General features: G+C 45.4%; 41 protein-coding genes and 1 pseudogene (1 of these 42 cut by a window edge). 41 read left to right on the top strand and 1 reads right to left on the bottom strand.

Annotation, left to right across the window (positions count from 1 at the left end):
* The 13 genes in view from KCV26_08580 to KCV26_08520 are tightly spaced (at most 59 nt apart) and all read left to right on the top strand, a layout consistent with a single transcriptional unit that may run on beyond the window.
* On the top strand, window positions 1-1,053 hold the 3' portion of the coding sequence (locus KCV26_08580) for a glycoside hydrolase (GenBank protein ID WZX35393.1). The gene continues 426 nt to the left of window position 1, outside the view; the window shows 1,053 of its 1,479 coding nt (coding positions 427-1,479); its start codon lies off the left edge, out of view; its stop codon occupies window positions 1,051-1,053.
* A gap of 39 nt (window positions 1,054-1,092) precedes the next feature.
* Window positions 1,093-2,580, top strand: coding sequence for a glycoside hydrolase (locus tag KCV26_08575; GenBank protein WZX35392.1), 1,488 nt, complete (start codon window positions 1,093-1,095; stop codon window positions 2,578-2,580).
* 39 nt (window positions 2,581-2,619) lie between these two features.
* On the top strand, window positions 2,620-3,369 hold the full coding sequence (locus KCV26_08570; GenBank protein ID WZX35391.1) for a hypothetical protein: 750 nt from the start codon (window positions 2,620-2,622) through the stop codon (window positions 3,367-3,369).
* A gap of 5 nt (window positions 3,370-3,374) precedes the next feature.
* Entirely contained in the window at window positions 3,375-5,462 is a 2,088-nt protein-coding gene (locus tag KCV26_08565; protein ID WZX35390.1) for a right-handed parallel beta-helix repeat-containing protein, read from the top strand.
* 23 nt (window positions 5,463-5,485) lie between these two features.
* Window positions 5,486-7,801, top strand: a complete 2,316-nt coding sequence (locus tag KCV26_08560) for a GH92 family glycosyl hydrolase (protein ID WZX38361.1) — start codon at window positions 5,486-5,488, stop codon at window positions 7,799-7,801.
* Between the two features lie 11 nt (window positions 7,802-7,812).
* Complete coding sequence (locus KCV26_08555; GenBank protein ID WZX35389.1) at window positions 7,813-9,927, top strand: hypothetical protein; 2,115 nt, start codon at window positions 7,813-7,815, stop codon at window positions 9,925-9,927.
* 51 nt (window positions 9,928-9,978) lie between these two features.
* Entirely contained in the window at window positions 9,979-12,387 is a 2,409-nt protein-coding gene (locus tag KCV26_08550; GenBank protein WZX35388.1) for a DUF5110 domain-containing protein, read from the top strand.
* Window positions 12,388-12,421: 34 nt separating this feature from the next.
* Window positions 12,422-13,969: an alpha-L-fucosidase gene (locus tag KCV26_08545; GenBank protein WZX35387.1), complete on the top strand. Its 1,548-nt coding sequence runs from the start codon at window positions 12,422-12,424 to the stop codon at window positions 13,967-13,969.
* A complete protein-coding gene (locus KCV26_08540) occupies window positions 13,969-15,156 on the top strand; it encodes a metallophosphoesterase (protein ID WZX35386.1) in 1,188 nt (395 codons plus the stop codon). The genes KCV26_08545 and KCV26_08540 overlap by 1 nt, the downstream gene beginning before the upstream one ends.
* 59 nt (window positions 15,157-15,215) lie before the next feature.
* Entirely contained in the window at window positions 15,216-15,896 is a 681-nt protein-coding gene (locus KCV26_08535) for a corrinoid protein (protein WZX35385.1), read from the top strand.
* The gene (locus KCV26_08530) at window positions 15,893-16,897 is read left to right on the top strand and encodes a uroporphyrinogen decarboxylase family protein (GenBank protein ID WZX35384.1); all 1,005 of its coding nucleotides are present in this window, start codon (window positions 15,893-15,895) and stop codon (window positions 16,895-16,897) included. The genes KCV26_08535 and KCV26_08530 overlap by 4 nt, the downstream gene beginning before the upstream one ends.
* Window positions 16,866-17,603 carry a hypothetical protein gene (locus tag KCV26_08525; protein WZX35383.1) on the top strand — a complete coding sequence of 246 codons (738 nt, stop codon included), beginning with the start codon at window positions 16,866-16,868 and terminating at the stop codon, window positions 17,601-17,603. The genes KCV26_08530 and KCV26_08525 overlap by 32 nt, the downstream gene beginning before the upstream one ends.
* Window positions 17,604-17,616: 13 nt before the next feature.
* Window positions 17,617-18,663 (top strand): hypothetical protein, encoded by a 1,047-nt coding sequence (locus KCV26_08520; GenBank protein WZX35382.1) that lies wholly within the window; start codon window positions 17,617-17,619, stop codon window positions 18,661-18,663.
* Between the two features lie 82 nt (window positions 18,664-18,745).
* Here the strand turns inward: KCV26_08520 and KCV26_08515 are convergent, their stop codons facing one another.
* Window positions 18,746-19,762, bottom strand: a complete 1,017-nt coding sequence (locus KCV26_08515; GenBank protein WZX35381.1) for a LacI family DNA-binding transcriptional regulator — start codon at window positions 19,760-19,762, stop codon at window positions 18,746-18,748.
* 435 nt (window positions 19,763-20,197) lie between these two features.
* On the opposite strand from KCV26_08515, the gene KCV26_08510 reads away from it, so the two are divergent.
* From KCV26_08510 to KCV26_08375, 28 genes and pseudogenes are all read left to right on the top strand, one after another.
* A complete protein-coding gene (locus KCV26_08510) occupies window positions 20,198-21,745 on the top strand; it encodes an ADP-ribosylglycohydrolase family protein (GenBank protein ID WZX35380.1) in 1,548 nt (515 codons plus the stop codon).
* 84 nt (window positions 21,746-21,829) lie between these two features.
* Window positions 21,830-22,909 carry a hypothetical protein gene (locus KCV26_08505; protein WZX35379.1) on the top strand — a complete coding sequence of 360 codons (1,080 nt, stop codon included), beginning with the start codon at window positions 21,830-21,832 and terminating at the stop codon, window positions 22,907-22,909.
* A gap of 98 nt (window positions 22,910-23,007) precedes the next feature.
* Window positions 23,008-23,937 carry a ribokinase gene (gene rbsK / locus KCV26_08500; protein ID WZX35378.1) on the top strand — a complete coding sequence of 310 codons (930 nt, stop codon included), beginning with the start codon at window positions 23,008-23,010 and terminating at the stop codon, window positions 23,935-23,937.
* Window positions 23,938-23,979: 42 nt separating this feature from the next.
* Entirely contained in the window at window positions 23,980-25,692 is a 1,713-nt protein-coding gene (locus KCV26_08495) for an ADP-ribosylglycohydrolase family protein (protein WZX35377.1), read from the top strand.
* Window positions 25,693-25,855: 163 nt separating this feature from the next.
* Window positions 25,856-27,595, top strand: coding sequence for a glycoside hydrolase family 127 protein (locus tag KCV26_08490; protein ID WZX35376.1), 1,740 nt, complete (start codon window positions 25,856-25,858; stop codon window positions 27,593-27,595).
* 88 nt (window positions 27,596-27,683) lie between these two features.
* Window positions 27,684-28,691 carry a multidrug DMT transporter permease gene (locus KCV26_08485; GenBank protein ID WZX35375.1) on the top strand — a complete coding sequence of 336 codons (1,008 nt, stop codon included), beginning with the start codon at window positions 27,684-27,686 and terminating at the stop codon, window positions 28,689-28,691.
* A gap of 273 nt (window positions 28,692-28,964) precedes the next feature.
* Window positions 28,965-30,842 (top strand): glycoside hydrolase family 127 protein, encoded by a 1,878-nt coding sequence (locus tag KCV26_08480; GenBank protein WZX35374.1) that lies wholly within the window; start codon window positions 28,965-28,967, stop codon window positions 30,840-30,842.
* Between the two features lie 13 nt (window positions 30,843-30,855).
* Window positions 30,856-32,895, top strand: coding sequence for a glycoside hydrolase family 127 protein (locus KCV26_08475; protein ID WZX35373.1), 2,040 nt, complete (start codon window positions 30,856-30,858; stop codon window positions 32,893-32,895).
* A gap of 56 nt (window positions 32,896-32,951) precedes the next feature.
* The gene (locus KCV26_08470; protein ID WZX35372.1) at window positions 32,952-33,983 is read left to right on the top strand and encodes a galactitol-1-phosphate 5-dehydrogenase; all 1,032 of its coding nucleotides are present in this window, start codon (window positions 32,952-32,954) and stop codon (window positions 33,981-33,983) included.
* 12 nt (window positions 33,984-33,995) lie between these two features.
* Window positions 33,996-35,126 (top strand): Gfo/Idh/MocA family oxidoreductase, encoded by a 1,131-nt coding sequence (locus tag KCV26_08465; GenBank protein WZX35371.1) that lies wholly within the window; start codon window positions 33,996-33,998, stop codon window positions 35,124-35,126.
* 134 nt (window positions 35,127-35,260) lie between these two features.
* Window positions 35,261-36,172 (top strand): sugar phosphate isomerase/epimerase, encoded by a 912-nt coding sequence (locus KCV26_08460; GenBank protein WZX35370.1) that lies wholly within the window; start codon window positions 35,261-35,263, stop codon window positions 36,170-36,172.
* Window positions 36,173-36,298: 126 nt separating this feature from the next.
* On the top strand, window positions 36,299-37,579 hold the full coding sequence (locus KCV26_08455; GenBank protein ID WZX38360.1) for a Gfo/Idh/MocA family oxidoreductase: 1,281 nt from the start codon (window positions 36,299-36,301) through the stop codon (window positions 37,577-37,579).
* A 10-nt stretch (window positions 37,580-37,589) separates the two neighbouring features.
* Window positions 37,590-38,942, top strand: a complete 1,353-nt coding sequence (locus tag KCV26_08450) for a Gfo/Idh/MocA family oxidoreductase (protein ID WZX35369.1) — start codon at window positions 37,590-37,592, stop codon at window positions 38,940-38,942.
* A 277-nt stretch (window positions 38,943-39,219) separates the two neighbouring features.
* Complete coding sequence (locus KCV26_08445) at window positions 39,220-39,933, top strand: DUF1080 domain-containing protein (GenBank protein ID WZX35368.1); 714 nt, start codon at window positions 39,220-39,222, stop codon at window positions 39,931-39,933.
* A gap of 69 nt (window positions 39,934-40,002) precedes the next feature.
* Window positions 40,003-40,731: a glucosamine-6-phosphate deaminase gene (locus KCV26_08440; protein WZX35367.1), complete on the top strand. Its 729-nt coding sequence runs from the start codon at window positions 40,003-40,005 to the stop codon at window positions 40,729-40,731.
* Window positions 40,732-40,750: 19 nt separating this feature from the next.
* Entirely contained in the window at window positions 40,751-42,808 is a 2,058-nt protein-coding gene (locus tag KCV26_08435; protein ID WZX35366.1) for an acetylxylan esterase, read from the top strand.
* 27 nt (window positions 42,809-42,835) lie between these two features.
* Window positions 42,836-44,056, top strand: a complete 1,221-nt coding sequence (locus KCV26_08430; GenBank protein ID WZX35365.1) for an alpha/beta hydrolase — start codon at window positions 42,836-42,838, stop codon at window positions 44,054-44,056.
* A 123-nt stretch (window positions 44,057-44,179) separates the two neighbouring features.
* Entirely contained in the window at window positions 44,180-45,433 is a 1,254-nt protein-coding gene (locus KCV26_08425; protein ID WZX35364.1) for a Gfo/Idh/MocA family oxidoreductase, read from the top strand.
* 105 nt (window positions 45,434-45,538) lie between these two features.
* Window positions 45,539-46,765, top strand: a complete 1,227-nt coding sequence (locus tag KCV26_08420) for a HEAT repeat domain-containing protein (protein ID WZX35363.1) — start codon at window positions 45,539-45,541, stop codon at window positions 46,763-46,765.
* Entirely contained in the window at window positions 46,725-46,913 is a 189-nt protein-coding gene (locus KCV26_08415) for a hypothetical protein (protein WZX35362.1), read from the top strand. Before KCV26_08420 ends, KCV26_08415 begins: the two co-directional genes overlap by 41 nt.
* A 98-nt stretch (window positions 46,914-47,011) precedes the next feature.
* Window positions 47,012-48,928 carry a DUF1080 domain-containing protein gene (locus KCV26_08410; protein ID WZX35361.1) on the top strand — a complete coding sequence of 639 codons (1,917 nt, stop codon included), beginning with the start codon at window positions 47,012-47,014 and terminating at the stop codon, window positions 48,926-48,928.
* A 172-nt stretch (window positions 48,929-49,100) separates the two neighbouring features.
* Window positions 49,101-50,261, top strand: a complete 1,161-nt coding sequence (locus KCV26_08405; protein WZX35360.1) for an esterase — start codon at window positions 49,101-49,103, stop codon at window positions 50,259-50,261.
* A 163-nt stretch (window positions 50,262-50,424) separates the two neighbouring features.
* On the top strand, window positions 50,425-50,934 hold the full coding sequence (locus KCV26_08400; GenBank protein ID WZX35359.1) for an ECF transporter S component: 510 nt from the start codon (window positions 50,425-50,427) through the stop codon (window positions 50,932-50,934).
* Window positions 50,935-50,943: 9 nt separating this feature from the next.
* Complete coding sequence (locus KCV26_08395) at window positions 50,944-51,342, top strand: phosphoribosyltransferase (GenBank protein ID WZX35358.1); 399 nt, start codon at window positions 50,944-50,946, stop codon at window positions 51,340-51,342.
* The gene (locus KCV26_08390) at window positions 51,339-53,222 is read left to right on the top strand and encodes a TonB-dependent receptor (GenBank protein WZX35357.1); all 1,884 of its coding nucleotides are present in this window, start codon (window positions 51,339-51,341) and stop codon (window positions 53,220-53,222) included. Before KCV26_08395 ends, KCV26_08390 begins: the two co-directional genes overlap by 4 nt.
* A 32-nt stretch (window positions 53,223-53,254) precedes the next feature.
* Complete coding sequence (locus KCV26_08385) at window positions 53,255-54,196, top strand: DUF362 domain-containing protein (protein ID WZX35356.1); 942 nt, start codon at window positions 53,255-53,257, stop codon at window positions 54,194-54,196.
* Between the two features lie 20 nt (window positions 54,197-54,216).
* The gene (locus tag KCV26_08380; protein WZX35355.1) at window positions 54,217-55,770 is read left to right on the top strand and encodes a 4Fe-4S binding protein; all 1,554 of its coding nucleotides are present in this window, start codon (window positions 54,217-54,219) and stop codon (window positions 55,768-55,770) included.
* 763 nt (window positions 55,771-56,533) lie between these two features.
* Window positions 56,534-57,529 (top strand): annotated as a pseudogene (locus KCV26_08375) (IS481 family transposase).
* The last annotated feature ends 142 nt before the right edge of the window (window positions 57,530-57,671 follow it).

The following is a 57,671-nucleotide window of genomic DNA, read 5'->3' as shown; positions in this document are numbered from 1 at the left end:
GTTGAGGACAAGTTACAATTAGACCGTCCTGCAACCAGACGGCCAGGCGGTATTTATTTCCGGGAGTGTAACCATGTATCCATTAGCGGAATTACCATTAAGAACACCGCCTTTTGGGTTCAAACGTACGATCAGTGCGAGAATTTGCGAATTGACGGAATCACGGTCGACAGCAAAGTATTCTGGAACAATGACGGGCTGGATATTGTCGACTGCAAGGACGTAGTAGTGAGCAACTCTTTTATCGATGCTTCGGACGATGCCATCTGTTTCAAATCGCACGATAAAACCAAACGATGTGAGAATATCGAGGTGCGTAACTGCGTAGCCCGTTCAAGTGCCAACGGCATCAAATTCGGGACGGTCACTTCGGGCGGATACAAGAACATCCGCATCATCAACAACAAAGTATACGACACTTTCCGTTCCGCTTTTACTATTGCCACTCCCGATGGAGGAAAGGTGGAAGACATCTTTGTGGACAGCCTTTACGCTTATAATACCGGGAATGCTATTTTCTTACGTATCGGAACACGCTGGAATAAAGACAAACAAGGAACCATTGATAATGTTACCATCCAGAACATGTATGCGGAAATTCCTGCCACCAAACCGGACGCCGGCTACGGATACGAAGGACCGATCGAAGACCTTCCCCGCAACGTATCTCCCGCCGTCATATACGGTATCCCGGGAGTAGACATCAACAACGTGACCCTGCGCAATATCGAAATTGTGTACCCCGGCGGCAGCAATCCGAACTATGCCTATCGCGGTACTAAACCCGCAGACCTGGACAGTATCCCGGAATTGATTGACTCCTATCCGGAATTTTCCAACTGGAAGGAATTGCCGGCATGGGGGCTCTATGTACGTCACGCCAGCAATCTCACCTTGGAGAATGTGACCTTCACTGCCAAAGAGAAAGATTACCGTCCCGCCGTTGTGTTTGACGACGTAAAAGGAGCTACATTGTCCAGAATGCAATACAATGTTCCGGGCAGAGGAAAAGATCTCATCCGTCATAAATCAACCCGTATCATTCAAAAATAAGCTTAAATCAGATTTATTCATCAATCAGCAACAACAATCATGAGTAAGATAAATATATATTTTTCGATCGTGTTCATACTTCTTGCCACTCATCTCCAGGCAAAAGATTACAATGTATCCGACTTTGGAGCAAAAGCCGACGGAACAACGGTTAACACAAGAACCATACAAAGAGCCATCGATTACGTAAGTGAAAACGGAGGCGGCCGCCTCGTTTTTCAGGTAGGCAATTACGTGACGGGAAGCATTTACCTGAAATCGAACGTGACCCTTCATCTGGAACCGGGTGCGACCATACTGGGATCCACCAATCCGCTGGATTATGTGATTGACCCCAAAATCAAGTGGTCCTCCATGATTTTTGCCGTGAATCAGGAGAACATCGGAATTACCGGTAAAGGGACCATAAACGGACGGGGATTCACTACGGCCAACAACCTGGTCAGCCTGATCCACCGCGGCATTTTTGAAGATGAGCTCTTGCTCGACAGGCCCAGGGAGTGGAGACGGCCGGAGAATATCTACTTCCGGGAGTGTGTCAACGTCACCATCACCGGTATCACTCTTCGCGACCCGGCCAGCTGGAACCAGACCTACGACCAGTGTAAGAATGTGTATGTAGATGGTATCTATGTAGATAGCAAAGCATACTGGAACAACGACGGAATCGACATCGTCGATTGTGACGGGGTAACCATTAAAAACTCCTATTTCGATGCAGCTGACGATGTTATCTGTTTCAAATCGCACGATGCTAAAAGTATTTGTCAGAATGTGGTAGTGGAGAACTGTGTAGGCCGTTCCAGCGCAAATGGAATCAAGTTTGGCACCGTATCCCGAGGAGGATTCAGGAACTTTAAAATTAAAAACGTGACCATATTTGACACGTTTCGTTCTGCCATCACTTTTGCTGCGGTAGACGGGGGAATCATCGAGGATATTGAGGTGGACAGCATCCGCTCCATCAATACCGGCAACGTTATTTTCCTACGTATAGGTGACCGCTGGAGCAGCGGCAAGCAACCCAGTATGAAGAATGTCCGCATTTCCAATGTATATGCAGAAGTACCGATGTCAAAACCCGATGCGGGTTATAACTACGAGGGCCCGGTGGAAGATAATCCGCGCAACATCTCTCCCGCCGTAATATTCGGGCTTCCCGACCATAAAATCGAGGATGTAGTATTGAAGAACATCGAAATTGTATATCCGGGTGCCGGCAATCCGTTATATGCATATCGCGGCACCAGCCAGACTGAACTGGACAGTATCCCCGACATGCGTGAAAGATACCCTGAATTCTCACAATGGAAAGAACTACCCGCATGGGGATTCTATGTACGTCATGCCGACGGTGTGGTATTCGACAACGTAAGACTGGTTGCCGAGAAAAAAGACTACCGTCCTTCGATAGTAATCGACAATGTGGACGGAGCTACTTTCCGCAACGTAGAGTTTATTGAACCCGAAAGCAAAAACAAAAAGCAGATTATTCAAAACCGTTCCAAAAATGTAACGATCCAATAATGCTGTTTACCCCATTCAACCATTAAAAGACAAAACAAAATGAGCAAAAAAATAGTTATTACCTGCGTCGCTTTAATCCTCACACTCTCAATGTTCGCAAAGGATTACAAAGCATCCCTGTTTGACATCAAATCAGATGGCGTCACCTTAAATACAGCATCCATACAATACGCCATTGATTATATCAGTGCCAATGGAGGCGGACAACTCAACTTCTATGTAGGACGCTACCTCACAGGCAGTTTTCACTTAAAGCCCAACGTAACGATCCAACTGCATGAAGGTGCTGTATTGGTCGCTTTTCAGTCAATTTATGATTACGTTAGTGTCAACAACACCCAGGCACTTATCCTGGCGGACAACGTTGAGAATATTGGCATCACCGGTAAAGGAGTCATTGAAGGACATGGACAAGGGGTATTGAAAAGCATTACCGATCAGGTAGAGAAAGGACACCTCGAAAAAAGTGCAATACAAACCAGACCGGCATTGATTCATTTCAACGGATGCAGTAACATCAAACTGGAAGGACTTATCCTGCGGGATGCCTGCGGAGATATACAAACCTATTCCGGCTGTAAAAACATCAACATTAACAACATTACAGTAGAGAGCAAGGCAGTGCCCGGAAGCAAAGGGATGGTAATTTCCAACTGTGATGGCGTAACCCTCAGCAATTCCTATTTCGACACCACAGGCAATGAGATAGACACAAACCAGGCATCAAGAAATGTGTCGGTAAAGGAAACCATCAATTCCAAAGGTAAAAAGCTTCAATCCAAAAGATAAAAACAGTGAGGAACTTATCCAGACGATATTACCTCTTTTTATTCCTGTTGTATTTTCTGGGATCATGTGCAGGCAACAGCAGGGTATATGTCTCTGTAGACGGGAATGACAAAGGTACCGGTAAACGAAACGATCCCTTTATGACCCTGGAGAGGGCCAGGGATTATATCAGGGAGAAAAGAATGGGAGAAGCGGACAATCGTCCGTTTACCATCTTGCTGCGTGGAGGCAACTACCGCATCGAGCGAACGATCCACTTCACCGACAAAGATTACAACATTACCATACAATCCTTCCCCGATGAAAAAGTCACATTAACAGGCAGTATTCTTATTGCACCGGAACAGATTCTTCCGGTTGCAGGGACAGATAAAGAGGAGATCTTTCCCGAAGCAAACAGGAACAAGGTATTTATGGTCCGCCTGAAAGACTTACCTATCGAGTATTATGGCCAGTTAGAGCCGGTCGGCTTTGGCCGGCCTGTAACACCGGCCCCCATGGAGTTATTTATCAACGGAAAACCGGGACACCTCTCCCGATGGCCAAACGATTCATCGGTTAACATCGGAAAGGTAATCTACAGCGGGTCCCTGGCTGATGACAAAAGACAGGAAGGGGCAACCTTTACCTATCCGGGGGACAAGCCTTACGGATGGAAGCATCCGGAGAAAGTATGGATTGCCGGTTATTTCAATCACGGATGGGCGGATGATGCGGTAAGGCTGGCGTCGATTGATTCATCTAAAAAGGCCATTACCACTTTTCATCCACACAGGTACGGTTTTGGATCGGGAAAACCCTGGAATCAATGGTATGCCTACAATATCGTGGAAGAAACAGATGCCCCGGGTGAATACTGTATCGACCGAGAAGAGGGAATCCTCTATTTTTTTGATCCGGGAACACTATCTACCCTGGAAGTTTCGCTCCTCGAAGAGCCTATTATGGAGATGCTGGGCGCATCCGATATCACCGTTAAAGGAATCGTTTTTGAAAATGCAAGAGGAAGTGCGGCAGCATTGTATGGAACCGGCAATTGTATTTTTTCAGGTTGTATATTCAGGAATTTAGGCAGTTTCGCCATATCCATTGAAGATGCAACCGGTTTTTCACAACAGCCACAACAGGCATTCAGCAGCAACAACGGCATCGTCGATTGTATAATCTATGAAACGGGGAGAGGTGGAATTGTTCTTTCAGGAGGAGACCGTAATACCCTTACCCCCGCCCGCAATTATGTCCACAATTGCACCATTCACGATTTCAATCGCATCGCCAAAACCTACAGTGCAGGGATTAAAATATCGGGAGTGGGCAATCAAATCATTCATAATGAAATATTTAATGCTCCGCATGTAGCCATTCTACTCTCCGGAAATGATCACCTCATTGAGTATAACGAGATTCATCATGTTTGTATGGAGACGGACGACGCAGGTGCAATTTATTACGGCCGTAATCCCTCTGAAAGAGGACACCTGGTGCAATATAATTTCATCCATCACCTGCCGGAACGCTATCGTACCACAGCCATCTATCACGATGATGCGGCCTGCGGGATGAAAGTGCACGGGAACGTGTTCTACAAGGCGGGCGCTTTTCCCGTATTGATTGGCGGAGGTAGTGACAATCCCTACACAAACAACATTTTCATTGATTGCCCGGTCGGGATTAAAGTAGACAATCGCCTACAGGCTTTTGATTGGGCAAAACCGATGATCGCTCCCGGAGGGATTATTGAACAGCGATTGAATGAAATAAAATTCGATCGGCCTCCCTACTGTACAAACTATCCGGAACTGGCAAAATACTGGGAAGAGGATCCCTCTTTTCCAAAAAGGAACCGGGTGGACAGGAACCTGTTTGTAAATGTTGGACAGACCGTACTAAAAGTAGACGATGGGGTAAATGCGGATAAACAATTCCTCGATTTCACCACCAATAATCTTGTCACCCGTGAAGATCCGGGATTTATAGATAAAAACAGGATGAATTTCAAGTTAACGGAAACTTCAGCAGTATTTAAAAAAATCAGGGGCTTTGAAGCCGTTCCTTTTGAAAAAATGGGTACCTATGCAATCGGTAATAAGTAATCAACAATATGATTTATAAAACAATGAGCATGTGCAACAAGACAATTATTACACTTCTGTGCGCAGTATCCGTCTTTGGGTCATTATCCGCACAACAGAAAACTGAAGACCTGACGCAATATGTGAATCCCATGATCGGCACTCAGGAAATGGGGCATGTATTTCCCGGTTCTACCGTCCCTTTTGGTATGGTACAACTCAGCCCGGACACCGATACCATCCCGTATGCCGTAGATGGGAAATATACAGGCACCGTGTACCGTTACTGTGCCGGTTATCAATACAACGACCCCACCATAGTAGGATTCAGCCATACCCATTTCAGTGGTACGGGCCATTCCGACCTGGGGGATTTTCTGATTATGCCCACTACCGGGAAATTGCAGTTGAACCCCGGCACGTCCGACAAACCGGAGAATGGATACCGGTCGCGATTCAGCCACGAAACCGAAACAGCTACACCCGGCTACTATCGCGTAACACTGGACGATTACAATATCGATGCCGAGTTGACCACTACTGAACATGTGGGTTTTCACCAATATACCTTTCCAGAAAGTGAAGATGCGCACATCGTCCTTGACTTGACACACGGAATCTACAATTATGACGGAAAAGTATTGTGGTCACAGGTATGGGTACACAACGACACATTGGTGACAGGCTACCGCATCACCAGCGGATGGGCGCGGACCAATTACCTCTATTTTGCCATGGTCTTTTCCAAGCCCATTGAAAATTACGGGTCCCGCAATGAAGAAGAGCTGGTTTATCGCGGTTTCTGGCGTAAGTTTGACCAGGAAAACAATTTCCCTGAAATGGGTGGCAGAAAACTGAAGACCCACTTCGACTTCAAAACGGAAGCGGGAGAGAAAATCAAGATCAAATTTGCCCTTTCTGCTGTCAGCACCGAAGGGGCACTGAAAAACCTCTATGCCGAAGTGCCTCATTTTGATTTCGACCGGGTGAAAAACGAAGCCAAAGAGAAATGGCAAAAGGAACTGGAGAGAATCAGGATTAAAGCTACACCGGAAAAGAAAGAAACATTCTACACTTCATTGTACCACACGTTTATCAATCCTGTTGAATACATGGATGTAGATAGCCTGTACAGGGGAATCGACCACCAGATACACAAGGCGGAAGGATTTGTCAATTACTCTGTTTTCTCCTTGTGGGACACTTACCGGGCACTGCATCCGTTGTTGACAATCATACAACCGGAACGTACTTCCGATATGGTTAATTCCATGCTGGCTCATCATGACCAAAGTGTACATAAATCCCTGCCGGTATGGAGTCATTTTGGTAATGAAAACTGGTGCATGATCGGTTATCATGCCGTGCCGGTGATCGCTGACGCCTGGGTAAACGGTATCCGGGGTTTTGACCCGCAGCGGGCACTGGAGGCATCGGTATCCTCGGCAACCTACCCCAACTACGGGAACCTCGATGACTACATGAAACTGGGATATGTGCCGTTTGACAAAAGTGTATACGGCTCCTCCATGACCCTGGAATATGCCTATGACGACTGGGCAATTGCTCAACTGGCGGAATCGATCGGCAACAAGGAGGTAGCCGCAAAATTCAACGAACGGGCCCACAACTGGAAAAACCTGTTCAACAACAACACCGGGTTTGTGGGTGCAAAGAACAGTGACGGAAGCTGGAAAGCTCCCTTTGATCCACTCCATACGGCCAATGAAGGGTTTATCGAAGGCAATTCATGGAATTATTCGCTCTATGTACCGCACGATGTACCTGCCCTCATCCAGAGAATGGGTGGAAATGAACGTTTTTCGCAATACCTGGACACCCTTTTTACCATGTACCTGCCGGATAAGTATTTTGCCGAAACGGAAGATGTAACCCGGGAGGGATTGATTGGTTGCTACGTGCACGGCAACGAACCTAGCCATCACGTGCCTTACCTCTACAATTGGGCCAGCAAACCCTGGAAAACACAGGAACGAATTCACCAGATCAAAAACAGCATGTACCTGAACAAACCCGACGGATTGTGTGGCAACGATGACTGTGGCCAGATGTCTGCCTGGTATGTTTTCTCTTCGCTGGGCTTCTACCCGGTTGCACCCGCATCGGGACAATACGCCATTGGCTCACCCTCCGTCAAAGAGGCAACCCTGCAACTTCCGAACAACAAGGAACTGGTAGTCAAAGTGGAGAATTACGATGAAAAAAACATCTACGTCCAGCATGTGGAAATAAACGGCAAGCCAGTCAGGGACTACACCTTGCTCCACAGAGACCTGATCAAAGGGGGTGAGCTGCTGTTCAAGATGGGCAGGAAACCGATGAAGAAAAGATTTAAATAATACGAATCCTCATGAGGGTAAGCTATTTTATACTGATCATCCTGCTATTGGGCTGTAACAATCCAGCTAATAAGAACAGAATCAACCGCAAGGAGGTGGTCTCGCGACACAACATCGTATCCGAAAAATTCAGCAAACGCAGTCCGGCACAAGTGGGAAACGGTGAAATCGCTTTTGGAGTGGATATCACCGGATTACAGACTTTTGTTCCTTTCAATACCCTGTCGCAATGGGGATGGCATTCGGACCCGGTACCCGAAGGTGTGGATATTAGCAATTTCAAGGGACAGCAAGTACTTCACAACGGAAGGATGGTCACCTATCCCCTCAGAAACGAGAAGACGGAAGAGCAAAAGGTGATTACCGAATGGCTGGTGGGCAACCCGCATCGGATCAACCTGGCCAGGATCGCTTTCTCACTGTTGGGTGCGGAGGGCAAGGAAGTAGCGATGACCGACCTGCAGAATTGTCTGCAGGAAGTGGATCTTTGGAGCGGCATCATCTCCAGTTATTTTGAGATTGATGATATTCCTGTACAGGTATATACCGCCTGCCATCCCGATAGAGACCTGATCGCCGTGACAGTAGAATCACCCCTTATCGACCTCAAGAGGTTGGCTGTAAAGATCACCTTTCCCGGAGCTTCTGCCCACAACAGCAGGAAAGGAAATTATATCGGCATTTGGGATGAACCCGACAGACATGCAACCACCTACACAGGAACCAAGCAAAAGGTTATTTTTACCCGGGAGCTAGATCAGGAAAAATATTACTCTGCGTTGTCCTGGGATACCCCCTGTATCTTTTCCGAGGCAGAAGATAATCCTCACACTTATAGGCTAACTCCCGAGGGAAACAAGATGGCATTCACCTGTGAGTTCTCACCCAAACAGATTCAAGAGAAGCCTGTCACAGCAAAAGAAGGACTTTCGGCTAGCAGGAAAGCATGGAAGCAATTTTGGGAATCGGGAGCAGCGGTCGATCTCTCCGAGAGCGAAGACGAACGTTGGTTTGAACTGGAGAGACGCATCGTTTTATCCCGCTACCTGATGAAGGCAAATGAGTCGGGATCCTTACCTCCGCAAGAAAGCGGGCTGGTAAACAACAACGGCTGGTATGGCCGCTTCCATTTTGAGATGATCTGGTGGCATCTGGCACATTGGGCTTTATGGGATAATCAGGAGCTGGCAGACAAGAGCCTGGGTATTTATCAAGATTTCCTGGAAACGGCCAGACTAAGAGCTAAGAGTGAAGGCTTTCAGGGAACAAAATGGCCAAAATGTACTGCATACAATAACGTGGAGTGGCCAGGCGTTGCCCATGCTTTTCTGATATGGCAACAACCTCATCCTATCTACTTTGCAGAGATGGAATATCGTCAAAAGCCAAACCGGGAAACGCTAGAGAAATGGCGGGAAGTAGTCTTCAGCACCGCGGAATTCCTGGCTTCGTTTGCCTATTATCATCCGGAAAAAGATGAATATGTTCTGGGGCCTCCCATTGTTCCCGTTTCAGAAAACACACCTTATGCCGAAACGTTCAATCCCACATTTGAACTGGGTTACTGGCGTTACGGACTGAAGGTAGCTAAAGAATGGTACAACAGACTCAATATCGATGTTCCGACAAAAATAGACAGTGTTTATCACCAGTTATCACCCTATCCGGTGGAAGATAGCCTTTATGTCCTGTATGAGGGGATACCCGATATGTGGACCAAATATACCTTTGAGCATCCTGCCATCATTGGTATTTATGGCATGTTACCCGGCGATGATGTGGATAAAGTAATATTGGAAAAGACCTTCGACAAGATTCTTTCCACCTGGAATTTTAAAAGGATCTGGGGATGGGATTTTCCGATGCTGGCAATGACAGCAGCCCGGTTAGGCCGGCCGGAGCTGGCGGTTGACCTGCTGTTGCACGATAATTATATCTTTGATGAACACGGATTGGCCTATGGCGAAGGATCACCTTATCCCTATTTCCCGTCAAACGGAGGGTTACTGACAGCTATCGCCATGATGGCTGAAGGATGGGATGGCGCCGGAGACGTTACAGCCCCCGGGTTCCCGAAAGACAGTAGTTGGAAAATAAAATACGAGAACTTCCACAAGTTCCCTTAACTTGAGGAAAGTCCAATCACGGATGGATGGATAAATTATCACTGGGATTACATGAAGATTAACTTACATATTCTATTCTTTTTTGCCGGACTGCTTTGGTTCTTTTCCGGCATGAATCATCAACTGAATGCCAAAGGCAGGCCGGACCCGTTTGATATTCCGCTTCACAACGGACAGGTTTTACGTATCCAGGCGTGCCGAAACGAAATCTTTCGAATCAGGATTTCCCCTACAGGTGAATTTCAGGAAACCGTGATGGAGAGGTACGGAATCATCAAAACGGATTGGGAACCAATCGGTGCCACCCACAAAAAGAAGAATGGAAAACACATAATTTCCACAGAGTCGTATCGCCTCACTGTGGATCCTCTTGCTGGTGACATCACCGTTACCGATAACAATGGAATACTTGTTGTGGAAAGAATTTCCTTTATCCAGCCTAAGGATGCCATAGCCCGCGAGCTGGCTGCTTCCCTCAACACCTATTTTGGAGAGATAAGGCAGGACGAAGCAATTATCGGTTCAGGAAAATCGGACACACCGATACAGGCCCAATTGTTGGATGAGGTTGGCAATCTCTCCAAGGGCAGGATAATTGGCGTCACCCTCAAAGAAGAAGAGCGCTTCTACGGGGGAGGAAGTACCAGTCGCACCAACATCCAACACCGGGGTACGGCTCTGCGCATGTGGGCCACTTACAAAAAGACAGAAATACCGATGCCTTTCATCATCAGTTCTGAGGGATGGGGCATCTTCAATAATACAACGGCAAAAAACTATTTGGATATTGGTCGCTTTCAAAAAGACAACCTTTTTGTCTACAACAGCGAGGGTGATCCCGATTTTTACTTGTTACTAGGCAGGCAAATGACCGAGGTGATTGATCACTATACCCGTGTCACAGGAAGGCCCTACCTCATGCCAAAATGGGGGTACGGACTTGCATTTGGCGGCAACACAATGGAAGATCAACTGGATATCCTGAACGATGCACTTCGTTTTCGGGTAGAGCAGATTCCTTGTGATATTTTTTGGCTTGAACCCCAGTGGATGGAAAAAAGATATGATTTCTCCACCTCTAAAAACTGGAATTTCGACAAATTCCCAGCAGAACCCTTTTGGGAAAAAGAGAAATTTCCAAAATATGAACACCCCACCCTCTTTATCTCCCGTTTACATGGCCTTGGATTTAAACTGGCTTTATGGCTTTGTATCGATCATGACATGACCATCGCCGAGGAAGACAAGTTGGCATTGGAGCGCGGAACGTCACTCTCCGGCAAAGATCATTGGTTTCAACACCTCACCCGGTTTATCGATCAGGGTGTAGATGGATTCAAACTGGACCCTGCCCACACACTCGATGAACACCCAGACCGAGCATATCATAACGGGCTTACAGACAAAGAGATGCATAACCTGAATCAGGTGTTGCTCCCCAAGCAGATGTACGAGACCTTCCGTTCTCACAAGGGTATACGCTCCTTTCACCACTATTGCGGGGGATATGCCGGAACCCAGCATTGGGGGGTATCCACCAGCGGAGACAACGGCGGAGACAAAGTGGCCCTGCTCGATCAGCTGAATCTTGGCCTTAGCGGCTTCGTCAATACTTCGGCCGACGTCCTGGTAGAGGTCTCTGACAACAAGGCGGCTATGCATATGGGGTTCTTCTTTCCCTGGATCCAGGTCAACAGTTGGTACAACCTGCTTCATCCCTGGTACATGAACCCGGAAGAGAAAGAGACCTTTCACTTTTATGCAACCCTTCGCAACAGCCTCTTCCCTTATATCTATTCAGCAGCATTGCAAGGGAGCCAGTCCGGAATGCCCATTTTGCGGGCAATGCCCCTGGTGTTCCCTGATGACCGTACAGTGGATAACCTGACCAGCCAGTTTATGTTTGGAGACCATCTGCTGGTAGGGGTCAACAGTGATTCTCTCTATTTGCCGAAAGGGAAATGGATCAATTACTGGACCGGCGAAACAGTTACAGGCAACAAGACCATTCATGCTTCGGTGCCGGAAACGAGAGGTGGCTCCCTTTTTATCCGCGAAGGGGCAATTATTCCTTACCAAAAACCGACTCAGTTTATTGGTGAAAATTTACTCGATACCATTGAGCTGAAGATCTATCCTTATCAAACAAGCAGCTATATACTCTGGGAAGATGATGGGATCACTTTTGCATATGAAAAGGGTGATTTTTCAAAGACGAAGATCGATTGTGTCGATACCGGACAAAATACAGAGATTACCTTTAATCCCGTAGAGGGCCGATACGAAGGGATGCCCAAAGAGCGAACCTGGGAACTTGAAATTTTCTCCGATACAAAACCCTCTTATTTGCTGGTGAATGGCATCAGAATAGATGATTGGAAGTATGGTAAAGGAGCAGTCCAATTCACCTTGTATCAGGGAGACCTAAATAAAAAGCAGATCATTGAAATTCAAAAATAATACGATTCGAATTCTCTAAATGTAAAACCTATCCATGAGTAGTAAAAATAAAATCTTTCAGATAAAGTGTGCAATCCTGTTACTGTTGTGTACAACAACTATCCCATTATCGGCACAACTCAATAGTTTCCCGGAATCCTACCGTATCGACAGCAAAGATATTGAAAGAGCCAAAAAAGTGATATCAACGCCGCTGAAAGAGGATCTGGTACTACCCAATCCCCATAAAGACGCGCAGTGGTATCCCAATGCCAGCCTCGGGCTTTTCATGCACTGGGGGATTCACAGTGTGGTGGGCGCACAACCATCGTGGGATATGATTGCCCATTACAGGTATGGAGGGAAAGTAGCACCTCCCGAACGTTATTATGCCCTGGCCAATCAATTTGATCCACAGAACTACGACCCCGACAAATGGTTGAAATCAGCCCAAAAAGCAGGTTTCACCTATGCCGTGCTTACCACCAAACACCATGACGGTTATGCCTTGTGGCCCTCCAAATATGGTATTGGTACCAAACAATACATGGGTGGGCGGGATCTTATTCAACCTTATGTTGATGCCTGTAGAAAAAACGGCCTGAAGGTTGGTTTTTATTTCTCTCCCAGGGACTGGCATTTTCCGGGGTTGATGCACCCCAATGAATATGATGCGGAGAAGTGGCATCAGCTGCCGGCTATTACCGATTCTGTCGCAAATTATCAGAAGTACGAACGGTTTCTCGGGTTTGTCCTTGCACAAATGGAAGAGCTCCTTACCCGATACGGCAAAATTGATATTCTGTGGCTGGATGGCATGTATTTCAAAGGAGTGAGTGATATGCACACAGAGCAGATCTATACCTGGATCCGTTCCCTGCAACCGGGGATTGTGATCAACGACCGCTGGTCCAACATTGTGAATCCCGATGACCCTGCCGGAAGCGGCATGCGGATCGGTGACTTCACCACTCCTTTTGAATGTATTCTCCCCACCTATACGCCATCCCAATGGTGGGAACACTGTGATATCTGGACATCGGGAGGTGGTGGCTGGGGGTATGACAAAACAGGCACCTTCAGGCCTTATGCCTGGTTTTTTGAGCATCTTGTCGCCAGCCGTTCATTAGGGGGGAACTTCCTCCCGAATGTGGGACCGGATGGCAAAGGAGAGATGCACCCTAACTACTACAAAAATATGGAGGCAATAGCCGAATGGATGTCACATAGCCGCGAGTCGGTGATTGGAGCAGCTCCCTCACCGGGAATTGCACGAAGCAACGTGATGATCACTAGCCGGGGTAATAACTGGTACCTGCATCTCCTGCCGTCATTCCAGAAACAGGTATCTCTGCGGACAGGCCAAAAACCAATAGCTGTGACCCTTCTCCGCACGGGAGAATCGATTCCCTTCATTTACAGGGACGGATTCATAAACTTCTCCTTATTACCCGCACAGCGCACCGAGATGGATGATGTGGTGAAAGTGGTCATTCCGGAAGGCAGGAAACGTTATACGATGTCGAAAGATGATGATGCTTCCATCGAAGTAGACAAAAGTTTTAATAAATTTGCAAGAAAATCAACAACACTTAATAAATAATGAAAAATACCAAGTTGCTCTTATTAATAACTCTTTTCCTGAACTTCTCAATGTCTCTTGCTGCTCAGTCTCGGATCTCCATTACCCATGGTCCCTACCTGCAAGGATTGACTGAAGATGAAGTAACAATTGTTTGGACAACCAATAAAAGGGCTATATCGTGGGTGGAGCTGGCTCCGGACGACAAAACCCATTTCTATCATGAGCCGCGACCCCAATTTTTTTCAGAATCATACGGATTCAAAGTGGTCGATTCTGTTCATATGGTCAGGCTGAAGAATCTGAAACCCAACACTACCTACCGGTACCGAATCTATTCCCAGGAGGTACTGAGCCATCAAGCGTATCATGTAACCTACGGCCGGACCGTGGCAAGCAATGTATACAGTGAAACACCGCTTAAATTCACCACCAACAATCCTCAAAAGGAGGAAATTTCTTTTTTGGTATTGAATGACATTCACGGCAACAACGAACTGATGGATTCTCTCTTGATAGGGGCCCGATGGGATAAAACCGACCTGGTTTTTTTCAACGGGGACATGACCACCGATCTCCGTTCAGAAAAAAAACTGTTCGACGACTTTCTGGACAAAGCAGTGACGTTGTTTGCCAAAGAGACACCCTTTTATTATGCGAGAGGGAATCATGAAACCAGGGGAAATTTCGCAACAACTTTTCCCCGTTACTTTCCCACCCCTACCGGCCAGTTATATTATATGTTCCGGCAAGGCCCCGTCTGCTTTATCGTGCTCGACTGTGGTGAGGACAAGCCGGACAACGACATTGAATACAGTGGCATCGTAGCTTTTGACAATTACCGTACCGAACAAGCCCAATGGCTGGAAAAGGTGATTCAGGGTGATGAATTTCAGCAATCTCCCTTTAAGGTGGTGATCACCCATATCCCTCCTTTCGGAAATTGGCACGGGGAGAAAGAGATCCTGGACAAGTTCGTCCCCATTTTAAACAAAGCAAATATTGATTTGATGATGTGCGGTCATCTTCATAACCACATCTATCGTGAAAGGAGTGACGCGATTAATTTTCCTATACTGGTGAACCATAACAGGGAGATGATCAACGTCCAGGCCAATAAACAACAGATGGATATCCAGATCTCCAACAGCGGGGGAAAACAGGTAAAAGCCTTTCATTTCAAGACACAAAATAACAGTAACCCCTGAATAAAGAAAAATCAAAAAATTTCAACACATAAATCACTAACATAAAATAACAATATCGTATGGAAAATATTCTTGAGCAGATTGCCAACTGTGTGGATAAAGGGAAGATTAACCGGAGCGTTCCCTATCCCCCGGAAATGAAGGGACAACCGGGTGTGGACGAACTTACCCTGCAGGCATTGGAGTTAAACTTTCCACCCTCGGAAATACTTTCAAAAGGATTAATCGCAGGGATGGAACGCATCGGGACAAAATTCAGGGAAAACCGGGTCTTCGTACCACAGGTGCTGATGAGCGCCAAGGCAATGAACTGCGGGATGATGCACCTGAAAAAATTTTTCGTTGACGGAACGGTAGCACACAAGGGAAAACTGATCATCGGCACGGTGGAAGGCGATTTGCATGACATCGGAAAGAACCTGGTCAGCATGATCGCGGAGGGAAACGGATATGAAATCATCGATCTGGGCGTGGATGTCCCTGCAACGAAATTTATTGAAGCGCTTCAGGACCATCCCTCCGCCTTTGTGGGAATGTCAGCCTTGCTCACAACGACCATGGCCAACATGGCGGTTATCAACCAAACAATCAAACAAGCGTTTCCGGAGGTGATCACCTTTGTGGGCGGTGCCCCGCTGAACCGTGAATTTGCGCAAAAAATCGGAGCCGACCATTATACGGACGGGCCTCAGGAGATGGTGGAGATACTGGATAAACTGACAATCAACAATGCATCATGATGGAAATTAAAAGCTGGATGGAACAGATCATCCAATCCCCCGACCGGTATGCCATCCCCGTCATGACGCATCCGGGGATCGAGATGCTGGGATACTCCGTCAGGGAAGCCGTCCAGAACGGGGAGGTTCATGCAAGGGCTATTAAAGCGCTTAGCGACAAATATCCTTCCAAAGCCTCCACGGTAATCATGGACCTGACTGTTGAGGCGGAAGCGTTTGGATGTGACATCTCTTTTCCGGAGGAGGACATGCCCCATATTTCCGGGAAGCTCGTTGATGCTTCAACCGTAGAGCGGTTGAAGGTTCCCTCCCTGGCCGCAGGGAGAATACCACAATACCTGAAAGCCAACAGGTTGGCGGCAGGGATGATCGATACCCGACCCGTACTGGCCGGTGTGATTGGCCCTTTTTCCCTGGCGGGCAGACTGTTTGGCATGTCGGAGATCATGACCGGTTGTTATCTCGAAACCGGTGCGGTGGAACTGCTGCTCGAGAAGTGCACGCAGTTTATCCTGTCCTACGCCACAGCATTGAAACAGGAAAGCGGCTGCGCGGGTATCGTCATCGCGGAGCCGGCCGCGGGACTGCTCTCCAACGATGATTGCCTGCAGTTTTCCTCCCGGTATGTCAAAAGGATCATTGAATCGGTACAGGACGAACAGTTCATGGTAGTGCTCCACAATTGCGGAAACAGGGGCCATTGTACGGATGCCATGATACAAACCGGTGCCGCGGCCTATCATTTCGGCAATGCGGCAAATATGACGGAGGCACTGGCGCAATGTCCGGCGGATGCACTGGTGATGGGGAATATCGATCCGGTAGCCGTATTGCAGATGTTGCCCCCCGAAAAGGTTAAGGAAAAGGTCACGCAGCTCCTCGAAGAGACCGCCCCTTATCCAAACTTCGTATTGTCAACCGGCTGCGATGTGCCTCCGCATGTATCGCCGGAGAACATCCGGGCTTTTTATGACGCGCTCGCCGCCTTCAACCAAAAGTGAACCTTTCATGACCTTTGTCGATTATCACATTGAACCCGACGAATTGCGCTTGCACCTCGGCGACTTGTTGCGGCTACTGCAGGTGCCTGACCACTCACCCGACAATCCCGTGGTGCACGAGGCGACCGGGCTGTTCGGCCAACTCCCTGGTCTGGCAAGCATACGGGGAGGATATGCGGTGTATGAGGATATCCGCATTGACGAAAAGGAGGGGTCGATCAGGATCCTGGACAGGAAGATCCACCCGCAACAACAGATTTGCGGGTACATGAAGGGAGCGGAAAAGCTGGCCCTGCTTGTCTGTACGGCGGGTGAAGGTTTTACTGCCCGTTCACGCGAGTACAACAAGCAGGGGGATTACCTGAAGGGATTCATCACCGACACCATGGGTTCATGGGTGGTGGAGAGAGCCATGGACCTGATTCAGGAGAAACTGGAGAATGCTTTCAGGGAGCTTGGGATGCATGTCACCAACCGGTACAGCCCCGGTTATTGCAACTGGCCTGTCAGTGAACAGCAACCGCTTTTCTCCCTTCTTCCCGGACAGCCCTGCAACATCCGCCTGACGGGGAGCAGCCTGATGATACCCCTGAAAAGCGTGAGCGGGATCGTCGGCATCGGGAAAAAGGTAAAGAAAAGAGGCTACGCATGCGATATTTGCAACAACAGAACATGTATTTACCGCAGTATCAAAAACCACCATTAAAACAATTATTATCATGACTCCAAGAGAACGAATACTTTCTACCATCAACCGCCGACCCGTGGACCGGACACCGGTGGACATTTGGTGTACCCCGGAAATCCTGAATGTTTTGCGTGAACATACCGGCCTACAGGATGAGCTGGCTGTCTATCATGCACTGGGCATTGACAAGATCGTATGGATCTTCCCCGGATATGCAGGCCGATTTTTCGACCCCAACGACAGTGGGGAGATCACCATGTGGGGGGTTCCCACACGCATGACCAAGGCCGGACTGGCTACCTACCAGGAATACATCAATCCTCCGATTGCCGACTACCACTCCCCCTCCCAACTGGACAGCTATCCCTTATGGCCCGACCCGGACAAATTTGATTATACCGGGGCAAAAAAAGCTGCCCTGGAGGCCCGTGCCTGGGATTTTGCCACCATAGGGCCCTGGATATCACACTTCGAAATTTATTGCCAGATGCGGGGGTTGGAAAATGCTTTGCTGGACACGATCATCAATCCTGATTTTCTCGATGCTGCCCTGGAGAAGATTGATGCCATTCAAACCGCAATGCTGGAACGAATGTTAACGGAAATGGACGATTCGCTTGATATCGTTTTTATCAGTGACGACATGGGTATGCAAAGCAACATGCTGATTCCGATGGAGTCCTGGAGGACACATTTCAAGTCCCGGCTAAAAGGGTGGTGTGACCTGATTCACCGGCATGGGAAAAAAGTATTGTATCATACCGACGGGGCCGTGCTGCCATTGATACCTGAACTGATTGAATGTGGCATTGATATTCTGAACCCTATACAACATGTATGTCCCGGTATGGATCGTTCGGCACTTAAGGAGGCCTTCGGAAATGAACTGATCTTTCACGGTGGCGTGGAGAACCAGAAAATACTGCCCATGGGCACAGCAGAAGAAGTGGCGGAAGAGACACGGGAATGTGTCAGGACCCTGGGCAAGAATGGTGGTTACATCTGTTGTTCCTGCCACAATATTCAGGCAGGAACACCCCTGGAGAATATTCTTTCCATGATCGAAAGTGCCAGATAGCGGGATGAAAGTTATCCAATTATTTCAAATGGGATATATTGACCGGAAACAGAAGTATACTCCAGTGCTTTAATAACTAAATTTATAATATTGTCTTGACCGAATCCTTAATTATAATTTTGGGTTTTAAAAGCACCTTGATCACATTCATATCCTTGTTTTCCAGTTTTGTAAAAAGAAACTTAACCGCAATCTGGATGATATCATTTACGGGTTGGGCTACACACGAGAGAGGCGTTGATAGATAATCGAGATAGGGGTGTTCATCAAATGTTATAATGGAGACATCCTGCGGTATGCGTATATTTTCCTCTTTCAATGCCTTTATACACCCCATTGCAATGGTGTTGCTTAAGGTAAATATGGCTGTTGGCCTTACCTTCTGCTGCATCAGGAGTTTCGTTTCCAGGTATCCGTTCTGTATAGTAAAATCATCTCCAACAACCCAATAATCACGGATACCCGATTGTTCAAGCGCCTCTTTAAATCCCTTTACCCGCAACCGGTTTGGCGTTGACTCCTTGACACCTTGTATGCAGGCTATGGATACATGTCCGTTATTAATGAGATACTTTGTAGCATGAAATGCTCCATCATAATTATCCGTAGAGACATAGGGCAAATCCAAATCTTCAAAATACCGGTCAATACAAATAATGGGCAATTGTTGATCATAGAGCTCTTTTATATGCCTCCACTGATTTCCGGAAGGAACAATAATCAACCCCTCAATATTTCTAGCACTCAGCTGCTCCAACTCTTTTTTCTCGTTTTCAAAGTTCTCATCACTATCGCTGATAATGGTAATGTATCCGTATTTCCTGATCTCTGCATTAAGCCCGCTAGCGATGGAAGCAAAAAAAGGATTGCTTAAAGAGGGGACAATCAGTGCAACGGTATTGCTTTTACCCGTACGGAGATTGGCTGCATAGAGATTCGGCACATACCGCATCTCTTTGGCTACCTCCAGGATTTTCTGCTGTGAAACTTTACTGATGCGGTATTGTTCACCTTTACCATTAATGACCCTTGACACGGTTGTTGTGGAGAGTCCGGCTTTTTTTGCTATGTCAGTAATACTCACTTTATGATTGCTCATGTCTTCCGGCGTTTTCACTATATAATCTATCTGTTCTACCCATCAAAAAAAGAAATTCTGGTCAAAAGTAAGTAATATTAATCAATATACAAATAAAATCAGTAATGCTCAATCGTTAGCACAACCCAAAATCTCAATAAGATTCCATGCAAATAATGAGGTTACACAGATAAACAATTTGCATCATTCGTCTATCATGCTGACTTTTGAATATACTTTCAACAATCACGAAAGCAAGCATATAATGCTATTTATCAGCCAACTATACACATAAAAGGTTTGCAATTGCTCCATACACTATAAATCAATTACTGAAATCGGCTGTTTTTTTCTCAAAAAATGAACAAACGTTTGTTCATAAATCTTTTTTACTCTATATTTGCACAACTGATAACGGATTCTACTCAAAATTATACACCCAATAACTGAATTCTCATGAATCAACTTAAGCTTTTTTTCTTTTATGGTGCGATTGCCCTTTTATCGTGCAATGTGGGCGACACGTTTGCAAAAGATTATAAAATCAGCAAAGGAGAGCTGCTGAATAAAATCAAAGGAGGTTGGGCAGGCCAGGTAATTGGATGTACCTACGGTGGCCCTACTGAGTTCAAATGGAACGGGACAATGATCGGAGAAGAGATCGGCATTCCCTGGGACGGCTCACGCATGTCGTGGTATTACAAAAATTCCCCGGGCTTGTATGACGACGTTTATATGGATTTAACATTTGTACAGGTCTTTGACAAGTATGGACTGGACGCACCCGACTCATTACATGCAAAATACTTTGCCAATGCAGGCTACCCGTTATGGCATGCAAACCAGGCTGCCAGATACAATATCCTGAACGGTATCATGCCACCCGAGTCAGGACATTGGAAAAACAATCCACATGCCGATGATATTGATTTCCAGATTGAAGCCGATTTTGCCGGGTTGATGTCTCCGGCAATGGTCAATGCCGCATCAGAGATTGGCTGGAGAATTGGGCATATCATGAATTATGGCGATGGAGTATACGGCGGGATTTATGTGGCGGCCATGTATGCACTGGCTTTTGTGCATAATGATATCGAATTCATTGTGGAAGAAGCTTTGAAATCTATCCCTAAGCAGAGCAACTACTATCAATGCATTGCCGATATGATACAGTGTTATCGTGAAGATCCGAATGACTGGAAGAAGGCGTGGTTTGAGGCACAAAAAAAATGGACATCAGATATCGGTTGTCCGGACGGAGTTTTTATGCCTTTCAACATTGATGCTACAATCAACGGTGCATATATTGTTATTGGCTTACTTTATGGCAAGGGTGATTATGGCGCGACTATTGATATCAGTACGCGATGCGGGTACGATTCAGACTGTAATCCGGCCAATGCTGCCGGAATTCTAGGAACAATGATCGGGTACGACAAGATACCGGCATATTGGAAACAGGGATTGGACAAAGTAGAGGATTTAAATTTTGCACACACCGAGATGTCCCTTAACAAGGTCTACGAAACAGGTTTACGTCATGCGGGAGAAATGATCGTCCGAAACGGTGGACGACTGGATGGAGATATGTTCACCATCAAATACCAGCAACCAGAACCTGTTCCTTTTGAAAAGAGCTTTGAAGGGTTGTATCCGGTTGAGAGAAGAAGGATTGGAAGCAGTCTTACCCGTAAAAACAGAGAAGTAACATTCAAGATCAATGGTTCAGGTTTTGTTTTGGGAGGCAGGGCTATGAAGAATAACAACCTGCCCGACGTTGTCCTGGAAATCGAAGTATATATCAACGGCAACTTGTATGAAGTGGCAAAAATCCCCACAGATAATCGCGTAAGACGCCATGAGCTTACCTGGAATTATGATTTGAAGGAGGGCGAAAACAACATCACATTAAAAGCCAAAGAAATCCCTGACGGATACCGAATAGAAACACAGGATGTGATTGAATATTCCAAAAACAAACCGGGGAAATTAATTTATTATTAATCAGTCATAAAGGATAGAAAAAAATCACATCTACAATTTAATCAAAAAAATAAATTCACGTTGTAAGAAAAATACAATGAATATATGAAAACAAAAGCACTTCCTTACATTTACATCTGTTTGTTCCTCAGTTTTTTTTTCAACAGTACTGCCCAGGTCCAAAACGATGAGGTCTACGAATATCCGAATTTAAACAGTCAGGATTATCGATACAACATCAGAATACCCGATATTGACGGATACAAAACGCTGAAATGTGATTTTCACGTGCATACCGTTTTTTCCGATGGAAAAGTTTGGCCAGACCAACGGGTCAAGGAAGCCTGGAATGAAGGTCTGGACGTAATAGCCATAACGGACCATATTGAATACCGGGCCAATAAGAAAATATTGATCAGCGATCACAACAAATCCTATGAAATCGCAAAAGCCCAGGGAGATGCCATTGGGATGCTGGTAATAAAAGGAGCAGAAATTACGCGTCAGAAACCGCTGGGTCACCTGAACGCCCTTTTTATTCAAGATGCGAACAAGCTTGAGCGTCCGGATGCGATTGAAGCGATCGATGAGGCAATGAAACAAGGTGGTTTTATTTTATGGAATCATCCCGGTTGGCCGGATGATAAAAGCACAATGTACCCTATTCATAGAGAATTAATTGAAAAGCAGAAAATTCACGGAATAGAAGTTTTTAATGGTTGGGAGGCTTATCCGAAGGTTATTGACTGGTGTCAGGAGTTTAATCTGGCTCCCATATCCAACTCTGATATTCACTACACCAGTGCCAACCTCTACAGGGGGAAGTTAATGCGTCCAATGACCCTGGTATTTGCTAAAGATTATACCGAACAGGGAGTTAAGGACGCGATGTTTTCGGGCAGAACCCTGGCATTCTATAACAATGTTTTGTCAGGAGATGAAGGATTACTGAAATCCCTTATCAAAGCTTCACTTTCTGTGAGAGTGATTAACGAGAAAAATGGGATGATCGAGATCACCAATCTCAGCGATATCGCTTATGAAATCAAGTATGGGGAGTATATGTACCCAATGCCGTTATATCCGAATCAGGTGTTGCGTGCAACCATCCCTACCGGCACCGACGTTGAATTCTCAAATTGTATATGTGGGAAGGACCGTCACATCACGTTGAAATTGTGGTAAGAAATCACTTTTTTTAAACCGTACGACATAAGCTAACAAAAATAATCGGGATCATTACCAACCTGAATATCATTTCAGGGTCAAATCTTATATATAATATGCAAAAGAATCAAATTGTCGTTATAGGAAGTTCAAACTTGGACTATATCGTAACTACGGATCATTTCCCCAAAGGAGGGGAAACCCTTGAAGGATTGTCTTTTACACAAGCCATGGGAGGCAAAGGGGCCAACCAGGCGGTTGCAGCCTGCAGATCAGGCGGAGCCGTAAGTTTCATCACTTGCGTAGGAAACGATCTCAATGGGAAAAATGCTTTGGCTTATTATAACAAGGAAGGGATAGATGTATCGCTTGCTCTTGTAAAGGAGAATGTCACCACTGGGACTGCCTCAATCTGGGTAGATAAACACGGAGAGAACAGCATCATTGTGATTCCGGGTGCCAACCAATACCTCTCCTCCGATTATATCATTCCCCACTCCAACCGCCTCATTCAGGCCAATACTATTTTGCTTCAAATGGAAATTCCTTATGAAACAGTAAAGACGATTTGCAAAATATCAACGGGGCATACAAAAGTAATCTTAAATGCCGCTCCCGCTTACAGTATTGAAGATGAGATTCTACAGTCCATTTATATGCTGGTGGTGAATGAAACTGAAGCAGAAACCATCAGCAAATGCCAAATTGAGCAAATTGGTGAAGAGGAAATGGTAAAAACTCTTTTAGAGAAAGGGGTGAAAAACGTGATCCTCACCCTTGGCAGTAGCGGATGCATATACAGCAACGGCACTGATTGGTTAAAGATTCCAGCATTCAAGGTACAGGTAAAAGATACCACCGCGGCGGGAGATACTTTCTGTGGGGCTCTTGCAGTCGGAATTGGGAAATACAGCGAAATTAAACAAGCACTTATTTATGCAACTGCAGCGGCAGCGCTATGTGTCACCTCACTTGGAGCACAGCCTTCAATACCCGATGAACAGGACATTGTCACCTTTTTAAATCAAAACAACATCTACCTGTAAAACCTCAAAGTGCATATTTGCTGTTACTTTAAATTATAAATAATGATCCTTTTAAGAATGCGGAAAACAATTTTAAAAATAGCTGTTATTATCTTCACAATAAGCTTGACGGGATGTACCTCCTTAACACGAAAAAACGATCTTGACATAAAATACCGGAGGCTACCCGTCCGGGAATATCGAGATAAATTACAGGCAGGCTGGCTCGGCCAGATAGTGGGGGTTAGTTGGGCTGCCCCCACCGAATTCAAGTGGAAAGACGAAATTATCCCTTTAGAGGAGATGCCACTATGGGGCCATGAAATGATTAATGAAGCTTTTAATCAAGACGACCTCTATGTGGAAATGACCTTCTTGCGCTCTCTGGAAGAGTATGGCATAAGTGTTTCTATCCGTCAGGCAGGTATTGATTTCGCAAATACGGAATACCCTTTATGGTGTGCTAATGAGACCGGCAGACGCAACCTGCGCATGGGGATTGCCCCTCCCGATTGCAGTCATCCGGCTTTCAGCAACAACCCTCATGATATTGACTATCAGATAGAAGCCGATTACTCCGGTCTTATCGCCCCCGGAATGCCCAATGTGCCGATAGCCTTGGGTGATACATTCGGACGACTGATGAATTACAGCGACGGTGTGTATGCGGGGCAATTTGTCGGCGGCATGTATAGTGAAGCGTTTTTTGAAGATGATATCATAAAAATCATCGAGGCAGGGTTAGCATGTATCCCCGAGGGATGCCAATATGCCGAGATGGTACGCGACGTGGTTTCATGGTACAAGGCCAACCCGACCGATTGGAAAGCCACTTGGGAGTTATGTCAGGAAAAGTATCGGAGAAATCCCGAATACCAAAAGAACTCAAACGGTGGTATAGATGTGAAAATAAATGGAGCATATATCCTTATCGGTATGCTTTACGGAGAGAAGGATATAGACCAGACAATTATTATTTCTACCCGTTGTGGACAAGACTCCGATTGCAACCCTTCAAATGCAGCAGGTGTGTTGTTTACCACCATGGGTACGTCGAACCTGCCAGACCGATTCAAGGAAAATCTTGACCAGGAAACCAAATTCTCCCACACGCCTTACAATTTCCCGAAATTGCTTGACGTTTGCGAAAAGCTTGCCAGAGAATACGTTGTGCAAGAAGGTGGACGTGTAGAGACCGATTCAAACGGAGAAGAAGTATTTGTGATTCCCGTTAAAACACCCACTCCAAGTCCATTGGTGTTTAGTTGGGATCCGGAACCGATAGCCAACTCTCTTTTCACGGAAAAAGAAATGGAGAAGATTAAACATTTAGCCATGGCGAATATTCAGGGTGATCTGGACCAACGATTCCCGGGATGGATAATCGCTTTTTGCGGCTCCGATATGCAGCCGGGACTCCGCGAGACCTACAAAGGAAAAAACAACGTGCTTCTTACGCATCCTTTATCTAGAGATATGCCTTGCGTGCTAACACGAGTTGTAGACATTCCCAATGGGAAGAAGACAGTTCTTAAGACTCAGGTGTCTCACCATAACGGAGGCGATTGGCTACTGGTTATTCGGGTCAACGGTTCTATACAAAAAGAGGTGACCATCGGGAAGGATACCGTAGATGAAAACGGACGGTTAGATGTTGAATTTGACCTAACTCCCTTTGCAGGAAATAAAAATGTCAAAATAGACCTTGAGAATAAAGCAAACGGGTGGGCATGGGAGGCCGCATACTGGAGTGATATACGCATAGAGAATCTATAGTCTACCATCCACTCTGTTTATTATAAATTCAATACAATTTAAAAAAGTTATGCTACGAAACACTATATTTATTTTACTTTTTAGCTTATCAGCAACACTGTTTTCGCAGGTAAAAGACCAACAGTTTCCATTAGCCCCAAATTCCATAAAACTACATGGGAATTTGGAAAACGACATACAAAATTCCCTGGTCAATTGGAATAAGGGTGTACTCCCTTACGCCACTTTCGTTGATTTGTTTCGCGTGGGAAGGACCCAGTTCGCAGTGGGTGAGATGTGGGGTAAGGCAACCCGGTCGGCAAGCTTGTTCTATCGTTACACCCAAGATCCCGAACTGAAAACAATATTGGATGAAACCGTTAAGGATTTGCTCTCTACCGAACGCCCGAATGGAAGTATCAGTTGTTCGCCAATAGAAAAGCAACCTGAAAGCGCCACAGGAGATATATGGGAGCGGAAATACGTTATGCTTGGACTGATGGATTATTACGATTGGGTAAACCACGATCCAGCTGTTCTTCAAAGCCTTATTCGTCAGGCAGACTGTGTTATTGACCAAGTTGGTCCGGCTCCAAAATCACCAATTAATCAAATGGGATGGAGCTCCGAGAAAATTGAGTCGAGCACGATACTTGAGCCGATTATGAGACTCTACCAAATGACGGGCTACCAAAGGTATCTCGATTTTGCAACCTATATTATCGAAGCGGGAGGAGCGAAAAATCATGACTTGTTCGAAAATGCATACAACAACGTTGAGCCCTACAAGATGGCAGGAACCTATCCCAAAGCATACGAGATAACATCTCTGTTTGAGGGGTTGGCAAAGTATTACCGCGTAACGGGGAAACCTGAAGTGAAGCGCATGTTAGACAACTACTACAATAATGTGCGTACGAAAGAGATGACCATTATCGGCAATGGAGGAGCCGATCAGCCTTATTTTCCGAAAGTAAATGGAGAGGCATGGACTAACACCGCTCTTGAACAAACCCACCCGAACATCAAGCGAATGATGGAGACCTGCGTGGGTGTTACATGGATGAAGTACTGCAGCCAATTGATGCGGTTAACCGGGGAGTCTTCTCCGATGGACCAAATCGAAAGATATATATATAACGGGTTGCTGGGTGCCATGAAGCCTACCGGGGATGGATTTAGTTATGCTAACCTGCTCAACGGGAAAAAAGTAAATGCCAGTGGCTGGGGACGTAGCTTCAATGGTTTGCTTGTTACTTGCTGTAACCTGAGTGGTCCGGTAGGTTTGTCGTATATCCCGCTTATCGCTGTGACCAACTCCGAGCGCGGACCGGTTATCAACCTCTACAATGCGGCGGATGTAAATGCCACTACGCCGAAAGGACAAGCTTTGGGATTGAAGATTGAAACCGATTATCCTCATTCGGGAAAAGTGAAAATCCATGTGAACCCCGAAAAAGCCGAGAGGTTCGCGGTGCAGATAAGAATACCTGAATGGAGTAAGAAAAATAAGGTGAAAGTGAACGGTAAAAGCCTAAAGGTGGAATCGGGACAGTATGCGATTATTGATCGTGAATGGAAAAATAACGATCGAATCGAAATAGAGTTTGAAATGATTGCCAGAGTGATAGACGGACCTCAAGGGAGCGCTCCGGGAAGCGAAAACTTCCAGGCGGTTACTTGGGGGCCCATTGTATTGGCGCGCGATGAAAACATCGATCCCACATTCAATCAGCCAACAAAAATTAAAGAGAACAAGCGTGGCGTGGTGAAAGTGACTAAAACAACACCCACCCGTTCCGATGCCCGCATGGAGTTTATCGTACCTACCACGAAAGGCAACATACGTATGGTAGATTATGCCTCTGTGAACTGTTGGGAGGATTCGCACGTATGCACATGGTTGCCCCTGATAAAAGAATAACAATGAAAGAAATTAATCAACATCCCTACAAAACGTGGAGAGGTGTATTTGACTTGATGAACAAATAACTAATTTAATTTCAAAGGATATGTTTATAGTAGGTAATTATTTATTAGCCGTAATTTTATGTGTCGTAACCATGATATGCTGGGGCTCTTGGGGAAACACACAAAAGTTAGCCGCTAAAACTTGGCGGTACGAGTTGTTTTATTGGGACTACGTAATCGGAATCGTGCTCCTTTCAATCATCTTTGGTTTTACCCTCGGAAGCATAGGTGAACAAGGACGAGGGTTTATTGATGATGTTACGCAAGTAAATCCGAAAAGTTTCTGGAGTGCATTTACAGGAGGAATTATCTTCAATGCTTCCAACATATTACTTTCCGCTTCTATCTCTTTGGCCGGAATGTCTGTTGCTTTCCCGGTGGGTGTAGGCCTGGCACTTGTTTTGGGCGTTTTTATCAACTACTTCGGTGCACCAAAAGGCGATCCCGTCATTTTATTCCTAGGTGTTCTCCTGGTTGTCACTGCGATCATAATGAACGGCATTGCCTCAAGTAGAATGAGCAAGGGAACCGAGGAACAAAAGACAAGGAAAAAAGGAATTATTATCGCAATCATTGCTGGATTCCTGATGTCCTTTTTTTATAGATTCGTGGCTTCTGCAATGGATTTGACAAATTTAGAAAACCCTACCGAAGGCATGCTGACTCCTTATGGCGCGTTTTTTATATTCTCGATAGGGATATTAGCAAGCAATTTCATTCTCAATACCCTGGTAATGAAAAAACCATTTGTGGGAAATCCTGTCAATTACTCCCAGTATTTTAAAGGCAATTTAAAAACGCATTTGGTAGGAGTATTGGGAGGCGTTATTTGGGGAGTTGGTACGGCTTTTAGTTACATCGCAGCAGGAAAAGCCGGTGCAGCCATATCCTATGGTTTAGGACAAGGTGCTACTCTTGTGGCAGCACTTTGGGGTGTGTTTATCTGGAAAGAGTTTAAAAACTCCTCGAAAGCAACCAACAAGCTGTTAATATGGATGTTTATCCTGTTCATCTTAGGCATTATTTCCATCATTTATGCCGGACAATAAGTCTGCAAAGGGATACTGTAAGAAACTGTTTTGATTTTTTCATGTCCTGTTTTATGCCTATTTTGGGATGGATTTGGATTTTCAGTTCGCACTTGATAGCGGGCTATTTTGAAGAAATATAAAATTCAAAACAGTTTCTAAATTTTCATTCTTTCTTAAAAAGGGTCGTTAACTGTATTGTTGACAACCCTTTTTGTCGTTTTTTCAGTTTTCAAACGAAAAATAATTATCTTTGATACTGGAAAATATCCTCAGCCATAATATCTATTAACAATGAGACTCAAAAAAATATTTCTGGCAACAATTGCTGTTATAATAAGCGTGACATGCACAGGATGCCGACAAAATTCACATTCAAGCAATAAGATATCGACAAGGAATATAACTCCGGTCGATTTCTCACACGTAAAGATCAACGACAATTTCTGGTCGCCAAGATTGAAAAATCACGTTTTACATACACTTCCCGTATGTATCGATCAAATCGAGAATAAAACCGGACGGATACGGAACTTCGAAAATGCCGCCAGGCGGTCAGGCGGGCATTCCGGTATTTTTTACGATGATTCCGACGTTTACAAGGCACTTGAGGGAATGGCTTATAGCCTTATAAACAACCCCAACCCCGAGCTGGAAAGAAAAGCCGATGAGTGGATCGACAAGTTTGCGGCCGCTCAGGAGCCGGATGGATACATCAATACATTTTATACGCTGACCGGAAGGGATAAACGCTGGACAAACATGGACAAGCACGAAATGTATTGCGCCGGGCACATGATGGAGGCGGCCGTGGCCTATTACAAAGCCACCGGCAAACGCAAACTGCTCGATGTTTCCATACGAATGGCCGATCATATGATGGATCAGTTTGGGCCCGGAAAACGCCACTGGGTCCCGGGGCACGAGGAGATTGAGCTCGCGCTGGTAAAACTATACGAGGTTACCAACCGGGAGAAGTACCTCGATTTTGCGTATTGGCTGCTTGAAGAACGCGGACACGGGCACGGTTCCAAGGGGACGGAAGGGACATGGAACCCCTTGTACTACCAGGATGAGATACCGGTCAGGGAGTTATCAACCATAAACGGACATGCCGTCCGGGCCATGTACCTGTTCTGCGGCATGGCAGATGTGGCTGCCTTGAGGAACGAAGCCGGTTATATCAACGCGTTGAACCGGTTGTGGGACGATGTGGTATTGACCAAAATGTACCTGACCGGAGGGATCGGGTCATCACGCCACAACGAAGGATTCACGGAGCCTTACGACCTGCCCAACTACGAAGCGTATTGCGAGACCTGTGCTTCGGTGGGAATGGTCTACTGGAACTCGCGTATGCACCAGTTCACAGGCGACTCAAAATACATAGACGTGATGGAACGGTCCATGTACAACGGTGTACTGGCAGGCGTGTCGCTGAAAGGAGACTTGTTCTTTTACGTGAATCCGCTGGCTTCTCACGGGGATCATCACCGCAAGGAATGGTACGGTACGGCTTGTTGCCCCAGCCAGATCTCCCGTTTTCTTCCTTCCATCGGAAACTATATTTACGGAACATCGGAACGGGCCGTCTGGGTAAATTTGTACATCGGAAACAAAGCAGACGTGAACACCGGAAAAGAGACGATGACCCTGGTCCAGGAGACCAGCTATCCGTGGGACGGCAACGTGACCCTTACCGTTGAGTCGCTCAAAAAATCCGTCAGGAAAGAATTCCGGCTGCGAATCCCCGGATGGTGCAAAAGCTACACCGTTGCCGTAAACGGAGAGTCAATAACCGATCCGTTGATTGAAAAGGGATACCTGGTAATCAACCGGAAATGGAAATCGGGAGACAAGGTAACGCTTGCCCTGGATATGCCGGTGGAAACGGTACAGGCCGATCCGCGGGTAAAAGAAAACTCCGGGAAAAGGGCTGTTCAACGAGGGCCGCTGGTATATTGCGCGGAAGAAACGGACAATCCTTCGTTCGATGGCTTGACGCTTTCCCCGCCTGCCAGATTCAAGGAAACATTCAACCCCACGCTGCTGAACGGCGTCACTACCATCGACGCCATCACGGGAGATGATACCATTCGTTTTATCCCCTATTACGCGTGGGACAACCGGGAAGCCGGACAAATGAAAGTATGGATGAATTATAGCGAATAAAAAAAGTAATCGTATGAAACATTTAATTACCATCTTTTTTTTGACCTTCCTGACCATGGGATCTCATTCACAAGGAAATAAACCCGAACTATCACCTAACTATCCCGGCAACCGCGCTCCGTTGGCCAGTAAAACCTATATCGAACTGCCCGTTGGAACTATCCGCCCTCAAGGGTGGCTCAAAGAACAATTGAACCGGATGCGGACAGGAATGACAGGACATTTAGACTCTATCTACCCGCAGGTCGCCGGACAGAGAAACGGATGGCTGGGCGGTGACGGAGACGTGTGGGAACGAGGGCCGTACTGGATTGACGGACTCTTGCCGCTCGCCTATATCATGAACGATGCGGAATTAAAAAAGAAAGTGCAGCCCTGGATTGAGTGGACGTTGGCATCGCAAAAGCCAAACGGATACTTTGGCCCGGATACCGACCGGGAACCCGAAGAAGGCCTGCAACGAAACAACGCTCACGACTGGTGGCCCAAAATGGTGATGCTGAAAGTAATGCAGCAATACTACTCCGCAACCGGGGATAAACGGATAATTCCCTTTATGACAAATTATTTCAAATATCAGTTGAAGGAGTTGCCGAACACGCCGTTGGGTAACTGGACATTCTGGGGAGAACAGCGCGGAGGAGATAACCTGATGATGGCCTATTGGTTGTACAACATTACGGGAGATCCTTTTTTGCTCGAGTTGGGTGAGCTGATTCACGAACAGACATTCAACTGGACGGATGTATTCCTCCGTCAGGATCATCTATCGCGACAGCACAGCTTACATTGTGTAAATCTCGGACAGGGATTTAAAGAACCGGCTATCTATTTCCAGCAGAATCAAAATCCTGAACTGCTCGAAGCGGTAAAAAAAGCTGTCCGGGATATGCGCAACACCATCGGATTGCCCATCGGATTATGGGCAGGCGACGAATTGCTCCGTTTTGGAAATCCCGTTCAAGGTTCTGAGCTTTGCACCGCAGTGGAGATGATGTATTCGCTGGAGAGTATCCTACAGGTTACCGGGGATGTGCAATGGGCGGACCACCTCGAAAAAATTGCCTATAATGCCTTACCCACTCAAACCACCGACGATTTTGACGCTCGACAGTATTACCAGCAGGTCAACCAGGTTAAAGTCAGCCGGGACATGCGGAACTTCGTGACTCCCCACCACGATACCGACAACCTTTTCGGTGAACTCACCGGATACCCCTGCTGTACCTCCAACATGCATCAGGGGTGGCCCAAGTTTACGCAGAATCTCTGGTATGCAACCAACGACAACGGCATTGCCGCACTGGTTTACGCCCCATCGGAGGTCTCGGCAAGGGTGGGAAATGGACAACTCATCACCGTTAAAGAGTCCACACAGTATCCTTTTGAGGAAACCATCGCCTTTACCTTCGATTTTCCGGACAGAGAAGAAGAAGAAATAGAATTTCCGTTCCACCTGCGTATTCCCCGATGGTGTAAAAACCCCGTAATAACGATAAACGGGGAAGGGGTTACGGCAGAAACAAGGCAAGGAGAAATCGCAAGGATCGATCGTGCCTGGAAAAGCAATGACAAGGTCGTTCTACGCCTGCCCATGGAAGTGTCGATAAGCCGATGGTACGATGGCGGAGCGGCCGTTGAACGCGGCCCACTTCTGTATGCGCTGAAGATGAATGAAAACTGGCAAAAGAAAACAACTGAGCCCCACGAAACCAAACGTTACGGAAAATGGTATTACCAGGTTACCAGCGACTCTCCCTGGAACTATGCCTTACCTATCCGTAACTTAAGCAAGGAAAATGTTGGGAAAGCTTTTGTTGTTGAAACAAAAAACAGGGCTTCTGATTATCCCTGGACCCTGCAAGATGCACCCGTTACGATAAGGACAACTGGATTACGACTGCCCGGATGGAAAGAATACAACGGGTCGGCCGGCCCGGTCCCTTATTTCACTCAACAGGGAGAGGATGTTGGCGGGGAAGAAAACATTGAGCTTATCCCCTACGGATGCAGCACTCTACGAATTGCTGTTTTCCCCGTGAGGAACAAATAAGAAATAATTATTTTGAGTATCTAACAGACTACTTACAATCCCTATCGTATTATTTTATGAAAGCATTGGTTTTAGACAAATACATGGAGTTGAATTATCGTGATTTCCCTGATCCTCATATGGAAGCCGACGAAGTATTGATAAGGGTTCAAGCCTGCGGAATCTGCGGAAGCGACATCCACGGTATGGACGGGAGCACCGGAAGAAGAATCCCCCCGTTGGTCATGGGGCACGAAGCCGCAGGCATAATTACGGAAGTTGGCACTGCGGTCACAGGATGGAAAGCGGGTGACAGGGTTACTTTCGACTCCACGATATATCCGCTCGATGACTGGTTCACACGTCAGGGGCATTACAACCTCAGCAACAATAGAAAAGTCCTGGGTGTTTCCCCGGGGAATTATACAAAACACGGTGCTTTTGCCGAACTCGTTTCTGTTCCGGCACATATACTTTACAAGATTCCCGACAACGTCTCCTTTGAGCAGGCCGCGATGGTAGAGCCCGTTGCTGTAGCCCTGCATGCAGTAAATGTATCCGGTATTCAACTGGGACAAAATGCCGTGGTTATCGGCACGGGAACCATTGGCCTGTTTGTTGTAAAACTGCTGCAGACGGCAGGTGTATATCCCATCATTGCTATCGACATGGATGAAAAAAAATTAGAACTATCCAAGGCCTTCGGCGCGACTCATACTTTCCTCTCTTCCGATAAAACCGTTTCAGAGAAAATACAACAACTAACCAAAGGCCGGAACGCAGATGTGGCTTTTGAAGCAGTAGGAGTTTCGGAAACTGTAAACCTGTGTATAAACAGTTTATGCAAAGGAGGCAAAGCAATTCTGATAGGGAACCTGATGCCCGAGGTGACTGTCCCCCTGCAAAAAATTGTAACCACAGAACTTTCACTTCTGGGAAGTTGCGCTATCAATGGCGAATACGAAACGGTGTTAGAACTGATGGCTTCCGGCAAAATCGACGTTGGCGGCATGATATCGGCCGTGGCACCTCTTTCTGAGGGTGCTGAATGGTTTAACCGGCTTTACAGAAAGGAAGCCGGAATAAATAAAGTGATCCTGATTCCCTAATTCAATGTCGAAATGAGAAATTCTGTTTACAATATCGCAATTCTGGGATGTGGGAAAGTGGCCCACCTGCATGCTTCGGCAATACAGAATCTGCCTAATGCCCGCCTGGCCGGGGTCTGGAGCCGCACCCAACAAACGGCAAACGGCTTTGCCTGTCAATACAAAGTTCCCGCCTACACCGATGTGGCGGAGCTCATTAAAAAAGAAAAAATTAACCTGGCTGTCGTCTGTACTCCTCACCCGTTTCATTTGGAGCCGGCACAACAAGCTGCCCTGCAAGGAGCCAATATCCTGGTGGAAAAACCACTGGCATCGACTCTGGAAGATGCTGACAAAATTATTTCAACCTGTAAAAAGGCGGGAGTCAAGCTTGGAGTAGTCAGTCAACGCAGGTGGTATGAGCCCGTATTGAGGGTGAAAAAAGCCATTGAGGCCGGCAAGATAGGTAAACCGGTATTGGGTACCGTTAACATGCTGGGCTGGAGAGACAAAAGCTATTACGATGCCGATAAATGGCGGGGAAACTGGAAAACGGAAGGAGGAGGAGTCCTGGTAAATCAAGCGCCACACCAATTGGATATCCTGCTTTGGTTTATGGGAGAGGTGGAAGAAGTTTACGGCATCTGGAGAAACCTGAATCATCCTTATATCGAGGTGGAGGATACCGCATTGGCTGTAATAAAATTCAGGAACGGAGGAATAGGAAATGTTATCGTGAGCAACTCGCAAAAACCCGGAATTTACGGAAAAGTACATGTGCACGGTGAAAACGGCGCATCCGCGGGTGTCCAGACCGATGGTGGCGCCATGTTTATTGCAGGGATGAAAGGGATTCTGGAACCCCCGGTAAACGACCTCTGGACTATTCCCGGAGAAGAAGAGCTGGCGGAGAAATGGAAAATGGAAGATGTCCGGCATTTTAGCAGCATCGATCCGATGACCCATTACATGGAGCGTCAAATAGAAGATTTTTTATTTGCCCTGGACGAAAACCGGGATCCCCTGGTTACCGGAGAGGACGGACGCAGGACAGTGGAACTGTTCACGGCTATTTATCGCTCCACCCGCGATAATTTACCCATAAAGCTTCCCCTTTATCCCGAAAACAAAAACGACATGGATGGAAGATCAGGGTTGTTATAATCAAAAATATGCAATTATTTATTTCGATTGTAACTCATCTGCAAAATAATACTTACCTTTATTGCTCTTTTTAGTAAAGTACCCGTTTGTAGTATCCATTCTAACCGGAATAACTTTATAAAACATAAATTCTAATGAACAGGAAAGATTTCATTAAATCTGCTGCAGCCATAGCCGGAGCAGCAGCCGTAACGCCATTTGCATCTGCATCCGTTTCGCAAAGTAAGCCGAAGAAAAAAGTCACCTTAAAAAAGAGTTTGGGGCTTGGAATGATCAAAGAAGAACTATCGTTAACCGATAAATTCAAACTGGTCAAAGAGTTGGGCTTTGACGGTGTAGAACTAAACAGCCCTGTCGACTTCAATATGTCAGAAATACTTGACGCAAAATCGAAATCAGGGATTGAACTTCCTACGGTTGTAAACAAGGACCACTGGAGCTCACCTCTTTCTGATCCCGACCCTGCGGTGAGGAAAAAGTGTATCGACTCTGTTATAAAATCTTTGCAGGAGGTGAAAGAGATGGGTGGAGACACGGTTTTAGTCGTGCCGGGTGTAGTAAACGAGAAGGTATCTTACGAGCAGGCATACATTACCTCCCAACAGTCAATTCGGGAATTGATCCCTTACGCAGAAAAAACAGGGATGCAAATTGCAGTGGAGAACGTCTGGAACAATTTCCTTATAAGCCCTGTTGAAGCAAAAAGATTTATCGATGAAATAAATCACCCCCTGGTGGGTTGGTATTTTGATATCGGGAACGTTTTGCGGTACGGCTGGCCCGAACATTGGATCAAGACACTTAACTCCCGCATCATGAAACTTCACATCAAAGAATTCAGTCGGGAACTTATGAACTCAAAAGGGTTGTGGGAAGGTTTCAATGTTGATTTACTGAAAGGCGACAACAATTGGCCGGTGGTAATGAAAGCCGTCAGAGAGATAAATCATCAGGGAGGCTGGTTAACAGCAGAGGTTAACGGAGGAGACAGGAATCACCTGAAGCAGATCTCCGCTCAAATGGATGAAATTATATCGTACTTGTAAAAGTCAATATAAGCAAAAGTTTGACCAAACTATCTAACAAATAATTGATATAATATGAGAAACAAAGATTCATTATCGAGAAGAAGTTTTTTAAAAAGTTCGGTTGTGGCCGGAACAGTAGGGATGATGGGAGGAATTCCAATGTTGAGTTCCTGCTCGACCGATAAATCCAAAAAAGGTGAGCTGACGCTGCCCAAGCTACTGGAGCAGGCTCCCGACGGAAAGGTAATTAAAGCCGGATTAATTGGATGTGGAGGTCGCGGGACCGGTGCCGCCATGGACTTCTTGAACGCAGGTCCAAACCTTCAGATTGTCGCGCTGGGGGATGTTTTCCAGGACAAGCTGGACAGTTGCAGGGAGATTTTGAAAAAAGAACGGAACGTTGAAATCCCTGATGAGAACTGTTTTCTCGGGTTTGACAGTTACGAAAAGGTAATCGATTCCGGTGTGGATATGGTTTTGCTTTGTACCCCACCCCATTTTCGTCCGGCCCATGTTGAGGCCGCTGTGAATGCTCAAAAGCATATTTTCATGGAAAAACCGATAGCCGTTGATCCGTTTGGGGTCAGAAAGGTATTGGCAGCCGTCAAAAGAGCAAAAACCTTGAACCTGAACATTGTCAGCGGAACCATCCGTCGTTCTCAAAAGGATTACATGGAAACCAGAAGAAGGGTTCTCAATGGCGAGATCGGCGATATTGTGGGAGCAAACATCATCCGGAACGGAGGGGCATTATGGTTCCGCACCAGAAAGCCGGAATGGACAGACATGGAATATATGCTGCGAAACTGGGTAAACTTCTGCTGGCTTTCGGGCGACCACATAACCGAACAATTTATCCACGAAGTGGACGTTATGAACTGGTATTTGGGTAAAAATCCCGTTAAGGCAACCGGTTGGGGCGGGCGCCAAAGAAGGGTAACCGGCGACCAGTATGATTTCTTCAGCATCGAGTACTTGTACGACAACGGTATGCGTACGCATTGTGCTGCCAGACAGATTGATGGCTGTACCAACGAAAAAGTAGAACAAATCAACTGCACCAACGGCTACGCAGATGCTTCCGGGAAATTGTATGACCTGAACGGAAACATTATCTGGGAATATCCGCATCCTGAAGAAACCGACACTCAATCGGAGTGGAAAGTGACGAATCCGTTCGTCCAGGAACACATCAACCTGGTTACGGCCATTCGAAGCGGAAATACAATTAACGACGGCGAAGATCAGGCTTATTCATCCTTGGTCACCATCATGGGTCGTATGGCGGCTTATACCGGAAAAGACATCACGTGGGATGAAGTACTGAACGCCGATCTTTACCTGGGGCCCAAAACCTACGTAATGGGGCCTGTTGAAAACATTCCTGAAATTATCCCGGTGGCAGGTGTGCCCGGAAAAGAATAAAAAAAAACGTATGAAACATTTCAATATATTGTTTTTAGCCCTGATTTTCACGGTGAGCGGTTTTGCTCAGCCATCCGGGCAGACACAGAACACGGAACCTCCGCGTGAAAAAGGACAAAAGAGTGTACTGCAGTTAGCTGTGGATCCCATTCCTACCGTCAGGGTGGGGTTTATCGGATTAGGTAATCGGGGTACCGGTGCAGTTGGGAGATACACATTTATCGAAGGTGTGGAGATAAAAGCCCTGTGCGATTTAGATGCAGATAAGGTGAAAAGATCGCAAAATACGTTGGCAAAAAGAGGACTTAAGCCTGCTGACGAATACACGGGGGAAGACGCATGGAAAGAATTATGCCGGCGGAAGGACATCGACCTGATCTATATTTGTACCGACTGGCTCCACCATACACCCATGGCTGTATATGCCATGCAGCAAGGGAAACACGTTGCCATAGAGGTTCCTGCAGCAACAACAATTGAAGAGTGCTGGCAACTGGTAAACACTGCCGAAAAAACTCGCCGCCATTGCATGATGCTTGAAAACACCTGTTACGACTTCTTTGAGTTGAACACGTTAAATATGGCTCAGCAAGGACTTTTCGGGGATATTGTTCACGGAGAAGGCGCTTATATTCATGACTTAAGGGAGAGCAACTTCCGTTCCGGCGCTTATTGGGACATGTGGAGATTGAAGTTTAACACGGCGCACACAGGTAATCCCTACCCCACACACGGGCTCGGCCCTGTATGCCAGGTGATGGACATCCACAGGGGAGACAAAATGAATTATTTGGTTTCTGTCTCTTCCAATCAGTTTGGAATGACGGAATACGCCAAGGAGAAGTTCGGTGAAAATTCGGCTCAGGCAAAGCAGGAGTATAAGCTCGGTGATATGAATACAACCGTTATAAAAACCGAAAAAGGGCGGACAATAATGATACAGCACGACGTTACAAGTCCCCGGCCCTACAGCAGGCTACACACCATTAGCGGAACAAAAGGCTTTTTTCAGAAATACCCAACCGGGTTGATCGCACTGGAACCGAACGCCCACAGTTTTCTCACGGAGACACAAATTGACTCGCTGATGACTCAATACGAACACCCGTTCATAAAAGAAATCGGAGAATTTGCCAAAAAGGTAGGTGGTCACGGCGGTATGGACTTCATCATGGATTACCGGCTGATCTATTGCCTAAGGAACGGATTACCTCTCGATCAGGATGTTTATGATGCAGCAGAATGGTCCTGTCTGGTTGAGTTAAGCGAACAATCTGTATTAAACGGAGGAATGCCTGTAAAAATCCCCGATTTCACCCGTGGTGACTGGAACAAATTAAACGGCTTGAAATTTGCTCATTGACCAATCGTTATAGAATATTCGGAATAGCCTGGTTTTACAATGATAGATCGCAGGATGAGTTTCTAACAAGTTCTCCTAGTGCGCTTATGTAAACCGGCAATTCCGAATATTCAATTTAAGTTTTGTATGTGTTAATTACGAACATATTTCAATTCCTACCGGATTAAACTCAGTCAACTTGGGTCTATTCAGTTGGTTTCTTGGAATGGGCGGATAAAATAGCCCGACCAGACAAATTGGTTGAGTAAAATTATCAGCATAATTTAAATTTTCAAACATGAAAAAACAGGTCATATTAATCAGCATTATCCTCTCTGTATTCTTATTAAAAACCAGCCGTACTTCTTCACAGGAATTAGTGGCAACATTTGGCAAATCTATACACATGAAGGATGTCCTTTCAGGAAAGCTTAAAAACGCCAAGCCGGTAAAATGGTATCAGGTTAATACCGAAGCAGATTCCTGGAGGGTTAGTGGGGAAACTCTGAAATGCACCGGATTGCCCATTGGAGTAATCCGAAGCGAAAAAGAGTACGAAAACTTTATTATGCACATTGAATGGAGCCATCGTGCGCCGGGTGGAAATTCAGGCACATTTGTCTGGAGTAAAGCTCAACCGGGTGAAAACCGACTACCGGACGGTGTGGAAGTACAAATGTTGGATCTGGAATGGATCAGGCTCAATACCCGCGATGGAGTAGTGCCACCTATCGCTTATGTACACGGTGAATTATTCGGCGTTGGAGGAGTCGAAATCATCCCTGAAAATCCACGGGGCAAAAGGAGTAAGTCGATAGAAAACAGGGTAAAAGGGACAAAAGAATGGAATACTTATGAGGTAGTGTGTGTTGACGGGAACATTAAATTATCTGTTAATGGTAAGTTTGTAAACGGGATCACTAATTCCTCACAAAGAAAAGGATATATATGTCTGGAAGCAGAAGGCTCTGAGATCCATTTCAGGAATATACAAATTATCGAATTGGATTAATTTGGGAATAAATAACTTGAGGCAGGTCATAGCGAACAGGTGAGTATGCTCCACATACGAAAAGAAGAGATGGAAATTATCATTAGTAAAAATAAGCAAGAACTGGGTAAAGAAGCAGCAAAACTAGGAGCACAGCTCATTCAAAAAGCTATTCAGGAAAAGGGGGAAGCCAACATAATAGTTGCCACTGGAGCCTCACAGTTCGAGATGTTAGCCCACCTTGTAAACGAAAAGGTCGACTGGCACAACGTAACGACATTTCATTTGGATGAGTACATTGGAATTCAGGATACTCATCCGGCTTCTTTCCGCAAATACCTGAAAGAAAGATTTGCACATATCGTTCCGCTGAAAAAGTTCAACTATGTAAACGGTGAGGTTGACCCTTTGGAAGAGTGCAACAGACTCGGTGAATTGATTCGTGAGGCAACAATTGATGTTGCATTTATCGGGATCGGCGAGAACAGTCACATTGCTTTCAACGATCCACCTGCCGATTTTGAAACCGAAGAGCCCTATATCGTGGTTCGCCTAGACAAGGATTGCCGGCTGCAACAGCTGGGCGAAGGTTGGTTTCCTACTCTCGACGATGTACCTGTGCAGGCAATCAGCATGTCTGTGAATCAAATCATGAAATCGGAAGCAATTATTTGCAGCGTACCCGATGGGCGCAAAGCTCTTGCTGTAAAAAAAACGATTGAAAGTCCTGTCGATCCATCCGTTCCATCATCCATCCTGAAAGAACATAAAGCTATTTGGCTGTTTATAGACAATTATTCAGCTGCTCTTTTGTCCTAAACAACTGTTATCAGAAATCATGAAGCACAAACTGTCCCTGTTTTTTTTAATCTGCTTTGTTAGTCATTACAGTTACTCCCAGGACGTACTTCCATCCGTATTTGCTAACAATCAAGGGGAAAGAAAGTGGATGATCTATCAGGAGAACTTCAGGGCGTTGTACCGGATACTGTATAATGAAGCCGCAGAGCAGCTCGATAAACGTTCAGCATACGTTTCAGCCATTCAGACAAAAGTGAATTGGATTGACTATCAACAAACGCTGAAGCAAGAGTATAGGGCTTCACTGACGAAATTTAAAAAAACGCCATTGAATACACGAATAACCGGTCAGCTGGAAAGAGAAAAATTTACGGTGGAAAAGATTATTTTCGAGTCACATCCCGGATTTTACGTGACGGGATGTCTGTTTGTCCCGAAGGAAAGACAGGACCCTGCTCCCGCCATCATCTATTGTTCCGGACATTCGGACAATGGATTTCGCAGCGAAGGTTACCAACGCTCAATTATTAACTTCGTAGAAAAAGGGTTTATTGTTTTTGCCTTTGATCCTATCGGTCAGGGTGAAAGGTTGCAATACATGGATGAAACTACGGGAGGATCTAAAATTGGAGGGCCAACTACCGAGCATTCCTACGCCGGAATCCAAACCTTATTGACAGGATCTTCAATTTCAGACTATTTCATTTGGGACGGCGTACGGGTTATTGACTTTCTTGAAACCAGAAAAGAGGTGGATATGAATCGGATAGGCATCACCGGGCGCTCGGGAGGAGGCACGCAAACGGCATTGATAGCTGCTTACGATGAACGAATACACGCTGCCGCCCCCGAATGCTACATTACTACATTCAAGAGGCTGTTACAATCAATTGGCCCTCAGGACGCAGAACAGAATCCTTATATGTCGATCAAAAAGGGAATGGATATTCCCGATTTGTTGCATATGCGTTCGCCCAAGCCCACATTGATTGTAACCACTACACACGATTTTTTTAGTCAACAAGGAGCCCGGGAAACTTTCGAAGAGTTAAAGAAATCCTACAACGCACTGGGTGTTGCAGACAACATTCAGTTCACAGAAGATATGGGAGGGCATCAATCAACAAAAAAAAACAGGGAGGCGGTTAACTCATTTTTCATGAAATCCTTAAACCTGCCGGGAGATCCAACGGACCATGAAGTAAACCTCTTTAAAGACGAGGAGCTCTGGGCAACGCCTACGGGACAAGTTGCCAGCTCATTAAAAGGCAACACTGTTTTTGAATTGAATCAACGGTATTATTCAGTCAGGAACTTACCACAAAACTCTGTGAAAAATAAAATTAAAACCACGGCAGGCATTAATTTTCATAGAAAATTTACAGCCGCAGTTTTTACCGGTAAATTCTCAAAAGGGGAGACCGTTATAGAAAAGTACTTTATTGAAAACGATAAGAACGACTATGCCCTTCCCGTATATATAATTAAAAAGGAGGGCCAGAAAACACAGAATGTAGTGGTATGGAACCATCCTTCGGGAAAAGAGAAACTCCTGGGAGAAGCTACGCTGATGAATATACTGAACGCAGGCAATGTTGTAGTTTCAGCGGATTTACCGGGAATTGGCGAATTATATGACCCCGGGTTCAAAGGCGACGGTTTTGTACAAGGAGTTCCGTTTAACTATATCTTCATCGCTAATTTAATAGGAAAAAGCATTCCGGGGATTCAAGCCGAATCGATTGATTTGTTGATGCAATTTATTGAGAGTAACGACAATTTTAACGACGCAACCCTGAATGCTGTAGCAGAAGGCACATTAATTTTTCCATCTTTGATCCATGCAATATTTAATAACACCTTCAAGAAGATTGCTGTGCTGGATCCGCCGCCTCCGAGCAGCTATTTTTTAGAAACGAAATTTTACGATCCTCTCCTCGCTTTCTCTATTGTTCCGGGGAGCATTGGTTCCTATGATTGGAAAGATTTGTTTGCTTTTTTACCACATACCTCGGTGAAAATCTTCGAAGTAAAAAACAAGCAACAACCCGAGAAAATCAGGCAGCCTGAAATCGTCGATTTCTTACGAAGATAATAATATTTCCATCATTATTTATTGAAAATGAAAACAGACCTTCTTCAAAGATTTTTATTATTATTCATGCTGCCAGGACTTCTTGCTGTAAATTCCTGCACATCCAAAGAGAAAAAAAATAGCGCAAACGTAGCCCAAACGGATTCTACCATGCTTTGCGTTGGATACTATTGGAACGAGGCAGAAGGAAAAGAATTTCTTGAGAAACAACGGAGAGAATACACCACCGTCGAGGATTGGAAAAGACGCTCGGAGCAAATAAGAAAACAAATCCTGAAAGGAACGGGGTTGGAAAAATTTCCTAAAAAATGCCCTCTTAATCCTATTTTCGGAGATAAACGGACTTACGAGGATTACCAGGTACAAAATGTAGCCTTTGAAAGCCTGCCCGGAGTATATGTCACCGGAAGCCTTTATACACCGGTAAACGCTGTTAAAAATTTACCGGGAATTCTCAATACGCACGGACACTGGGCAGAGCTTGATGATTACGGCCGGTATCGTCCTGACGCGCAAAAACGGTTTGCAGCTATGGCCAGGACGGGCGCAATGGTTTTTGCGTATGACATGGTCGGGTATGGACAACTGGCTCAGGAGCATAGATGGATACACAAACACCCGGAATCATTGAAATTACAACTCTGGAACAGCATTCGAAGTATCGATTTTTTACTTTCCCTCGGTGTCGACCCGGAAAGGATTGCCATCACCGGAGCTTCGGGTGGCGGCACGCAGGCATTCTTACTTACGGCTGTCGATGACAGAATTGCTGTTTCTGTCCCCGTAGTTCAGGTCTCTGCCCATTTTTTTGGCGGATGTGTTTGTGAAAGCGGTATGCAAATTCACAAAACAGATAATTTCCAAACCAATAATGTAGAAATAGCGGCCTGTGCTGCTCCTCGACCGATGTTAGTGGTTTCTGACGGTGATGACTGGACGAAAAACACTCCCTTTGTTGAATATCCTCACCTTCAGTATATTTACGGACTTTTTAACGAGTTCGAAACCGTTGAAAATACCCATTTGCCTGCCGACAAACACGGTTACGATTACAACAAACGAGTCGCGGTTTATCCTTTTTTAGCTAAACACTTGGGATTAGACGTTACGAAAGCGGTTAATCCGGATGGGTCGTTAATTGAACAGAATATCGTCATTGAAGATATTGAATCACTGTACCCATTTGATGAAAAAAATCCGTTTCCTGCTCACGGAATAAAGACAAACGATGCCGTTGTCTGGGACTGAAATTAGTCAGAAAAACTGAAAAGAAAATAAAAGTATTTAACAAGTCACGACAAAAAGATGAACATATTCAAAAATTGAGTATATTTACAAAATTTAATTTTATTATACATTATAACTTAATTTATGACCTCCAGAAGACAATTTTTAAAAACCCTCGGTGGAGTAACGCTCCTCACTGTGGTTCCCCGGAATGTATTGGGGAAAGGGTTTGTCGCACCCAGCGATGAACTGACAAAAGGCATTATCGGCGTAGGCGGAATGGGTCGCGGACACATTCCTTATGACAAGACGCGCGTTGTAGCCATGTGCGATGTTGATAAGAACCACCTTAACCAGGCCGCAGCCCTGGTAAAAGACAACATCAGCCTCTATCATGACTTTCGCGAGCTTATCCTCGACAAAAATGTGGATATTGTGCATATTGCGACCCCGCCTCACTGGCACGGGATCATGTCGGTAGAAGCTGCCAAAGCAGGAAAAGACATTTTCTGCGAAAAGCCGATGACCAGGACTATCGGCGAAAGCAAACGAGTTGTTGAAGCCATTCAGCAATACGGAAATATATTCAGGTTGAATACATGGTTCCGGTTCAAAGACCCGTTTTATGGACTGGGCACACCGGTAAAGCCACTCAAAAAGCTTGTTGACAGCGGACTTCTCGGCTGGCCATTGAAAGTTACCATCAGCAAACACACCGGCTTTGACTGGAAATTCTTCTGGGTAGGAAAAACACATCTTGAACCGCAACCCATTCCCGAAGAACTCGATTACGACATGTGGTTAGGCCCGGCTCCCTACAAACCTTATAATGCACATCGCGTGCACGGGACATTCCGCGGATACTGGGATTACGATGGCGGTGGCCTGGGTGATATGGGTCAACACTATATTGATCCGGTTCAGTACTTGCTAGGGAAAGACAATACAAGTCCGGTAAAAGTAGAAGTGGATGCTCCTCAACAACATCCCGACGCAGTGGGCACATGGCGCTCCATCACATACACCTATGACGACGGCTGCCAGATTGTTCTGTGGGGAGGAGACTACGGTGAGCCAAACACACCCTATATTGCCGGGCCAAACGGAAATGTCTACAGAAACTTTGTCTGCGACATACCTGACTGGCAGAAGAAACTGGCCGATTTTCCCGAACCGACGGAACAAAATACCAATTTCATCGAATCCATACGTAACCGACAGAAATTCGCTTTGAACGAATTGAACGGACACCGTTCAGCTACTATCGTGAACATGGGTGCCGTAGCACTCCGGTTAAACAGAACAATCGAATACGATCCGGTGAAAGAGATTTTTGTGAACGACGAGGAAGCCAATCGCTTATCCGATCAGCCAATGCGTGCGCCGTGGAGTATTTAGATTGAACAAGGTCGAACTAGATTGAATAAGATTGAAACATAGGCAGCCCGCCATCCATCTTTACCAATCTTTGTCAATCTTATAAAACAATTAAATTAAACAACAATGAAAAAATACCTATCCATTTTAACAGCCATTCTGCTCGCAACGGGTGCATTAATGGCTCAACTGCCGCAGGGCAGAACAAGTGCCACCATTATTGCGGATGCACTGGCACAACTTCCGGCCGATAATCAAACTCAATATAACCGGACGATGACCGATCTGGTTTCCACGGGAGAACAGGGTTTACTGGACTTGATCGGACGAATGAACCCTCCGGGCAACCGGAGCAACGAAGCATTGGACTATGCCATCAGCGGATGGACAAACTTTGTTGCAAACGATGATGCCAAACGGGCCCTTGCGGCAAATGCTTTCGGAAAAGCATTGAACCAATCGCTAGATAATGAAGTAAAAGCTTTTGTTATCCGCCAGCTTGGACAAATAGGAACTGACAACAATGTGGAAACTTTATCTGCTTTTCTGAAGGATTCGCACCTTTCAGCTCCGGCTGTACAGGCATTGGCTTCCATCGGAAGTGAGAAGGCAAATCAAGCCATCGTTGCAGCACTTTCGGGTAACGCCCCGGATGCTGTAAAGTTCAATATTGTGAACGCACTAACTCAGACCGGATACAGCCAAGCCGAACCCGCACTGCTCTCAACACTGTCACAAAATCCCTCAGCAGAACTCAGCAACGCATTGCTTACGGCTTTAGGAAGCCTGGGAAGCCGCAATGCCCTTATCCCACTGAAAAATGCCGCACAAAAAGTCAATTATTCCTATCAGCTTAACAACAATGCTACGGCATCCTACCTTTCTCTTTTAAAAAGATTAACTCACACCGACGTTAAGTTGGTGGAAAAGGAGGCAAATGGGTTGCTCAACTTTGCCATAAAGCAAAACCGTTCCGATCTGAAAGTGGCTGCAGCCGGGCTTTTACTGGCAATTCCTTCGACGGACAAAAATAAACTCCTCAACAGTGCACTGAAAGACGGGGATATCGCTTACCTGGCCCGTTTGCTTAACGCCTATCCTTTCAACAACGACCGAAAAGCGGTTGAAAGGATTATGAAGGAACTAAGTCCAAAAGCTTCTGCAGAGAAACAAACCGCCATCATTTACTGGTTGGGCGATAAGAAAGTAGCGAATACAGCTAATATGCTTGCCAATTTCGCTACATCCGGTAATAAAATGGTACAGAAAGCGGCCATTTCTTCCTTGGCAAAAATTGGAAACGAACAAAGCGATGCTTGTATTAGCCGGACTATTGAAAAGCCAGGACGATGAAACGGTGTTGCTCGCCAAAGATGCTTTATCAACATACAAGGGTGATATCTCCTATACACTTGCATCGGTTTTCAACGAAAGCGGGGATGTCGGGAAAAAAAGCTATCCTACAGCTTATTGCCAACCGGAAAATGGAAAGTCAGTATAACCTGGTTTATAACCAAATGTTCACTGGTAACGAAAACGTAAAAAACAGAAGCAGCCAATACGCTTCAATACGTTTCTACGGATAAAAACCTGCCCGACTTGTTCACATTGCTCGAACAATCGGATGCTGCCAATGTTCCCGCTCTTCAACAAGCTGTAAACGCAGCCCTGTCGTATCTTCCGGCCAACGAACAAATGAAGCTGGTATCGGACCGGATGAACAAGTCTGTAAACAAGCACCTTTACTATACTGCACTGGCAAACAGCGGGTCTCAAAAAGCAATGGAGATGATTACCAAGGCCTACAATACCGAAACCGGGGCCAATAAAAATGCCGCTTTTGATGCACTGACCAATTGGAAATCGTTCAACTCCATTTACCCGATGCTGGATATAGCCAGAAACAGTAAGAACAAAAATGAATTGAGCAAAGTAACGGATGCAATCGTTGCTACCATCAATAAATCAAATGAAACAGGAGCCATAAAATACCTGTATCTCCGTGAAGTGATGCAGTTTGCACAGACCGAGAAACAGAAAAACGACATTCTCCGCCTGTTGGGAAACACCGGACAATATCAGGCTATGCTTTTCGTAGCCCCGTATATGGATAATGTGGCATTGAGCGAAAATGCCGCATTGGCTGCCATGAACATCGCCACAAATAATCCGGCTTTTGCGGGTGTTGTAACCACCGGAATACTCCAGAAAGTGAGTAAAACATTGAAAAATCCAGATGCTGGCTATCAACGTGAGTCCATAAAAAAATACCTGGACGAAAATCCTCAAGACGGAGGTTTTGTGTCCATCTTCAACGGTAAAAACCTGGACGGATGGAAAGGCTTGGTAGAGAATCCCATCAAACGCGCGAAAATGACGCCAAAAGAACTCGCTGCAGCCCAGGTAAAAGCCGACGCAGCAGCAAAAACGGGCTGGGTCATCGAAAACGGTGAACTGCTCTTCACCGGAAAAGGGGACAACCTCTGTACCAACAAACAATACGGAGATTTCGAAATGCTGGTTGACTGGAAGCTTTATCCCGGGCCGGAACCTGATGCAGGGATCTACCTTCGCGGCACGCCACAGGTTCAGATCTGGGACACCGCCCGTGTAAATGTAGGAGCACAGGTTGGATCAGGTGGATTGTACAACAACCAGCAGAATCCGAGCAAACCGCTAAAAGTTGCTGACCAGAAAGTAGGTGAATGGAATACATTCCGAATCAAGATGATTGGTGAAAGGGTGTCGGTGTGGCTTAACGATGAACTGGTTACTGACAATGTAGTGTTGGAAAACTACTGGAACAGGAGTCAACCCATCTTCCCGACGGAACAGATTGAGTTGCAGGCACACGGCAGCAAGGTGGCTTATCGCGATATATTTATTAAAGAAATTGAACGCCCCGAACCTTTCCAGCTTCCTGCTGACGAAAAGAAAGAAGGTTTTCGGGTACTCTTCGACGGTACTAACCTCAACGAATGGACAGGAAACAAAAAAGACTACGTGGTGGAAAGTGGAAACATCGTGCTGTATCCCAGCCAAAATTTTGGCGGCAACCTTTACACCAAAGAACAATTCGATAATTTTATATTTCGTTTCGAATTTATGCTCACACCGGGTGCCAACAACGGATTAGGCATCCGCGCGCCGCTAGAAGGCGATGCCGCATATGGAGGAATGGAATTACAGATTCTTGATAACGATGCCCCGGTCTACAAAAATCTCCAAATCTACCAGTATCACGGTTCGGTTTATGGCGTTATTCCTGCTAAACGCGGTTACCTGAAGCCTGTAGGCGAGTGGAACTATCAGGAAGTAATTGCCGATGGCGATCGCATCAAAGTTATTCTTAACGGTACAACTATCCTGGACGGAAACATCCGCGAAGCCTCCAAAAACGGGACGATTGATAAACGGGATCATCCCGGGTTATTGAATAAAACCGGACATATTGGTTTCCTGGGGCACGGCTCCTTGGTAAAATTCCGAAACATCCGGATAAAACCACTGAAGTAACAATTTATCCAAGAGACGCATTGAATGCGTCTCTTTTTTTTGGTCCATCGGCACAAAGATGCTGTTTATCGATATTAACCCTCTCGATACCCGATATTTCAAAATAAAAACTATATTTGCAATACAGATCTGACAATTGCAAATATACACTCAATCGTAAACCTGAAAACCTATGTACAAAAAAATCTTTTTTACTCTGCTCGTATTCTCCACCAGCATCATGATGCAAGCACAGGAAAACCTTGGCTTCGGACAACGAAAGGAAATTATTTCCCCCGAAATCCACGCCGACAATTCCGTAACGTTTCGTTTACTCGCTCCCTTGGCCGACAGTGTGTCGGTAACGGGTGATTTTGCACAAGGCCACAATAAAATGACAAAAGACGCCGATGGCGTTTGGTCATTTACAACCCGTACGCTTCCTTCGGAATTATACACGTATGCCTTTACGGCAAACGGGTTACAAATGAACGATCCCAATAACGTGCATTACCGTCGCGATGTAGCAAGCACACTAAATGTTCTGCTGGTTGGTGGTGGACAAGCCGATATATATAAAGTGAATAATGTCCCTCACGGCACGGTAGCCAAGAGATGGTATGAATCTCCGGGCAACAAGACTGACAGACGAATAACCATTTACACTCCTCCCGGTTATGAATCGGGTAACACATCCTATCCTGTTTTGTATCTGCTTCATGGCATGGGTGGCGATGAAGAAGCGTGGCCAACGCTTGGACGCGCGACCCAGATTATAGACAACCTGATTGCCGAAGGCAAGGCCAAACCGATGATTATCGTTATGCCGAACGGAAACGTAGCCCAGGAGGCTGCGCCGGGTGAATCGAGCGAAGGGTTTTACAAACCAACTTTCAGGTTACCAAACACGATGGACGGAAAATACGAAGAGACATTTATCGATATCATCAACTTCGTAGATAAAAATTACCGCACTGTCCGGAACAAATCCGGGCGTGCTATTGCCGGACTTTCCATGGGAGGTTTTCATTCTTTTCATATTTCACGGTATTATCCCAACAGTTTCGATTACGTGGGTTTATTTTCTGCAGCTATTATGCCTAACGAAAATGCGAAATCCAGCGTGTATAAAAATATAGAGGATACACTGTTAAAACAGAAACAGAACGGTTATAAACTTTACTGGATAGGTATCGGGAAAGACGATTTTTTGTATCAGGCAAATACTGACTTTCGGAAAAAACTCGACGGAATAAATTTCAAATATGCCTACCGGGAATCGGAAGGCGGACACACCTGGCGAAACTGGAGAGTTTACTTATCGGAATTCTTACCGTTGCTATTCAACCAATAACTCACTGATTGCCAAGCAAAGATTGCAATTTTATTTTTTCTAATAAAAAAAATGGCTAAAAAGCGGGTTATTCGTAAGATTATAATTATTTTTGTCACCTATGTTGCATTTTAGAGCAGGAATTCAAAACTAAAACAATAACAAAAAATAAAACCATCAGATTATGGCAACAACAGCAAAACTTTATTCATTCAGACTGAGCAACACAAAAACCTACTTGTTCGCTACATGTTTTGTGTTGGGCAACTTATTATTGCCGCAACTGGCGCATTTAGTGCCCCAGGGAGGACTGATTTTTCTTCCCATCTATTTCTTTACGCTCATCGCAGCGTACAAATACGGAATTCATGTTGGGTTGTTGACGGCAATACTATCGCCTTTAGCTAACAACTTGTTGTTCGGTATGCCTCCTTCCGCCGTGCTGCCGGCAATCATCATCAAATCGGTTATTTTGGCTATTGCCGCCTCCATGGTGGCAAAACATTCCGGAAAAGTATCCTTCGGGGGTATTCTTTTGGCTATCGTTGCCTATCAAGTGATCGGTACAGGAATTGAATGGGCGATGACCCAACACTTTTTCACAGCCGTTCAGGATTTCCGCATCGGCCTTCCCGGAATGCTCATTCAACTAACAGCCGGATATTTCATACTGAAAGCCTTGGCTAAAGTGTAAGGTTATTTAATGAATACAAAGTCTTTTGAAGCTGTTATGCAAAGGTTTCGTGAGATTGAATTTCACGAGACTTTTGATATGATAGTGGCCATTGCCAACGGCGGGATTATCCCGGCCGCAATCCTTAATCAGCGGTTGAATACTGAAATTCAATTATTGAAAATTAATCTTCGTGATCCCTGCCAAAAACCAAAATACGATAGCCCCAGGTTGATTTCGCCTGTCGACTTCGATTTTAGGGACAAAACCATTCTGCTGGTGGAAGATCGCATAAAAACAGGAGCGACTGTTAAATTCGCCATCGATCTTTTACAAGGTGCCAGACAAATAAAAACTTTCGCAGTAAACGGAAATGCTGATTATGCACTCTACGACGAAGATTGTTTTAAGTTTCCCTGGATCGTATGAGTAGATTTACATTTATCCTTTTTGCCTGTTTCGTTGTTTTCTCAACCGGTTATGCTGATGAGAACAATCCACCGCAGGTCAACGATTCTATCCGCCTGGAAGAGGTGATCGTCACCGGTACGCTACCGAAGGTGAACCTGAGAAACGTGCCGATGAGCATATCTATCGTCACGGAACGGCAAATTCAAACCCGACTGGAACCTTCGCTTCTGCCGCTGCTTACCGAGGAAGTTCCCGGACTATACATCACACAACGTGGAGTAATGGGATACGGCGTAGCTGCCGGTGCTGCCGGAGGAATGAGCATCCGCGGAATTGGCGGTTCCCCTACTTCGGGAGTACTGGTACTCATCGACGGACATCCACAATATATGGGTCTGATGGGACACCCTCTGGCCGACAGCTACCAATCCCTGATGACCGAACGGGTGGAAGTGGTTCGTGGCCCTGCGTCAGTGCTTTACGGATCCAATGCAATGGGTGGAGTAATCAATATCATTACCAAAAAGCAGAAGCAGAACGGCTTGCACAATTCGGCTCAATTAATGTACGGCACCTACAATACTTTCAGCGCTGAAGCATCCAGCGGATGGAAGAAAGAGAAGCTGCATATCAACGGGAACATTGGGTATAACCGTTCCGACGGACATCGGGAAAACATGGATTTTGAGCAGATAAACGGTTACGGAAAAATAGGATACGATCTTACCGGAAATTGGAGCAGTTTTGTGGATTTGAATCTTTCGAACGCCCAATCGTCCAATCCGGGGACTGTCGCTGCTCCGATAACCGATAACGATGCCGATATTACACGCGGGATGACCTCATTTTCTCTTGAAAATGAATACGAAAGAACTTCAGGAGCAGTAAAATTCTTTTACAATTTCGGGACGCATAAAATCAACGACGGGTACACAGAAGGACAACAGCCCAAACCGTTTCGTTTCCATTCAGACGACCGGATGCTGGGCCTTTCGGTCTATCAGTCTTACACCTTTTTCGAGGGCAACAAGACCACAGCGGGAGTTGATTTTCAGCGTTTCGGAGGGAAAGCGTGGAACAAATTCCCCGACGAGTCGAAGAATGTACAGTTAGCCGATGAGCACCTGAACAACGTTGCCGGATACGTCAATATCCAGCAAAGCTTACTGGAAAACAGACTCACATTGAATACCGGGATAAGACTCGACAACCACGAAAAGAACGGGTCTGAATGGATTCCTCAATTCGGATTAAGTTTCACCCCCTCCGCCTCAACCGTTGTGAAAGCCATCGTCAGCAAAGGATTCCGAAACCCTACCCTTCGCGAGATGTATATGTTCCCTCCGCAAAACCCCGATCTGCTTCCGGAAAGATTGATGAATTACGAAATCTCGTTCATGCAGTCATTGCTCGAAAACCGGTTGAATATGGGTTTAAACCTCTTTTATATCAAAGGCGACAATATGATTCAACAAGCCGAACCCGGGATTGGCAAATGGGGAAATACCGGTAAAGTAGAAAACAAAGGCTTCGAGATCAGCACCCACTATCAGGTCGCCCGTGATTTTCGGCTTTCGGCCAATTACAGTTTATTGAGCATGGCCTATAAAATATTGGCAGCTCCGGAACACAAACTATACGTCAGTGCAAATTACACGAAGAACAGGTGGAATTTATCTACCGGTATTCAATACGTCGGAAACTTGTATAAAACCGTAAAGCCAGAGCCGGTAAAGGAGAACTTTGTCCTTTGGAACGCCCGCATCAATTACCGGGCACTTGACTGGTTAAACCTGTTCTTAAAAGGTGAGAATTTATTGGGACAGGAATACGAAATAAATGCCGGATACCCGATGCCGAAAACTACTGCCTTCGGCGGAATCCAGTTACATTTTTGAAATTACAGAACGAACAACAAATTAAAAACATTATGGACAGACGAAATTTCTTGAAAGCTGTTGCTCTTACCGGCGCAGCTGTCACAACCATTAAAGATGCAGATGCGATGAGCGTACTCACTCAATCGTTTCAAACTACAAATGCTGCAGCAAAATACGACATGGTTGCCGTATTGGGCGGGGAACCCGAAGCTATGTTTCGCAAAGCTATTGCCGAATTGGGGGGAATGAAAAACTTCATCAGCAAGGGAGATAGGGTTTGTGTAAAACCGAATATCGGATGGGATAAAACTCCCGAACTGGCCGCTAACACCAATCCAAAACTGGTGACGGAAATCATCAAACAATGTTTCGATGCAGGTGCCCGTGAGGTAACTGTTTTCGACCACACGTGCGACGACTGGCGTAAATGTTACGCTAACAGCGGAATCGAAGCTGCCGCTAAAGCTGCCGGGGCAAAAGTTGTTCCCGCACATCAGGAATCCTATTACAAGAGTGTCTCTTTGCCAAAGGGTAGAAGCCTGAAAGAGGCCAAAATACACCAAGCCATTGTCGACTCCGACAAATGGATCAATGTTCCTATTCTCAAAAACCACGGCGGTGCACAATTGACCATCTCCATGAAGAACTACATGGGAATTGTATGGGACAGGGGATTTTTCCACGCCAACGATTTGCAGCAATGCATCGCTGATGTGTGTACCTATGCAAAACGTCCGGTCCTGAATGTTGTTGATGCCTACCGGTTGATGAAGACTAGCGGCCCCAGAGGAAAATCGGATGCCGATGTAGTATTGTCGAAAGGCCTCTTCATCTCGCAGGATATAGTTGCTGTTGACACTGCTGCTGCCAATTTCTTCAACCAGGCCAGGGAAATGCCGCTGGATAAGGTTGGCCATTTGGCAAAAGGGGAGCAATTGGGTGTGGGGACGATGAATCTCGACAAGCTCAACATCAGGAGGGTGAGAATTTAACCAAACACGATCGAACAATCATGCTTAAAAAAATCCGGGTAACGATATCTGTACTACTTTTTTCTTTAATAACGCTCTACTTTCTCGACTTTTCAGGTTTTCTGCCGGAAAGTTTCAGCGTTCTAACCGATATACAATTTATTCCTGCATTATTAGCACTTAATATTATTATTCTGATTGCATTAGTAGCGCTTACAGTAATTTTCGGCCGGGTGTATTGTTCATCTATCTGCCCAATGGGTATCTATCAGGACATTGTTGCCTGGTTTTCAAAAAAAATACTTAAGAAGAAGAAAAGATACACCTACAGCAAAGCAAAAATCGTTCTCCGATGGAGTGTCTTGGGTGCTACAATTATTGCTTTCTTGTTTGGATTCACCTTCTTGGTAGGCCTGCTCGATCCGTACGGTGCATACGGCAGATTGGTAACACACATTTTCCGTCCTGCTTATCTGGCAGGAAATAATTTCCTGGAAGCTATTTTCTCATCATTCAATAATTACAGTTTTTATAAAGTCGGTATCTATTCGTTGGGAGTATCTTCGATAATTATCGCTTTAATTACGCTGCTTGTTATCGGTTTTTTAGCGTGGAAAAACGGAAGGACATATTGCAATACAATTTGTCCAGTAGGAACTACACTTGGATTTCTGAGCCGGTTTTCACTTTTCAAAATTCAATTTATAGATGACAAGTGCAACATGTGCGGTTTGTGTTCGATGAAATGCAAAGCATCGTGTATTGATGCAAAAAATAAAGTCATCGATCATAACCGATGCGTAACCTGCTTTAACTGTATTGAAGTTTGCCATCGTGATGCGATGAAATATGCTCTTATTGGCTCCAAGAAAAAAAAGGCAGTTGAAACGGCTCCGGCTTTTTCATACATTAGGGAAGATAAGCCGAAAGACGAATCGAAGCGTCGTTTCCTGTCAGCTACACTAATCACAAGTATAGCAGCAGGTCAACTACTTGCTCAAACAGTAACAGAACCGTTATTACCTAAACGCGAACTGAAACGAAAAACTCCGATTGCTCCCCCGGGAGCACTAAACTTCGATCATTTCCGGGAGAAATGTATTTCGTGTCATCTTTGCGTGAGCAAATGTCCGTCGCACGTGATAAAACCGGCGTTTCTGGAATATGGACTGGGCGGGGTGATGCAACCGAAACTTTATTTCGATCACGGCTTTTGCAACTACGATTGCACTGTTTGCTGCGACGTTTGTCCGACAGATGCACTGGTAAAGCTTAGTCAGGAGGAAAAGCACCACACACAGATGGGAAGAGTTAACTTCATTATCGAGAACTGTATCGTTTATTACGATGAAACCAGCTGTGGCGCCTGCTCCGAACACTGCCCTACACAAGCCGTTCGAATGGTTCCTTACAAAGGTGCGTTAACAATCCCCGAAATCGAACCCGAAATTTGTGTAGGTTGTGGCGGATGTGAGTATGTGTGCCCGGCAATTCCTTATAAAGCCATTTACGTGGAAGGACTTACTGCTCACAACACCATTGAGATTAAACAAGAAGAAGTGGAAGAAGTGACCATTGATGAGTTTGGATTTTAAGAAGTAGAATCTCTGTATAAGAAATTTATTTATCAGGCGCCCGCAAGGGCGCTTTGTTTTTGATAATGTAACCTAAATATAAAACCATTCTTAGTATTTCGAATATGTTAAAATGATCTATTTTTTTTGTAGAATGGCTTTACACCACAAAACAAACGTCTCTTAATATATCTATAGTATTCTGGAAATGAATATCATAATACGGATTTGAAAAATATTATCAATTTTATTGAACGATAACAAAAGTTGAGTATATTTCAATATACCTGGACTCACCTGATTTTGTTTCTTTGGTTGGAGGCGTTTATGCAGATTACGATCAGTCTGTTAAAAATATGTATGCTTTTCTGAACCAGGTAAACAGTCAGAAATCATTCATAAAAAGTGAAAAGTATATAGTGCTGGATGCAAATACTGTTTTATATACAGCAACTTCGAGATGAGAAACTAAAATGAAAAACGACAGTACCATCGTTATGGATCCGTTGGGCATGCAATTTCTATTGAAAAAAGTTGATAATCAGTGGAGAGTACTGAGTTGGACAGAGTAGTTTTAAGGTAATGGAGTTGTATTTCAACACGCCATCTGTGTCAGTGGATAGGACAAGTTACTCCGTTAGTAAATACTCATAAGATGACTAAAAGTGTAGCCCCGTGAATATTTTATTTGAATTAGTTTAGATTTAATCTGACAGTTAAGGGCAAAAACTTAAATTTGTAATTGCATAAACAAAGAAAGTTCAACCCTTAAAAACTGTCAGAAATGAATTCAGAAACGAAGTTAATCAAAAACAAGTTAGGACTGCTCAAATTAGCAGAAGAATTAGGTAATGTCTCTCAGGCATGCAAGTATTTAGGATACAGCCGGGATACCTTCTACCGATACAGGGAACTGGTGGAAACCGGTGGCGAATTAGCTCTACAGGAGATCAGCAGACGAAAGCCCATCATCAAAAATCGTATTGAACAGGAGATTGAAGATCGGGTAGTATCATTTGCAACAGAAAATCCCGCTTTTGGTCAGGTCCGTGTTTGCAATGAGCTGAAAAAGGAGGGTGTTTTTGTATCACCATCAGGTGTTCGAAGCATTTGGTTGAGAAATGATCTTGAAACATTCCGCAAGCGATTGAAAGCGCTGGAAGCAAAGGTTGCCCAGGAAGGAATCGTACTCACTGAAGCTCAGGTTGTGGCTTTGGAAAAGGCTAAAGAGGAAAAGGTGGCCAGAGGTGAAATCGAAACGTATCATCCCGGTTATCTTGGAGCCCAGGATACGTATTACGTGGGGAACATCAAGGGCGTGGGACGTATTTATCAGCAGACATTTATTGATACATACACGAAGGTGGCCACTGTTAAGCTTTATGATCGGAAGGTGGCTCTTGTTGCTGCTGATATGCTAAATGACCGGGTAATCCCTCTTTACGACCAGTACGGGATTCCATTGATGCGAGTGCTCACTGACAGGGGAACCGAATATTGCGGTGCAAGAGAGCATCACGAGTATCAACTCTACCTGGCGATCGAGGATATCGATCATACGAAGACCAAGGCAAGAAGTCCTCAAACAAACGGTATCTGTGAACGTTTTCACCGGACAATGCAGGAAGAGTTTTATGCGACTGCATTCCGGAAGAAGATTTACAAAACGATCGAAGAACTGCAAATCGATGTGGATATCTGGTTGAAGTACTACAACAACGAAAGGCCTCATTCGGGCAAATATTGTTACGGTAAGACGCCAATGCAGACCTGGAAAGATAGCCTTCATCTGACAAAAGAGAAATTGTTGGATACTCTGAATCAAAATTTTGTATCTTTGACTCCGTCGAATGAAGAGGAAACAGGCGCTGCTGGAGAGCAACTTGTCAGAAATAATCCGACTGGCTGGAATGGCCGAGGGG

The sequence above is a fragment of the Petrimonas sulfuriphila genome (assembly GCA_038561985.1).
Lineage (GTDB): Bacteria > Bacteroidota > Bacteroidia > Bacteroidales > Dysgonomonadaceae > Petrimonas > Petrimonas sulfuriphila.
Note: the sequence above shows the minus strand (reverse complement) of the source record. Positions and strands in the feature narration are given on the sequence as shown.

What these genes read in the sequence shown, in the direction of transcription:
- KCV26_08575 (WZX35392.1), top strand. Translation starts at nt 1,093, where the DNA reads ATGAGTAAGATAAATATATATTTTTCGATCGTGTTCATACTTCTTGCC.
- KCV26_08570 (WZX35391.1), top strand. Translation starts at nt 2,620, where the DNA reads ATGAGCAAAAAAATAGTTATTACCTGCGTCGCTTTAATCCTCACACTC.
- KCV26_08560 (WZX38361.1), top strand. Translation starts at nt 5,486, where the DNA reads ATGAGCATGTGCAACAAGACAATTATTACACTTCTGTGCGCAGTATCC.
- KCV26_08555 (WZX35389.1), top strand. Translation starts at nt 7,813, where the DNA reads ATGAGGGTAAGCTATTTTATACTGATCATCCTGCTATTGGGCTGTAAC.
- KCV26_08550 (WZX35388.1), top strand. Translation starts at nt 9,979, where the DNA reads ATGAAGATTAACTTACATATTCTATTCTTTTTTGCCGGACTGCTTTGG.
- KCV26_08545 (WZX35387.1), top strand. Translation starts at nt 12,422, where the DNA reads ATGAGTAGTAAAAATAAAATCTTTCAGATAAAGTGTGCAATCCTGTTA.
- KCV26_08540 (WZX35386.1), top strand. Translation starts at nt 13,969, where the DNA reads ATGAAAAATACCAAGTTGCTCTTATTAATAACTCTTTTCCTGAACTTC.
- KCV26_08535 (WZX35385.1), top strand. Translation starts at nt 15,216, where the DNA reads ATGGAAAATATTCTTGAGCAGATTGCCAACTGTGTGGATAAAGGGAAG.
- KCV26_08530 (WZX35384.1), top strand. Translation starts at nt 15,893, where the DNA reads ATGATGGAAATTAAAAGCTGGATGGAACAGATCATCCAATCCCCCGAC.
- KCV26_08525 (WZX35383.1), top strand. Translation starts at nt 16,866, where the DNA reads ATGACGCGCTCGCCGCCTTCAACCAAAAGTGAACCTTTCATGACCTTT.
- KCV26_08520 (WZX35382.1), top strand. Translation starts at nt 17,617, where the DNA reads ATGACTCCAAGAGAACGAATACTTTCTACCATCAACCGCCGACCCGTG.
- KCV26_08515 (WZX35381.1), bottom strand. Translation starts at nt 19,762, where the DNA reads ATGAGCAATCATAAAGTGAGTATTACTGACATAGCAAAAAAAGCCGGA.
- KCV26_08510 (WZX35380.1), top strand. Translation starts at nt 20,198, where the DNA reads ATGAATCAACTTAAGCTTTTTTTCTTTTATGGTGCGATTGCCCTTTTA.
- KCV26_08505 (WZX35379.1), top strand. Translation starts at nt 21,830, where the DNA reads ATGAAAACAAAAGCACTTCCTTACATTTACATCTGTTTGTTCCTCAGT.
- rbsK (WZX35378.1), top strand. Translation starts at nt 23,008, where the DNA reads ATGCAAAAGAATCAAATTGTCGTTATAGGAAGTTCAAACTTGGACTAT.
- KCV26_08495 (WZX35377.1), top strand. Translation starts at nt 23,980, where the DNA reads ATGATCCTTTTAAGAATGCGGAAAACAATTTTAAAAATAGCTGTTATT.
- KCV26_08485 (WZX35375.1), top strand. Translation starts at nt 27,684, where the DNA reads ATGTTTATAGTAGGTAATTATTTATTAGCCGTAATTTTATGTGTCGTA.
- KCV26_08480 (WZX35374.1), top strand. Translation starts at nt 28,965, where the DNA reads ATGAGACTCAAAAAAATATTTCTGGCAACAATTGCTGTTATAATAAGC.
- KCV26_08475 (WZX35373.1), top strand. Translation starts at nt 30,856, where the DNA reads ATGAAACATTTAATTACCATCTTTTTTTTGACCTTCCTGACCATGGGA.
- KCV26_08470 (WZX35372.1), top strand. Translation starts at nt 32,952, where the DNA reads ATGAAAGCATTGGTTTTAGACAAATACATGGAGTTGAATTATCGTGAT.
- KCV26_08465 (WZX35371.1), top strand. Translation starts at nt 33,996, where the DNA reads ATGAGAAATTCTGTTTACAATATCGCAATTCTGGGATGTGGGAAAGTG.
- KCV26_08460 (WZX35370.1), top strand. Translation starts at nt 35,261, where the DNA reads ATGAACAGGAAAGATTTCATTAAATCTGCTGCAGCCATAGCCGGAGCA.
- KCV26_08455 (WZX38360.1), top strand. Translation starts at nt 36,299, where the DNA reads ATGGGAGGAATTCCAATGTTGAGTTCCTGCTCGACCGATAAATCCAAA.
- KCV26_08450 (WZX35369.1), top strand. Translation starts at nt 37,590, where the DNA reads ATGAAACATTTCAATATATTGTTTTTAGCCCTGATTTTCACGGTGAGC.
- KCV26_08445 (WZX35368.1), top strand. Translation starts at nt 39,220, where the DNA reads ATGAAAAAACAGGTCATATTAATCAGCATTATCCTCTCTGTATTCTTA.
- KCV26_08440 (WZX35367.1), top strand. Translation starts at nt 40,003, where the DNA reads ATGGAAATTATCATTAGTAAAAATAAGCAAGAACTGGGTAAAGAAGCA.
- KCV26_08435 (WZX35366.1), top strand. Translation starts at nt 40,751, where the DNA reads ATGAAGCACAAACTGTCCCTGTTTTTTTTAATCTGCTTTGTTAGTCAT.
- KCV26_08430 (WZX35365.1), top strand. Translation starts at nt 42,836, where the DNA reads ATGAAAACAGACCTTCTTCAAAGATTTTTATTATTATTCATGCTGCCA.
- KCV26_08425 (WZX35364.1), top strand. Translation starts at nt 44,180, where the DNA reads ATGACCTCCAGAAGACAATTTTTAAAAACCCTCGGTGGAGTAACGCTC.
- KCV26_08420 (WZX35363.1), top strand. Translation starts at nt 45,539, where the DNA reads ATGAAAAAATACCTATCCATTTTAACAGCCATTCTGCTCGCAACGGGT.
- KCV26_08415 (WZX35362.1), top strand. Translation starts at nt 46,725, where the DNA reads ATGCTTGTATTAGCCGGACTATTGAAAAGCCAGGACGATGAAACGGTG.
- KCV26_08405 (WZX35360.1), top strand. Translation starts at nt 49,101, where the DNA reads ATGTACAAAAAAATCTTTTTTACTCTGCTCGTATTCTCCACCAGCATC.
- KCV26_08400 (WZX35359.1), top strand. Translation starts at nt 50,425, where the DNA reads ATGGCAACAACAGCAAAACTTTATTCATTCAGACTGAGCAACACAAAA.
- KCV26_08395 (WZX35358.1), top strand. Translation starts at nt 50,944, where the DNA reads ATGAATACAAAGTCTTTTGAAGCTGTTATGCAAAGGTTTCGTGAGATT.
- KCV26_08390 (WZX35357.1), top strand. Translation starts at nt 51,339, where the DNA reads ATGAGTAGATTTACATTTATCCTTTTTGCCTGTTTCGTTGTTTTCTCA.
- KCV26_08385 (WZX35356.1), top strand. Translation starts at nt 53,255, where the DNA reads ATGGACAGACGAAATTTCTTGAAAGCTGTTGCTCTTACCGGCGCAGCT.
- KCV26_08380 (WZX35355.1), top strand. Translation starts at nt 54,217, where the DNA reads ATGCTTAAAAAAATCCGGGTAACGATATCTGTACTACTTTTTTCTTTA.